This window comes from Peribacillus glennii (assembly GCF_003429105.1).
Lineage (GTDB): Bacteria > Bacillota > Bacilli > Bacillales > DSM-1321 > Peribacillus > Peribacillus glennii.
Map to the genome: position 1 here is coordinate 115,344 of NZ_QVTD01000008.1, position 57,671 is coordinate 173,014.

At 41.2% G+C, this 57,671-nt stretch carries 55 protein-coding genes and 2 pseudogenes (2 of these 57 cut by a window edge); 39 read left to right on the forward strand and 18 right to left on the reverse strand.

Annotation, left to right across the window (positions count from 1 at the left end):
- Positions 1 to 337, forward strand: partial view of a DHH family phosphoesterase gene (locus D0466_RS13245; protein WP_117323038.1) — the 3' portion only. Its footprint begins 851 nt before the window's first position; only the last 337 of its 1,188 coding nucleotides appear in the window; its start codon lies beyond the left edge, outside the window; the stop codon is at positions 335 to 337.
- A 411-nt stretch (positions 338 to 748) separates the two neighbouring features.
- Here the strand turns inward: D0466_RS13245 and D0466_RS13250 are convergent, their stop codons facing one another.
- From D0466_RS13250 to D0466_RS13280, 7 genes are all read right to left on the reverse strand, one after another.
- Entirely contained in the window at positions 749 to 1,609 is an 861-nt protein-coding gene (locus D0466_RS13250) for a YihY/virulence factor BrkB family protein (protein WP_117323039.1), read from the reverse strand.
- Between the two features lie 191 nt (positions 1,610 to 1,800).
- Complete coding sequence (locus D0466_RS13255; protein ID WP_117323040.1) at positions 1,801 to 3,024, reverse strand: cation:proton antiporter; 1,224 nt, start codon at positions 3,022 to 3,024, stop codon at positions 1,801 to 1,803.
- Positions 3,025 to 3,026: 2 nt separating this feature from the next.
- Entirely contained in the window at positions 3,027 to 3,524 is a 498-nt protein-coding gene (locus D0466_RS13260) for a cation:proton antiporter regulatory subunit (protein ID WP_117323041.1), read from the reverse strand.
- Between the two features lie 65 nt (positions 3,525 to 3,589).
- Positions 3,590 to 4,156 (reverse strand): tyrosine-type recombinase/integrase, encoded by a 567-nt coding sequence (locus D0466_RS13265; RefSeq protein ID WP_117323042.1) that lies wholly within the window; start codon positions 4,154 to 4,156, stop codon positions 3,590 to 3,592.
- 220 nt (positions 4,157 to 4,376) lie between these two features.
- Positions 4,377 to 4,931: a thioredoxin family protein gene (locus D0466_RS13270; protein ID WP_117323043.1), complete on the reverse strand. Its 555-nt coding sequence runs from the start codon at positions 4,929 to 4,931 to the stop codon at positions 4,377 to 4,379.
- A gap of 331 nt (positions 4,932 to 5,262) precedes the next feature.
- A complete protein-coding gene (gene mreBH, locus D0466_RS13275; protein ID WP_117323044.1) occupies positions 5,263 to 6,270 on the reverse strand; it encodes a rod-share determining protein MreBH in 1,008 nt (335 codons plus the stop codon).
- A 244-nt stretch (positions 6,271 to 6,514) separates the two neighbouring features.
- Positions 6,515 to 7,795: an MDR family MFS transporter gene (locus D0466_RS13280; RefSeq protein WP_117323045.1), complete on the reverse strand. Its 1,281-nt coding sequence runs from the start codon at positions 7,793 to 7,795 to the stop codon at positions 6,515 to 6,517.
- Between the two features lie 289 nt (positions 7,796 to 8,084).
- On the opposite strand from D0466_RS13280, the gene D0466_RS13285 reads away from it, so the two are divergent.
- Complete coding sequence (locus D0466_RS13285) at positions 8,085 to 9,737, forward strand: M20/M25/M40 family metallo-hydrolase (protein WP_117323046.1); 1,653 nt, start codon at positions 8,085 to 8,087, stop codon at positions 9,735 to 9,737.
- A 165-nt stretch (positions 9,738 to 9,902) separates the two neighbouring features.
- On the opposite strand, the gene D0466_RS22575 is transcribed toward D0466_RS13285, so the two are convergent.
- Complete coding sequence (locus tag D0466_RS22575; RefSeq protein ID WP_199484554.1) at positions 9,903 to 10,061, reverse strand: hypothetical protein; 159 nt, start codon at positions 10,059 to 10,061, stop codon at positions 9,903 to 9,905.
- A 186-nt stretch (positions 10,062 to 10,247) separates the two neighbouring features.
- On the opposite strand from D0466_RS22575, the gene D0466_RS13290 reads away from it, so the two are divergent.
- From D0466_RS13290 to map, 6 genes are all read left to right on the forward strand, one after another.
- Positions 10,248 to 10,619, forward strand: coding sequence for a DnaJ family domain-containing protein (locus D0466_RS13290; protein WP_117323047.1), 372 nt, complete (start codon positions 10,248 to 10,250; stop codon positions 10,617 to 10,619).
- Positions 10,620 to 10,780: 161 nt separating this feature from the next.
- Positions 10,781 to 11,572 (forward strand): flagellar motor stator protein MotA, encoded by a 792-nt coding sequence (motA, locus tag D0466_RS13295; RefSeq protein ID WP_117323048.1) that lies wholly within the window; start codon positions 10,781 to 10,783, stop codon positions 11,570 to 11,572.
- On the forward strand, positions 11,565 to 12,332 hold the full coding sequence (gene motB / locus D0466_RS13300; protein ID WP_117323049.1) for a flagellar motor protein MotB: 768 nt from the start codon (positions 11,565 to 11,567) through the stop codon (positions 12,330 to 12,332). Before motA ends, motB begins: the two co-directional genes overlap by 8 nt.
- Positions 12,333 to 12,788: 456 nt before the next feature.
- Positions 12,789 to 13,073, forward strand: a complete 285-nt coding sequence (locus tag D0466_RS13305; protein ID WP_233522649.1) for a late competence development ComFB family protein — start codon at positions 12,789 to 12,791, stop codon at positions 13,071 to 13,073.
- Positions 13,074 to 13,427: 354 nt separating this feature from the next.
- The gene (locus tag D0466_RS13310; RefSeq protein ID WP_117323050.1) at positions 13,428 to 13,943 is read left to right on the forward strand and encodes a type 1 glutamine amidotransferase domain-containing protein; all 516 of its coding nucleotides are present in this window, start codon (positions 13,428 to 13,430) and stop codon (positions 13,941 to 13,943) included.
- Between the two features lie 317 nt (positions 13,944 to 14,260).
- Positions 14,261 to 15,007, forward strand: coding sequence for a type I methionyl aminopeptidase (gene map / locus D0466_RS13315; protein ID WP_117323051.1), 747 nt, complete (start codon positions 14,261 to 14,263; stop codon positions 15,005 to 15,007).
- Between the two features lie 106 nt (positions 15,008 to 15,113).
- On the opposite strand, the gene D0466_RS13320 is transcribed toward map, so the two are convergent.
- The 4 genes from D0466_RS13320 to D0466_RS13335 all read right to left on the reverse strand — a co-directional run bounded on the left by D0466_RS13320 (position 15,114) and on the right by D0466_RS13335 (position 17,640).
- Positions 15,114 to 15,359 carry a DUF2164 domain-containing protein gene (locus D0466_RS13320; protein WP_158555905.1) on the reverse strand — a complete coding sequence of 82 codons (246 nt, stop codon included), beginning with the start codon at positions 15,357 to 15,359 and terminating at the stop codon, positions 15,114 to 15,116.
- A gap of 16 nt (positions 15,360 to 15,375) precedes the next feature.
- Complete coding sequence (gene mobB, locus D0466_RS13325) at positions 15,376 to 15,918, reverse strand: molybdopterin-guanine dinucleotide biosynthesis protein B (protein ID WP_233522654.1); 543 nt, start codon at positions 15,916 to 15,918, stop codon at positions 15,376 to 15,378.
- Positions 15,912 to 17,177, reverse strand: a complete 1,266-nt coding sequence (locus D0466_RS13330) for a molybdopterin molybdotransferase MoeA (protein ID WP_117323054.1) — start codon at positions 17,175 to 17,177, stop codon at positions 15,912 to 15,914. The genes mobB and D0466_RS13330 overlap by 7 nt, the downstream gene beginning before the upstream one ends.
- Positions 17,178 to 17,415: 238 nt before the next feature.
- A complete protein-coding gene (locus tag D0466_RS13335) occupies positions 17,416 to 17,640 on the reverse strand; it encodes a DUF1128 domain-containing protein (protein WP_117323055.1) in 225 nt (74 codons plus the stop codon).
- Positions 17,641 to 17,897: 257 nt separating this feature from the next.
- Here D0466_RS13335 and D0466_RS13340 point away from each other — a divergent pair, with 257 nt between their 5' ends.
- Both D0466_RS13340 and D0466_RS13345 read left to right on the forward strand, forming a co-directional pair.
- Entirely contained in the window at positions 17,898 to 18,269 is a 372-nt protein-coding gene (locus D0466_RS13340; protein WP_117323056.1) for a YtxH domain-containing protein, read from the forward strand.
- 156 nt (positions 18,270 to 18,425) lie between these two features.
- The gene (locus D0466_RS13345) at positions 18,426 to 19,262 is read left to right on the forward strand and encodes a YihY/virulence factor BrkB family protein (RefSeq protein WP_117323057.1); all 837 of its coding nucleotides are present in this window, start codon (positions 18,426 to 18,428) and stop codon (positions 19,260 to 19,262) included.
- Between the two features lie 277 nt (positions 19,263 to 19,539).
- Here the strand turns inward: D0466_RS13345 and D0466_RS13350 are convergent, their stop codons facing one another.
- Positions 19,540 to 21,462 (reverse strand): heavy metal translocating P-type ATPase, encoded by a 1,923-nt coding sequence (locus D0466_RS13350; protein ID WP_117323058.1) that lies wholly within the window; start codon positions 21,460 to 21,462, stop codon positions 19,540 to 19,542.
- A 238-nt stretch (positions 21,463 to 21,700) separates the two neighbouring features.
- A complete protein-coding gene (locus D0466_RS13355; RefSeq protein ID WP_117323059.1) occupies positions 21,701 to 22,900 on the reverse strand; it encodes an MFS transporter in 1,200 nt (399 codons plus the stop codon).
- Positions 22,901 to 23,124: 224 nt separating this feature from the next.
- Between D0466_RS13355 and cax the strand changes: the two genes are divergently transcribed.
- Together cax and D0466_RS13365 are read left to right on the forward strand one after the other, a co-directional pair.
- Positions 23,125 to 24,189, forward strand: a complete 1,065-nt coding sequence (gene cax, locus D0466_RS13360; protein ID WP_117323154.1) for a calcium/proton exchanger — start codon at positions 23,125 to 23,127, stop codon at positions 24,187 to 24,189.
- A gap of 568 nt (positions 24,190 to 24,757) precedes the next feature.
- Positions 24,758 to 25,576, forward strand: coding sequence for a YfkD famly protein (locus D0466_RS13365; RefSeq protein WP_117323060.1), 819 nt, complete (start codon positions 24,758 to 24,760; stop codon positions 25,574 to 25,576).
- 172 nt (positions 25,577 to 25,748) lie between these two features.
- Here D0466_RS13365 and yfkAB read toward each other — a convergent pair whose 3' ends face one another.
- The gene (gene yfkAB, locus D0466_RS13370) at positions 25,749 to 26,876 is read right to left on the reverse strand and encodes a radical SAM/CxCxxxxC motif protein YfkAB (RefSeq protein WP_117323061.1); all 1,128 of its coding nucleotides are present in this window, start codon (positions 26,874 to 26,876) and stop codon (positions 25,749 to 25,751) included.
- A 157-nt stretch (positions 26,877 to 27,033) separates the two neighbouring features.
- Between yfkAB and D0466_RS13375 the strand changes: the two genes are divergently transcribed.
- The 6 genes from D0466_RS13375 (at position 27,034) to rlmD (ending at position 32,633) form a co-directional block, all read left to right on the forward strand.
- Positions 27,034 to 27,213 carry an SE1561 family protein gene (locus D0466_RS13375; protein ID WP_117323062.1) on the forward strand — a complete coding sequence of 60 codons (180 nt, stop codon included), beginning with the start codon at positions 27,034 to 27,036 and terminating at the stop codon, positions 27,211 to 27,213.
- 279 nt (positions 27,214 to 27,492) lie between these two features.
- Positions 27,493 to 29,067 carry a fumarate hydratase gene (locus tag D0466_RS13380; RefSeq protein WP_117323063.1) on the forward strand — a complete coding sequence of 525 codons (1,575 nt, stop codon included), beginning with the start codon at positions 27,493 to 27,495 and terminating at the stop codon, positions 29,065 to 29,067.
- 124 nt (positions 29,068 to 29,191) lie between these two features.
- Positions 29,192 to 29,386 carry a hypothetical protein gene (locus tag D0466_RS13385; protein WP_117323064.1) on the forward strand — a complete coding sequence of 65 codons (195 nt, stop codon included), beginning with the start codon at positions 29,192 to 29,194 and terminating at the stop codon, positions 29,384 to 29,386.
- A gap of 105 nt (positions 29,387 to 29,491) precedes the next feature.
- Positions 29,492 to 30,286: a delta-lactam-biosynthetic de-N-acetylase gene (gene pdaA, locus D0466_RS13390; protein ID WP_117323065.1), complete on the forward strand. Its 795-nt coding sequence runs from the start codon at positions 29,492 to 29,494 to the stop codon at positions 30,284 to 30,286.
- Between the two features lie 75 nt (positions 30,287 to 30,361).
- Positions 30,362 to 31,270: a DNA-3-methyladenine glycosylase family protein gene (locus D0466_RS13395; RefSeq protein ID WP_117323066.1), complete on the forward strand. Its 909-nt coding sequence runs from the start codon at positions 30,362 to 30,364 to the stop codon at positions 31,268 to 31,270.
- Positions 31,242 to 32,633 (forward strand): 23S rRNA (uracil(1939)-C(5))-methyltransferase RlmD, encoded by a 1,392-nt coding sequence (gene rlmD / locus D0466_RS13400; protein ID WP_117323067.1) that lies wholly within the window; start codon positions 31,242 to 31,244, stop codon positions 32,631 to 32,633. The genes D0466_RS13395 and rlmD overlap by 29 nt, the downstream gene beginning before the upstream one ends.
- Positions 32,634 to 32,829: 196 nt before the next feature.
- On the opposite strand, the gene D0466_RS22235 is transcribed toward rlmD, so the two are convergent.
- A complete protein-coding gene (locus tag D0466_RS22235) occupies positions 32,830 to 32,985 on the reverse strand; it encodes a hypothetical protein (protein ID WP_158555906.1) in 156 nt (51 codons plus the stop codon).
- A gap of 1,540 nt (positions 32,986 to 34,525) precedes the next feature.
- Here D0466_RS22235 and D0466_RS13405 point away from each other — a divergent pair.
- The 14 genes and pseudogenes from D0466_RS13405 to D0466_RS13470 all read left to right on the forward strand — a co-directional run bounded on the left by D0466_RS13405 (position 34,526) and on the right by D0466_RS13470 (position 48,937).
- Entirely contained in the window at positions 34,526 to 36,016 is a 1,491-nt protein-coding gene (locus tag D0466_RS13405; protein ID WP_117323068.1) for a carboxylesterase/lipase family protein, read from the forward strand.
- Between the two features lie 17 nt (positions 36,017 to 36,033).
- Positions 36,034 to 37,608 (forward strand): ABC transporter substrate-binding protein, encoded by a 1,575-nt coding sequence (locus D0466_RS13410; RefSeq protein WP_117323069.1) that lies wholly within the window; start codon positions 36,034 to 36,036, stop codon positions 37,606 to 37,608.
- Between the two features lie 59 nt (positions 37,609 to 37,667).
- On the forward strand, positions 37,668 to 38,612 hold the full coding sequence (locus D0466_RS13415) for an ABC transporter permease (protein WP_117323070.1): 945 nt from the start codon (positions 37,668 to 37,670) through the stop codon (positions 38,610 to 38,612).
- Positions 38,613 to 38,628: 16 nt separating this feature from the next.
- Complete coding sequence (locus D0466_RS13420; RefSeq protein WP_117323071.1) at positions 38,629 to 39,468, forward strand: ABC transporter permease; 840 nt, start codon at positions 38,629 to 38,631, stop codon at positions 39,466 to 39,468.
- A 17-nt stretch (positions 39,469 to 39,485) separates the two neighbouring features.
- Positions 39,486 to 40,511: an ABC transporter ATP-binding protein gene (locus D0466_RS13425; protein WP_117323072.1), complete on the forward strand. Its 1,026-nt coding sequence runs from the start codon at positions 39,486 to 39,488 to the stop codon at positions 40,509 to 40,511.
- Positions 40,480 to 41,484 (forward strand): ABC transporter ATP-binding protein, encoded by a 1,005-nt coding sequence (locus tag D0466_RS13430; protein ID WP_117323073.1) that lies wholly within the window; start codon positions 40,480 to 40,482, stop codon positions 41,482 to 41,484. The genes D0466_RS13425 and D0466_RS13430 overlap by 32 nt, the downstream gene beginning before the upstream one ends.
- 113 nt (positions 41,485 to 41,597) lie before the next feature.
- Positions 41,598 to 41,855 (forward strand): CoA transferase, encoded by a 258-nt coding sequence (locus tag D0466_RS23325; protein ID WP_158555907.1) that lies wholly within the window; start codon positions 41,598 to 41,600, stop codon positions 41,853 to 41,855.
- Positions 41,809 to 42,603: a CoA transferase gene (locus D0466_RS13440; RefSeq protein WP_117323075.1), complete on the forward strand. Its 795-nt coding sequence runs from the start codon at positions 41,809 to 41,811 to the stop codon at positions 42,601 to 42,603. Before D0466_RS23325 ends, D0466_RS13440 begins: the two co-directional genes overlap by 47 nt.
- A gap of 224 nt (positions 42,604 to 42,827) precedes the next feature.
- The gene (locus D0466_RS13445) at positions 42,828 to 43,958 is read left to right on the forward strand and encodes a serine hydrolase domain-containing protein (RefSeq protein WP_117323076.1); all 1,131 of its coding nucleotides are present in this window, start codon (positions 42,828 to 42,830) and stop codon (positions 43,956 to 43,958) included.
- A 92-nt stretch (positions 43,959 to 44,050) separates the two neighbouring features.
- Complete coding sequence (locus D0466_RS13450) at positions 44,051 to 44,794, forward strand: SDR family oxidoreductase (RefSeq protein ID WP_117323077.1); 744 nt, start codon at positions 44,051 to 44,053, stop codon at positions 44,792 to 44,794.
- A gap of 78 nt (positions 44,795 to 44,872) precedes the next feature.
- Entirely contained in the window at positions 44,873 to 45,733 is an 861-nt protein-coding gene (locus tag D0466_RS13455) for a helix-turn-helix domain-containing protein (protein WP_117323078.1), read from the forward strand.
- A 9-nt stretch (positions 45,734 to 45,742) separates the two neighbouring features.
- Positions 45,743 to 46,996: a CaiB/BaiF CoA transferase family protein gene (locus D0466_RS13460; RefSeq protein ID WP_117323079.1), complete on the forward strand. Its 1,254-nt coding sequence runs from the start codon at positions 45,743 to 45,745 to the stop codon at positions 46,994 to 46,996.
- 71 nt (positions 46,997 to 47,067) lie between these two features.
- Positions 47,068 to 47,793, forward strand: coding sequence for a beta-ketoacyl-ACP reductase (locus tag D0466_RS13465; RefSeq protein ID WP_117323080.1), 726 nt, complete (start codon positions 47,068 to 47,070; stop codon positions 47,791 to 47,793).
- A gap of 216 nt (positions 47,794 to 48,009) precedes the next feature.
- Positions 48,010 to 48,937: pseudogene (locus D0466_RS13470) on the forward strand (thiolase family protein).
- 457 nt (positions 48,938 to 49,394) lie between these two features.
- On the opposite strand, the gene D0466_RS13475 reads toward D0466_RS13470, so the two are convergent.
- Positions 49,395 to 49,778, reverse strand: coding sequence for a VOC family protein (locus D0466_RS13475; RefSeq protein WP_117323081.1), 384 nt, complete (start codon positions 49,776 to 49,778; stop codon positions 49,395 to 49,397).
- Positions 49,779 to 49,879: 101 nt separating this feature from the next.
- A complete protein-coding gene (locus tag D0466_RS13480) occupies positions 49,880 to 50,485 on the reverse strand; it encodes a YybS family protein (protein ID WP_233522650.1) in 606 nt (201 codons plus the stop codon).
- A gap of 256 nt (positions 50,486 to 50,741) precedes the next feature.
- Here D0466_RS13480 and D0466_RS13485 point away from each other — a divergent pair, with 256 nt between their 5' ends.
- From D0466_RS13485 to D0466_RS13515, 7 genes and pseudogenes are all read left to right on the forward strand, one after another.
- On the forward strand, positions 50,742 to 52,154 hold the full coding sequence (locus tag D0466_RS13485) for a PQQ-dependent sugar dehydrogenase (RefSeq protein WP_117323082.1): 1,413 nt from the start codon (positions 50,742 to 50,744) through the stop codon (positions 52,152 to 52,154).
- Positions 52,155 to 52,293: 139 nt separating this feature from the next.
- Entirely contained in the window at positions 52,294 to 52,467 is a 174-nt protein-coding gene (locus D0466_RS13490; protein ID WP_233522651.1) for a hypothetical protein, read from the forward strand.
- Positions 52,468 to 53,370: 903 nt separating this feature from the next.
- On the forward strand, positions 53,371 to 53,637 hold the full coding sequence (locus D0466_RS13495) for a hypothetical protein (protein ID WP_117323083.1): 267 nt from the start codon (positions 53,371 to 53,373) through the stop codon (positions 53,635 to 53,637).
- An 87-nt stretch (positions 53,638 to 53,724) separates the two neighbouring features.
- Positions 53,725 to 53,862: pseudogene (locus D0466_RS13500) on the forward strand (transposase); the annotation flags it as partial.
- Positions 53,863 to 54,467: 605 nt separating this feature from the next.
- Positions 54,468 to 55,442, forward strand: a complete 975-nt coding sequence (locus tag D0466_RS13505; protein WP_117323084.1) for an NAD(P)H-dependent flavin oxidoreductase — start codon at positions 54,468 to 54,470, stop codon at positions 55,440 to 55,442.
- A gap of 905 nt (positions 55,443 to 56,347) precedes the next feature.
- Positions 56,348 to 56,809, forward strand: a complete 462-nt coding sequence (locus D0466_RS13510; RefSeq protein WP_117323085.1) for a flavin reductase family protein — start codon at positions 56,348 to 56,350, stop codon at positions 56,807 to 56,809.
- 41 nt (positions 56,810 to 56,850) lie between these two features.
- Positions 56,851 to 57,671: the start of a XylR N-terminal domain-containing protein gene (locus D0466_RS13515; RefSeq protein ID WP_117323086.1), read on the forward strand. It continues 979 nt past the right edge of the window; the window shows 821 of its 1,800 coding nt (coding positions 1-821); it begins with the start codon at positions 56,851 to 56,853; the stop codon falls past the right edge of the window.

The window sequence follows — 57,671 nt, forward strand, 5'->3', positions numbered from 1 at the left end:
AGGCTGTAATTTGACGCCGAAAGCTTTTCATGAATTTGTGGAGCGGACATTCCAAACAGAACCGTTGAAAAGGGACGCCTTTAGAAACAGGTACAATAATAAAGGTTCGGAACAAGGAAATCTGTACGTTGGCAAACATGACGAGAAAATATTTGTATACCATCAGGAAGGAAAAGGCTGGATTTTCGAAATTAATGAGAAGAAAGGACAACAAACCTTCCCTGGTTTCCGCGACATCGAAAAACACATCAAACGCGAATATTACGCCTATTTGGCAAGGGATGATAAATTTGTCGAATATTTATTGAACTTTCATCAAAGGATGAAGGAGCAATAGGGCGTCCAAACAAGACAGCCGGCATCGGATGCTGGCTGTTTGTGTAGTGAAAGGAACTTACATATTGACCGTTGAAAATAAAGGAATTCTACCCTGGAATTTATTAATTTCATCCAACTCACTCCATAATTCAGCCGATTTTTATATGGATTATCCCTGATTACCAAGATTTATGAGCAAAAACCTTTATTTATGGACCAAAAACCAGATTTATCAGCGAAGATAAAACATACGATCGAAAGTGCTGATTTATGAGCGGAAATTCCGTTTATCAACGGGAAAGCCAATTTATCAATCAACATCCCAGATTTTATCAGCGAACCATCACTTAGTTACTCAGTCAAACCATATTATTTTTCAAATGGCTCTACTTTACATTAAAAATAAAACCCGGCAAATACCGGGTTGTTGTCATGTAGAAACAGGGGGAGTCTTAGTACTCGACGGTTTGCTTGCAAAAGTTGATTGCCTATGGAACAGGGCATTAATTTCCCCGCCTATTACCAACGCAAGCCCGGTCAGGTATAACCAAAGCATGAGGACAATGACACCGCCCAGGCTTCCGTAAGTGGAGGAATAGTTTCCAAAATGGCTCACGTAAAAAGAGAAACCTAACGAAATCAGCTGCCAGATAATGGTTGCGGCCAAGGCTCCAGGAATCACCTGTTTGAACGGATAGTGTTTGTTAGGGGCAAAACGGTACATCAAAGCCAATACAAAGGCGATTACGATGATCGCTACCACCCAGCGCAGGATGCTGAACAAGATTTGCATACTGTCAGGAATAGGCACGACTTTATTTACTAAGTCTAAAATGATGTTGCCGAAAACAGGAAGCGATAATGCTACTACAAATGCAACGATCAATCCTAGTGTCAGCCCGATTGATAACAGCCTGGCTTTTATGAAGCTCCTCGTTTCATCAACATCAAACGCGACGTTCATGGAGTGGATAAACGCGTTCATCCCGTTCGATGCTGACCAAAGGGTGCCGAGGATACCGAACGTCAATAAGCCCCCGTTTCGGTCACTGACAATAGCAATGATATTGTCTGTAAATACATCCGTTGTCTCGGATGGCATGACAGAACCTATAAAATCAATCGCTTTTTGCGGTTCAATTGATAAATACGGCACAATGGAAAGCAGCAGGATCAGCATGGGGAAAAGCGCAAGCATATAGTAATAAGCCTGTTCCGCCGCCAATCCAGTAGCCCGGTCCTCCTTAATTTCCTGGCCTAGCATTTTGCCAAAGGAAGTCAGTTTATTCATATTCCGGCATCAACTCCTGATCAATTGCTATCTACTATAACCCTTTTCCCGATTGTCCACGCAATTAATCCTATGAAAAACATATTTCCTTTGGGGGCAGTCCCCCGTTGCTTTAAAGCTTTAATTCGGTGGGGACTGACCCCCGGTGGTTTAACGCGTTAACTGGCTGGGGGACTGACCCCGAAGTGAATTCATCCTGAAGCTGGATCACGGACCTTGCTTGTTTTCTGGCTCCATTTGAAGGTTTTATCCAAGAATTTGTAAATGTTTTTAGATTCTCGTGTTAACAGCGGCCCGAGGATAGCGAGGATTAAGACATATAGTGCTGAGAAGGGTTTTAAAACAGGCATCAATCCGCCTGCAATACCCAGGTTTGCCATGATGATCGAGAATTCTCCCCTTGAGACGATGGTCAGCCCGATATTTGTGGAAGCCTTATGGGATAAGCCTGCCCGGCGTCCTGCAATCATGCCTGCAATGAAGTTTCCAAGTATCGTCAATATCACGGCCCCTAAAGTAAGCCATATTGCTCCGCCTAAGGTAAATGGATCGATGCTCAAACCGAAGCTAAAGAAGAAAATTGCACCGAAGAAGTCCCTGAACGGAACGACCAGCTGCTCGATGCGGTCGCTGTGTTCCGTCTCGGAAAAAACCAAGCCCAATAAGAGTGCGCCGATGGCCTCTGCCACATGGATCGTTTCGGAAAAACCGGCAATGAAGAACAGTGAAGCAAATACTACAATGATAAAAATTTCATTTGAGGAAATATCAAGCAGCCTATTTAAAATAGGTGTGGCTTTTCTTGCCACGATGAAAAACAACAGCATATAACCGAGGGCAATAAGGATGGACGTGAGGGCCCCCATAAGACTGGCGGCATTCCCAAGCACAAGGCCGGAAACTACCGAAAGATAAACAGCCAGGAAAATATCTTCGAACATAATGATTCCAAGAATCAATTCGGTTTCTTTATTCCCGGTTCTTCTGAGGTCTACTAGTACCTTGGCGACAATCGCGCTCGATGATATGGTTATGATCCCTGCGATAATCAGGATTTCCAAAAGGGGAAAGCCCATGATCCAGGCATAAAGGAGTCCCAGGCCAAAATTGATCAAAATATAGATGGTCCCTCCGGTAAAAATGGACCGGCCTGATTTAATCAGTTTTTTAATGGAGAATTCTAATCCAAGATAGAAGAGCAGGAACAACACGCCAATTCGCCCAAGAAACGAAATAATTTCTTCACTTTCAATAAACCTCAGGTCAATGACGGCGAATTTTGGAGCGTGAGGGCCTACGAGCATTCCAAGAATGATTAAAAACGGGATGATCGAGAAGTTGAACTTACCAGCCAGCAATGCCGCGATTGCGACCAATACCAGGGCGGTACCCACCTCTAAAACCAAGTGATCCATTCTTAATCACCTCTTTCGTTAGTCAATATTTCTTTAATCAGTTTTTTCAGTTGCTGGCGCTCGCCCGAAATTACTACTGTATCGCCTGCCTCAATTACGGATTCAGGGCCAGGGCTCAGCTGTTTTCTCATATTCCTTTTTAGGATGGCAATGACGGTTACATTATAATTGCTGCGGACATCGATTTCCCCGATCGTCTTTCCGATGCTTGTGGCGCCCGGTTCCACCTTAAACCATTCAATGGCGAGCCCTTCAAATGCCATTTCAATCGTTTCGAGAGCTTGTGGCTTATAAACCATCCCGCCTAATATGGCAGCAATTTGCCGTGATTCTGAATCGTTAAAAGTTACACTCGATACGCTTTCTTCATGATCTGTATCAAAATGGTATATTTCCCTCCGGCCATCATCGTGAATAACAATGACCACCTTTTCGTTATTGCGGGTTATGACTTCAAACTTCTGGCCAATGCCGGGAAGCTCGATTTCTCTGATTTTCATAAAAATTCCTCCTTCAACGTTTTAATAATAGGGGGTTGTTCAACTATTGCCCGAACCTGGAAAGGTTATAAATTCACGTCAATTATAGTCTTAATTGTTTCCTCTTTTTCAATGCCCAGATATTTAAGTGTCTCGGAAGGAGTGGAATGATGGAAATGCTTCTGGATAAGAGCAAGAGAAACCCCCTGTTTATAAGCGTGATATCCAAAAGTCTTCCTCATGGAACTAACGCCGAACTTACCGATAATCCCAATGGCATCAACAGCCTGGTGGATGATTCTGTGTGCCTGCTGCCTGGTAATCGGTTTATTTGTCTTTGGGGAGACAAATAAATAATCTTCTCTTGGAAGCAGAGAAGCCTGAAGGTAAGAGGATAGGGCAGTCTTAACTTTTCCATTGAGATAGACTTCTTTTTCAGGATGATTGTCATAGGCGGGAAATGTGTAGAAATTTTTTATTTTTCCTTTTTCGTCAAGTACCTCCCATACTTTCATCTCCAGGATTTCATTCACCTTAAGACCGGTGTTGATGCCTAGAACGAAAAACAGGTGGTCCCTTTCAGAATGGCCTTTCAAATATTTTTTTATTGCTTGGATATCCTTGATATTCCTGAAGGCTTCGACATAGTCCAAGACAATCACTCCTGTTTAAATATTTTACTTAATTATATAATAACATAGGTTTGTGTAACGTTAAAATAAAAAGGCGATAAAAGGAAGAGGAGGGTTTATCAGCATTTAGGAACCTTAATGATGCCATCCACTACAGCCATCCCAATATTTATCTTTGATGAACGGTTCAACAGGCATAGAAAAGACGGCATCGCATCGATGCCGCCTGTATATTATTCCTTTATCGGATAGTGTTTATGATATCTTCTTTTATATGCTTCCACAGAGCCTCATCTGTCGTAAACCGGTTTGTCACAGACTCGATGAATAGTTTAAATCTTGCATCAAAGGCTGGGTCTTCTTTAGCGGGCATCGTACTCCGCATATCATCAACGAAGGATTGCACTTCAGGCGCCCGGGGACCCCATTTTGCGGCTTCCTCTCCATTCTGATCGATAAAAATGAGAATCGGTATGGAACGGGCAGTTCCATTGGTTAAATATTGGTCCATCAATTCAAGGTTTTCGTCACGAATTAAGTAGCGGGTGTCAATATTGGCTTCTTCGGCAATCCTCATCAATATGGGCAGGTTCACCATTGCATCGCCGCACCAGTCTGCTGTAAGGATAATTGCGCGCAGATTTTCGCCTTTTATCGAGGCCAGTTCCACTTTATCTTGTTCGGTCAGCTTGAATCTTTCATAGATAGATTCCAGGCTGTCTTTGTGGGTTTTCATATTGCCGATATATTCTTGTTTCGTCAACCCTTTTTCAAACCAGTCATTAAGTGAACTCATTTGCATTCCTCCGATTATTATCATTCTTTTTTATGATAACTTGCTTTGCGACGATTATGAAAGCGATATGCAATCATATAAATTGAACGAAATAATTATGCATAGATAAGGATTATCCTTGGCTTTTGGCTCATTCAATAGGAGAAAGCAAGCTTTCTCCTATGCCTATGTAGTTATATTAACCTTTCAGGCATTGTATGAATGTCAAAAATTCAACATATATAAATCATTTAGATATGAAGCCGCTACCGATGCATAAAATAGAATGAATGAAGGGATGGATGTTAAAAAAAGAGTCGGACCCTTCAGCGATGGGGCCGACTCTAAGATACTATTTAGCAGCTTTTTGCAGTTTGTGAATCACATCGAGGGAACGGCCCGTCCCGATTGCTACTGATTCAAGCGGGTTTGGGGCAATATGGACAGGAACAACGATTTCGTTGCTCAGCCATTCTTTCATTCCGTTCAGAAGGGAACCTCCTCCTGTGAGGACAACACCCTGGTCAACGATATCACCGCTCAACTCAGGCGGGGAATCCTCCAGTGTCGCCCGGATGGCTTCAAGGATGTGAAGCAGTGATTCCCGGATCGCATCCTGTATTTCATCGGAATGAAGGGTAACGGTTTTTGGCAATCCGGTTACCAAATCACGGCCCCTTACTTCCATCGACTTGTGCTCATGTTCGATTAATGCATAGCCGATTTCCATCTTAATCAATTCAGCGGTACGCTCACCAATGAGAAGATTGTACTTTTTTCTTATATATTGCACGATATCTTCATCCAATTGATCTCCGCCAATCCTGATGGAATTACAGGAAACGACGCCGCCGAAAGAGATAATCGCGACCTCCGTAGTTCCTCCGCCAATATCCACAACCACGTTGGCAATTGGTTCGTCTACTGGAAGATCCGCACCAATCGCAGCGGCAACAGGCTCCTCGATCAAGTGTACCTGCTTCGCACCGCAGCTTTTGACTGAGTCATGGATGGCACGGCGTTCAACCGAGGTGGAACCGCTTGGCGTACAGACGACGACGTTAGGCTTCCGAATTGAAAAACCGAGCTTTTTTCCGGCTTTTTTCATGATTTGCTTCAGCATCTGTGTAGTAATATCAAAATCAGCGATCACACCATCCTTTAAAGGTCGTACCGCAATGATGTTTCCTGGTGTTTTTCCGATCATGTTTTTGGCATCAGTCCCGACAGCCAATACCGTTTTGGTTTCTGTGTCAATGGCCACAACTGATGGCTCATTTAAGACAATTCCTTTGTTTTTGCTATATACAAGTGTATTGGCAGTTCCTAAATCAATTCCTATTTCTGTGCTAGATAACAATATAGCCACTCCTTTAATCAGAGTTTGAACCCCATATAAGCATTCTACAGAAACTTGTCGATTTATGGGTGTAGGAATTTGTGGAAATTGCTAACTAGCTTGTTTAAAGCATTGATAAATAAGGGTTTTATCCATGATTTAGAGAGTATTAAGTTTAGATGACACTTATTACTAGTTATGACATTTATGACATGATGTGCTCGTAAATTAAAGAACAGCACATTCTCCGATGGGGCGTTTGCTCTTAAATTGCATGCTGCAGGCCCTTTTCTTTATCAAAGCGCCTGAACATAATGGAATATAGTAATGCGCTTAATAGAGTAAACACACAAAGGGTGGTAAATGTCCACATGTAACCCATCCATTCTGTCATCGGAATCGCAATGGGAGCAATTGTCCGGCCGAGTGTATACCGAAGGCTGGCTGCAGCGAAATACTGCCCGCGCATGTTCTCCGGCGCAAGCTTGGAAATGAAGCCCTGCTGTATGCCGGCGGTCATTAGTTCTGCCAACGTAAACACAGCCATTGAAAGAATAAGTCCCCAGACCCAGCTAGTAAGCCCGAACAGGACCATGGAAGCCCCATATATCAGCGAAGAAATGATAAAGACATTCTTTTCCTGATACAACGACATCCATTTCGTAATGACGATTGTCAGCAATGCTACGAGAAAGCCATTTTCCGCAATCAGGAACCCGAAGAGCTGTTCCCCACCGATATCGACAGACCAGCTGCCGCCAAAAGAAAACAAGGTTTGAGGCTGTACAGTTTCCTTTACATAAACGGGAATAAGCAAGTCCAGCTGCATAAAGGTCTGGCCGACAAGAACGCCGGCAAGGATGAACAGAAGAAAGGTCTTATCCCGGATAATAACCTTGTAGTCCCGCAGTTGATGGAGCAAAAAGAGATACCAGTTTTTGTTTGTCCCGGAGGCTTCCACTGCTTGGAAAGGTGGAGCGGTTTCTGATATCCATTTTCCAAGTACCAGGCCTAATGCGACATTTAGGATACTGGCCATTAACAAGAGCTCAAATCTGTGTTCCGCATAGAATATGCCCCCAAGGATGGGGCCAATGACAACAGCTATATTGATTGATGTATAAAATACAGCAAATACGCTGTTTCGGTGCTTTTCATCGGTTACATCAGCCACCATTGCCTGGCTGGCAGGCCAATAGAAAGAACCAAAAATGCTGACAAAGGTAAAACAAATAAAGCCAAGAATCGGCGATTCTAACCAGGGAGAGCTTGCATAAGCAAACAACAAGAAAGCGATTCCCTGGCCAATTGAAGAAAGGACCATCATTTTCTTCCGGCCGAACCGATCGGCACAATAGCCCCCGAGTATATTGGCCACGACAGAAAACACCTGGGAAAGAATAAGCAAAAAACCGGCAGCAGTTTTTCCGAACGATTCTGTAAAATAGATGGCCAAAAAAGGGAAGAACATCCAAAAAGTAATATTAACCAGCATTTCCCCGGCCAATCGGATTTTTAAATTGAAATCCCAATCTCTAAGGTGCATAGAATACTCCTGCTTTCTTTATTGAAAAAAGAATTTTTCATTATAAATGATACATTCATGCCGTAGATTAAAACAAGCAAATTATAAAATAGATTTGGATTAATGTTTCCAATGTTGTGTCAGCGTGAAAACCATGTCGAAATATTTCCCGGACAATAACTCACCGGCTGTCAGTAAATGATGAATCGAGCAAAATGGAAGAGTTAGATGTTGCGATATAACAAACTTTGATATGCAAAAGAAATTTTAATACAACCATGTAGAGTGGTTTTGGCGGGGGGAACAAAAAATGGATAAAACGGCGTATTGGAACAACAGGGAACAAATCCTTTCTTTGATAAGACGGCTTGTAAGAGTCCCTAGCATTGCCGGGACTGCAGATGAGAATGTGATGGCCGAAGAACTCCTGGGCGTATTCAAAGAAATTCCTTATTTCAGGGAGAATCCCGACTGCCTTTTTGAAAAGCATATTGAAGGAGATTCGTTGAAAAGGAAAGCTATTGCTGCTTTGCTAAAAGGAAAGAAGGGGAAATCGAATAAAACGGTCATCCTTTTAAGCCATTTTGATGTTGTCGGCGTTGAGGACTATGGCTATCTCAAAGACTACGCTTTTAATCCTGATCTATATACGCAGAAATTAAAGGATACCTCGCTTCCTGAAGATATTATGAAAGAACTGCATTCAGGCAATTGGCTTTTTGCCCGGGGCATTATGGATATGAAAGCAGGCCTTGCGCTGCATATCTCCCTCTTGGAGAAATATGCCGCAAAAAGGGATTTTGAAGGCAATATCCTTCTTCTGTCCACTCCAGATGAGGAACGGAATTCAGAAGGGATGTTTGCAGCTGTCGCATTGCTAACCAGCCTCAAAAGACAATATGGGCTAGAATACTGCATCGGAATTTGTTCAGAGCCTTCGTTCGCCAGTTTTCCGGGCGATGAATCTAAATATGTTTATCTGGGGTCTGTTGGGAAATTGCTTCCGATGGTATTCTGCAATGGAAAAGAAACCCATGTAGGCGAACCCCTGGAGGGTGTTAATGCGTCCTGGATGGCAGCAGTGTTTACGGCGAATATGGAATTATCCATACTTTTTATCGACCAGGACGGAGACGAAAGAAATCCTCCACCCACCTGCCTGAAGCTCACAGACTTAAAGGAACAGTATAATGTACAGACACCGACTGATGCGTATGTGTTATATAATGTGTTGACTTTGCGGCAAACTCCCGGTGAGGTAATGGATAAACTGAAGTTGATAGCCGAGCAGAGTTCGCTGGAGATCTTGGGGAAAATCAAAAATATGTACAATTCACGGGTGCATTCCAAATTGGATCATCTTAAGCCGAGGGTCTATTCATACTCGTACCTTTATATGCTTGGAAAAGAACGGTTTGGGGAAGATTTTGAAAGGGAAATGGCTGATGTGCATGATCAGCAAACGGATACCCAATTTGATTACCGGTTAAAAACAGTAGAGATTGCTAAAAAAATCAGCGGTTACTTTCAGGATTTGTCCCCATTTTACCTTATTATGTTTGCCCCGCCGTATTATCCGCATGTGTCGCTGCTGAAGGATGGAGGAAGGGACGAAAAGATCCGCTCCATCGCAGAGGGAATCATTCACGAGGCTAAAGATGTTTTTAGGCAAGAGATAAAGCTGAAGCAATTTTTTACAGGACTGTCTGATGTCAGCTACTGCAGATTGCTGGATGCAGACCGTGTCATCCCTTCCCTTAAAGATGAAATGCCCCTGTACGGAAAGAAATATAAAATGCCCCTTAAAGAAATAGAAGAATTGAACATACCGACAATAAACCTCGGACCGTTTGGCAAGGATGCCCATAAACGGACAGAGCGTTTAGAGCTGTCTTTTTCATTGGACACACTGCCCCATCTATTGAAATATACGGTCGACTCTGTTTTAAAAGATGAAGCATAGAAAATCAATGAGAGCCGATTGCATTTAGCAATGGTCGTTTAAGCTAAACGATGCCTCTACAGTTAGATTTATGTGTTGTAGAACGTTAATCTGTAAACACCAAAGGGACATGAAAAACCAATATTATTTGTTTTTCCTGCATGTCCCTTTGATTGCTGGCTATGCTTACTTTAGTTCTCCAGTGCGGTTTTTATACGCTTCTAGCGGAACCATATCCGGTTCCTCGTGTTCACCGATATGTTCTTTTTCCTGGGCTATGCTGTTTTTCGGGAATTCACCAGGATGCCCTTTTTTCTTGTGATTAAAATGCTCGCCCCTGCTCATGTGCAAAATCATCTCCTTCGCTTTATGTTCTTTAAAAGTTTGGCTTTTAATATCAAGATTTATGAAAGCAGGATTTCAAAGTAAAATAATTAAGGTTTTTGAAAAACATGTAAGAGGCTGTATCCCTGCTAAACCAGGTTTTCTCGTGATATAATAAAATATCTTAATGCAGGGGGATGAGTGAAAATGGACTTTGTCCATATTGTGGCAGAGGATAAAATCCGCAAGGCAATAGAGGACGGGGAGTTTGATCATTTACCCGGCAAAGGACAGCCCCTGGTGCTTGATGATATGGCGGGAATATCTCCAGAGCTGCGGATGGCATATAAAATGCTTATAAATGCCGGAATGCTTGAAGAGGAGAATGATTACCGGAAAGAAATGATGCGCATCGAGGATTTAATTGCCAGCTGCGATGAAGATGCAGAGAGAAAAAAATTGCAAAAACAGCTGAATGAAAAGCTTCTTTCCTTTAATAAAGTAATGAAAAAGCGAAATGTCTCCAATAGCAATGCTTTTAAACAGTATCAGCATAAAATAGATCGTTTATTTGAATAAGTACATTTAAAAAGACATTTCTCTATCTGGGAAGTGTCTTTATTTCTTTTTTTACTCCATAATTCGCTTGCTTTAGATGAATTTACCTAAATTCGTTCATTTTTTTTGTTTTGCTTCCGATATAAAAAAGAGATTAGAAAAAAATGAATGGGTGAGTTTTTATGGATAAAACATCGTTAGTAGGGATACTTCTCGGTATTGTAGCACTTGGGGTAGGCATGACGCTTAAGGGTGTACCCGTCAGTCAGCTTGCAAATCCTGCGGCAATTTTGATCATTCTTGTAGGTACTGCCGCAGCCGTAACTACAGCAGTACCTGGTTTTGAATTAAAGAAGCTTCCAAAGTTATTTAAAATCCTTTTTAAGGAGCCAAAGCTCGAAAAACCGGAGGAATTAATTCAGACCTTCTCAGAATGGGCAGTCGTAGCCAGGAAAGAAGGGCTGCTGGCCTTAGAAGCGATTGCTGAACAGGTTGAGAATCAATTCTTGAAAAATGGGTTAAACCTTGCTGTTGAGGGTCAAAGCGCAGAGTATATACGTGATTTATTATCTGAAGAAATCGATGCGATGGAGGAAAGACACGCCGCCGGAGCAGCGATTTTTACTCAAGCAGGGACTTATGCGCCGACACTTGGTGTATTGGGGGCTGTTGTAGGCCTTGTTGCTGCACTGGGAAATATGGCAGATACTGAAGCTCTTGGCCACGCGATTGCAGCAGCCTTTATTGCTACATTAATGGGGATCTATACTGGTTATGTACTATGGCACCCTTTCGCATATAAGCTAAAGCGTAAATCGCAGCAGGAAGTCCGCATTAAACAAATGATGGTTGAGGGTATCTTGTCAATTATTGAAGGTGAAGCCCCTAGAACGATTGAACAGAAATTAGCATCATACCTGCCGGCAGAAGAGCGGAAAAAATTGCTTGAAGGCAGTGTGAAGCAGGATGGCTAGGAAGAAGAAACACAAAAAACACGAGGAGCATTTAGATGAATCCTGGTTAGTTCCATATGCGGATATATTGACCCTTCTTCTGGCGCTGTTCATTGTTTTATTTGCAAGCAGTTCGGTTGACGCGAATAAGTTTAAACAAATGTCAACAGTATTCGAGCAAATCTTTGATGGCGGGACAGGAGTTATGGAACAGCAAAGCCCTGTGGAAAGTCAAGATCCTTCTGACACAAAAGATGCCGGAAAAGAACTGCACGAGCAAACTGAAAAAGATGACCTGGGAAAGAAAGAGCAGAAGGAGCTTTCAGATATCCAGAGAAAAGTAAACCAATATATCCAAGCCAAACAGCTGACAAATAAACTGGGTACAGAATTGACGGATGAGGGATTGCTAGTGACGATCCGCGACAATGTTCTTTTTGAATCAGGAAGTGCTGACGTGAGGCAGGAAGACGAGAAAGTTTCCAAAGAGATTTCTGATTTGCTTGTAATGGATCCACCCCGAAGCATCGTCATCAGCGGGCATAGCGATAATATCCCAATTCAGACATATCAATATGAATCCAACTGGGATTTAAGCGTCATGAGGGCTGTAAACTTCATGAAGATATTATTGGAAAATAAGAAACTTGATCCAGCGTGGTTCAGCGCAAAGGGGTATGGTGAATTTAAACCCGTTTCCTCAAATAAAACGGAACAAGGCCGCGAAAAAAATCGGCGGGTAGAAATCCTGATTATGCCAAGGACGGCAATCAATAAATAAAGATGTAAAAAAACCTGTCAGCAAGACAGGTTTTTTTTGCAAATGCATAATAGAGTCAATCATTAGTTGTAATCTCGGATGGGTCCTCAGCCAGGCTTGCATAAATAATCGATTAGGAAGCCGGCACCAGCAATACACACGATCGGAGTGGCAAAATTAAGAACATGAAGCATGGTCATTTCCCATCCTCCGTTCCTATTGGAATTATCAAATTAATAAATTCATCATATTCCGAAATTTGTAAAAATATATTTTTGCCGCTGCAAAGCCCAATTTTTTATTTAATTTGATTAAGTTATTTGCTCATTGTAATATGTTGCGTGAAGAGATACTCTTAGAACGAAAATGGAATTAGTTGGAATGTTTGAAAACATATTTAAACTTAGCCCTATTTCTGTTAAAAATAGAATATGAATTTTGTCAGGGAATTCACCCATATGTGATGGAAGTGAGTAAATGGAAAAAGATTATGTAAATGTAATGGAAGAGATTGTATACACGATCGTGAATTTCTTGATGTCCGGGACAGAATACCAAACATTTTGCAAGTGTGCAAAATGCAGAAGAGATATTATTGCTTTAAGCTTGAATAAACTCCCGAGCCATTATGTTACCACTGATGAAGGAAGAAACCGGATTTATGAACAGCTGAACACCCCGGAAAACAGACAGTGGATCAATAAACGCATCATCAGCGCCATTCATGTGATCGGGAAATATCCGCAGCATGATACAAAATAAGTAGTATAAGCCCAGCTTAAGTAAAGAATTATCATTAATAGAAGAATGAATATTATTGATTTTGGCTCATTTAAGCAGCCATGGAAAAGGCAGAGGAAAAGCTACTTGCTTTCGGCGCTACGCAGTTGAAGCAACCTTTCAGCTTTAATCAAAGGCATGTGAAACTCTGGTTTTACATGCTTGCCTAAAATGTATGGGTCATAGTTATAAATTCATATGTTGAACTTATGAAAACGGCAGGGCATTAAATGGTCCTGCTTTTTTAGTACCAATCTATACATTACGTTTAATATCAAAAACAAAGGGAAGAAAAATAAGGTCTAACCATTACTTAAGAAAATAGGAGGAATAATCATGGGAAAAAAAATTGCATGCGTCATAACAAACATGTTCGAGGACTCTGAATACACGGAACCAGCAAACGCCTTTCAGCAAGCGGGCCATACCGTGGTCGCGATAGAGAAGGAGAAAGGAAAAACAGTTACGGGAAAAAATAAAGAAGCGACTGTAAGCATCGACGAGAGTATTGATGATGTAACCCCTGCTGACTTTGATGCTTTATTTATTCCTGGCGGCTTCTCTCCTGACCAGCTTCGCGCGGATGAACGTTTTGTCGCGTTTGCAAAATCGTTCATGGATGAGAAAAAACCGGTGTTCGCAATATGCCATGGGCCGCAGCTGCTAATCACGGCAAAGACCCTTGAGGGCCGCAATGCCACGGGCTTTAAATCAATTAAAGTGGATATGGAATATGCGGGTGTCACTTACAAAGATGAAGAAGTTGTCGTTTGTGGAGGCCAGCTTGTGACAAGCCGTGAACCTCGTGATATACCGGCGTTTAACCGTGAATCATTAAACCTGCTTAACTAACTGAAACAAGGCTGTGTCAAAATGACAAGGGTTCAGTCCCCAAACTGCATCCAGACCGTATTCATGTATGGTCTAAATGCAGATTTTCCATGGGGGCAGTACCCTCATGGCACAGCCACATCTATTTTCCATATTGACTCACCCCGGATAGGATTTCTCCATATATAATTAAAAACACATCCCACAGGTTACAGCTTCAAACCCTAATAGTTCATATCCCGTATTATTTAGAGTAAAATAGAGAGAGTTTCATAATGAAAAGGGTGTACGTTTCCCCCGTGGAGGTATCACTTATTTCAGCAAAGGAAGTGTCATAGTTGATCGTATTGAAGTCAGAACGCGAAATCGAGGCCATGCATGAATCCGGAAAAATCTTGGCGGCATGCCATAGGGAGATCGCTAAATTGATTGCACCTGGGATTACGACCTGGGAGATTGAAGAATTCGTTGAAAATTATTTACGTAAAGCGGGTGCAACCCCTGAGCAAAAAGGATATAAAGGCTATGAATATGCCACTTGTGCGAGCATAAATGAGGAGATCTGCCATGGATACCCACGAAAATCGCCATTAAAAAACGGTGATATCGTCACGATCGATATGGTTGTCAATTACAATGGCGCCCTGGCAGATTCGGCCTGGACTTATAAGGTCGGCACTGTTTCCGAGGAAACGGAGCATTTGCTGAAAGTGACAAAGGAATCATTATATAAAGGGATTGAACAGAGTATTTCCGGCAACCGCATCGGCGATATTGGACATGCGATCCAAACATTTGTGGAGGCAGAGGGGTTTTCGGTCGTACGCGACTTCATTGGCCACGGGATAGGACCCTCCATCCATGAAAAGCCGGAAGTTCCGCACTATGGACTGCCCAACAAAGGGCCGCGTATAAAAGAAGGAATGGTCTTTACGATAGAACCGATGGTGAATGTAGGGACGTACCAATCTGTAAGGGATCCAAATGGCTGGACAGCTTCAACGGCTGATGGCAAATACTCCGCGCAGTATGAACATACCATTGCCATAACGAAAAATGGCCCGGTGATCCTAACCGAACAATAAGACACAAAAAACATCCAATGCTACATTGGATGTTTTATTGTACAGTTTAATCGGCATTGATTTGTTTCCTGAACCGGAGATTGAGGCAACTCTGGGTATTATAACTTTATTTTTTTATCGGCCGTTCCAGCGATGTTAAATCTTCATCCACCATCATCACTCTGTCTTCAACGACAGTTTTGGCGTCTTGAATCGCTTTATTAAAAATATACGGACCGATTTCATTCATAATAAATTCTAAATGGTTTTCAGCTGCCAGGTCGCCGATTTCTTTATCATATTCTCGAGAGATATATTCCCGGATACTGCGAAGCATCTCGGCCTTCTGGTCCAGCGGGAATTTAATAAACATAAGGCACCTCACTTGTTCATTTTCTCTGCTGCCCGTTAGCTTGAAATCGATATTGCTCAACAAACCAATCGTTAAAGCCATCCAACTTTATGTCAAAGACGGGTAGTCCCGGCATCTCGCCTTCCATACATCCCCTCATTTCAGGCCAGTAAATCACCGCGTGAAGGTTTTCGAGCTCCCTTAGCAATACCAGGTCGCTTTCATACCTGATAATTAATGCTTTCGGAAATGGTTTTCGTTTATAGCCTTCAATAATGATTACGTCCGGATTGAACGTTGACAGGATTTCAATATTCTTGCTTAATAAATCACACCCTGATGGCAGGCTGGCAGTAAGCTGGATGGTTCCGTCCCCTTCAACTAATGCTGCCTGTGCGCCGCTTGAAAAAAGCCTTGTTGAGTCTTTATCGGGCAGGTCTGGCGCACCGCCATGCCCGTGGTGTTTTAGTACGGATACACTAATGCCCTTTTCATTTAAGTGCCGGGTCAGTCTTGAAATCACGGTTGTTTTGCCGCTATTTTGAAATCCAGCTATTTGGAAAATAAAGGGTTCTACCATGGCCAAACGCTGCCTTCCTGATCATCGAGGAGGAGGGCAAAGACCGTATCTCCTTCCGAAAACCCGCGCGTTCCCCCAGGCAGGATGGTAAGCGAATTGGATCCCGCCAGGCTAGTGATTATATTTGATTTATCCATACCGCTCGGTACAACCGCCAATTGCCCATTTTTATAGGTAATTTTAGTACGGACAAAACGCATAAACGGATTTGGTTTTTTGAAATCGGCGCCTAATATAGCCTGTACTTTTTGCAGGTGCGGTTTATCGGAAAAGAGCATCGTCCTGACAATAGGCCTTACAAAAAGCTCGAACCCCACATAGCAAGCAGAGGGATTGCCGGATAGTCCGAATAATATCTTGTTTTCCAATGATGCGATTGTTGTGACGCTTCCCGGCCGCATCCCAACTTTATTGAAAAGGACCTCTGCGCCTAGTTTGTCATAGATATCAGGCAAAAGGTCGTAATCACCGACTGAAACACCGCCTGTCGTGATAAGGAGGTCGACTTTCTCAAGAGCTTGACGGATTGCCTCCAGGCTTACTTCCAGATTGTCAACTAATTGTCCAAAATAAAGAACATCGGCGCCTGCACGTTTGATTTGTGCAGAAATCATATAAGAATTGCTGTTTCTGATCTTGCCTGGTTCAATCGGTTCAGAAACGTCCAGCAATTCCGATCCGGTAGCAAAAACGCCGATCACAGGCTTTTTTGCCACCGGAACTTTATCATATCCAAATGTAGCCAGCACCGCTTTTATTCCCGGGTTAATCATCGAGCCTTTTTTGACAAGGACATCCCCTTTTTTTGCATCTTCACCTTTAAAAGAAACATTTTCTCCTTTTTTCAGGGGTCGTTTGAAACGTATATAAATCCTGCTGTCCTTTTTAATTTCTTCAGTGAGCTCAAGCATGATGACTGCATCGCATTCTGCAGGCATCTGCGTCCCGGTCATGATCCGAACCGCCTGATCCTCCTTTACAGGCTTTTGTGGTACCATTCCTGCACCAAGCTCTTCCACGACTTCGAATTCGAACGGATTCTCCCTTGAAGCACCGGCTGTATCAACGGACCTTAAAGCAAAACCATCATAAGGTGCCCGATTGAAATGGGGGACATCATGGGTTGCAACGATATCTTCAGCCAGGAAACGGCCGTCACAATCGCTGATGGGTACCCATTCCACTGCACCCTCAAATTTCTTGCTCATTACCTTCTCAACTGCATCAGACACACTGATCGGTGTCCTGCGCTCTACCATGCCTTTCACTCCCGTCGTTTTTATAAATGGGCCCTTCCATTTCAAATATGAATCTTGCCAGCTGCACTTAGATACACAATAAAACTATATCAAAATCAATCCCGGGATGGTAATGATCCGGTCATGCCCAACAATATGTAATAAAGGTTGCTAAGAAAGGAAAATCCTTTACAAAAAGAAAAAACAGACAGTGGGGACCGTCTGGATTATGATTGTTTTCTTTCGTTTGTCTTATAGATTACTTATTCCTTAACTTCCCGAGTTCTTCCGCTATTGCCTGCATCTCGTTCGGGCTGAAATTGTTTTTCTTCATCACCATTTCATAAATTTCTACCAGCTCTTCGTACATTTCTGCATTAAAATGAGCGGATTTAATGGCACCGATATTCATTACCCTAAGTTTCTCTTTTATCGCTTCAATTATGTATTCCACATTTTCCGCTGAATTTTTCGTTAAATCCATATAAAATCCCCCTTTCGAAATTCATTTTCATCTTTTCATGATTGACGCGATAAGTCAACTGTGTACTAAAAATTTCGCCTTCAGTAGGTTACCCCGAAAATTAACCAACCATAAGAATTGCGGTTTTCGCAGATAATAAATGGGGAAGAAGCAGCATGACATTATATCGCCTCAGCTTCTCCAAAATTTTATTTAAATAACGATCAATTCCATCACTCCCTTGCTGTACAGGATGACATCAGAAGGAGGCTCCATAAATGGACAACTATCAGCTCACAAGAAGAAACAGATTTATGCAGGCCATTGTTTATGGTGCGATTGCGGGTGCTGCAATCAGCCTGTTAGACAGGCAAACGCGCGATTCTGTGATGAATGGCAGCAGAAGGTATATGACAGATATGAAAACCATGGTCTCACATCCGAACAGTACCATGAATCAAGTAAAGGAAGCGACAAGCAAGCTTCGGACAACGATGGAAAATATTGCGGAGGATGTTGCATTCATCTCTGCCCGCATGGATGAGATAAAAGAGATTCCTCCGCAATTGGCACACATGGTCAGGGAAACAAGGGATGCCTTCGTTTCCGAGGATGGCCTTCATCATGTAAACGAAAGCGTAATGCATTAATATTGCAAAACTCGTGTGTTGGCTAACTTTTGAAAAGGCGAAACCCCGCCCACGGAAATGGGCCATCTAGGCGAAAACGCAAGGACGTGGCGAAATTAGCCTGTGTTTGCAAAAAAACCAAACCGCGTGGGTGTAGCATGAAAAAGAGGTGGGAATATGACAGAAAGACAGGAATCGGGCAGGCCGTCATTCTTTTTGGATTTAATCAACCGCATGTCCGGGGATGACGTGACAGGATTGGCCGCCCAACTAGCTTATTTCTTCCTGCTTTCGCTGTTCCCTCTCTTGCTTTTTTTAGTCTCGATCCTGCCATATTTATCTTTATCCCCTCAGGACATCCTGAATCTTGTTCGGAGCTATGCACCACAGGAGTCCATGCAGGTAATCGAGAGAAATCTCAATCAAGTGATGCAAGGCAATGGCAGCGTACTTTCTTTTGGGATACTTGCAACTTTATGGTCTGGATCCAATGGAATCAACACAATGGTCCGTGCATTTAATAGGGCTTACAAGGTAGTAGAAAATAGGCATTTTTTAGTTGCGAGAGCAATGTCAATGATTCTTACGATTGCGATGATATTTGTGTTTGTTGTGGCATTGCTGTTGCCCGTTTTCGGCAGGCAAATCGGCCTTTTTTTTACTTCCAACTTCGGCTTGTCTGACGAATTTTTACATATATGGAATGCACTGCGCTGGGTGGTTAGCTCCCTGGTATTATTTTTCGTTCTAACGATGCTGTATTGGATTGCGCCCAATAAAAAAATCAACTGTTTAAGCGTGATGCCTGGAGCCCTGGCTGCTACTGTGGGCTGGTGCCTGGTTTCATTGGGTTTTTCATTCTATGTCGAAAAGTTCGGAAGCTATACGTCAACATACGGAAGTCTCGGCGGGATCATCGTGCTGATGATTTGGTTCTATCTGTCCGGTTTTATCATCATCATTGGCGGGGAAATCAATGCCATCAAAAGTGAACGGAAAAAACCCAACTGTTAAAAAAAACCATACTTTCATACGTTAATTCTTCTTCCCAAGGGAGGAAACTGGAAAAGAGTTCGATATATTTAGCGCACTTTGTTTTAAGGGGCATATAGTTATGGGAAAAACAAAACAGAAAGGCAAGAAAAGCCCAAAACATCCTTCCGGTTCAGCCAATGTATCAAACGGATATCATTAAGCGGAATAAATGGTAATGGTCTAATATTCCCTTAAATAAAATAAAAAGAGGCTGGCTCGACAAGGAATGAGATCCTCTGGAGCCAGCCTCTTCCGTTTAGCTCTTTAACAAACGCAAGCTGTTTAAAATAACCAGTATCGTACTTCCTTCATGGCCGATCACCCCATAAGGGAGATCAAGGAACTGCAGGAAATTCGAAGCGATTAACAGCATAATGACACTGATCGAAAAAATAACATTTTGTTTAATGATTTTGTTCATTTTCTTTGATAGCTTTACAGCCTCGGCAATCCGCGGCAGGTCATTCTTCATAAGCACTACATCAGCTGTTTCAAGCGCGACATCGGTTCCTTCGCCCATCGCTATGCCAACAGACGCGGTTGCAAGGGCGGGAGCGTCATTGATTCCGTCCCCGACCATGGCAACCGTGCCAAAACGCTCTTTCAACCTTTTCACTTCATGTACTTTGGTTTCAGGAAGGCATTGCGCGATATATTCATTCATATGGCTTTCTGCCGCAATCGCTTTCGCTGTTTTCTCGCCGTCACCTGTCAGCATGACGGTGTAAATTCCCTCTTTCCTTAAAGCTTCTATGGCAGAAATGGTTTCAGCGCGGACTTGATCCTTTAGGGTAAGGATTCCGGCTATCCCTTTTTCATCGCGAGCGTACACGATCGTTTTTCCTTCAGCGCTCAATGAAAGAGCCATTCCGCCCTGAAACTCTTCTGCGTCTTTACGGCCGACAAAATCAGCTTTCCCGACTTTCCATTGAACACCGCCAACCCGCGCCTGAACGCCGTAACCTGGAATATCTTCCATTGCTTCAGGCCTTATCAGTTCTTTGCTGATCGCTGCTTTTGCGTAACGGACGATTGCAGTGGCAAGAGGATGGTTCGAATAGCCCTCGATTGATCCAACATGGAAGAGGAATTCTTCGGCCGTTATATCCTCTCTTATAATCACGTCGGTTACTTCCGGCTTTCCTTTTGTCAAGGTTCCTGTTTTATCAAGCGCAATCGCCTTGAGATTTCCAAGGTTCTCCAGGTGGACGCCGCCTTTAAATAAAATCCCGTGACGTGCCCCATTTGAGATGGCCGATAATGTTGCAGGCATAATGGAAGCGACAAGGGCACATGGCGATGCCACAACAAGTAAAATCATGGAGCGGTAGAATGTCTCGGTCCAGCTCCATCCGAACAAGAAATGCGGCAGGAACATCATCAAAAGAACAACCAGAAGAACAATTTTTACATAAGTCCCTTCAAATTTCTCAATAAACAGCTGCGAGGGTGATTTTTCGCTCTGGGCCGATTGTACGAGCGTTATTATTTTTTGGAATAGTGTTTCGCTGCTTGGTTTTGTAATTTCTATAGTAATGCTGCCGCGCAGGTTTACCGTGCCGGCAAACACTTCATTGCCCGCCGCCTTGCTCACTGGCATGGATTCCCCGGTTATTGCGGCTTCATCAAGGTTTGTTTGGCCATCGGTAATCACTCCATCGGAAGGAACACGCTCACCAGGTTTTACCAAAATGGAATCGCCGACGGCAAGCTTTGAGACGGGAACCTTTTCCTCCACGCCATTTGGGAAGATTCTTAAGGCTTCCTCGGGCTGCAGGTCCATCAATGCTGAAATTTCTTTATGGCTTTTATTCATCGTGTATGTTTCCAACGCACCGCTTACCGCAAAAATGAAGATCAAAATGGCGCCTTCTGTCCAATATCCAATGATTGCCGAGCCGATAGCGGCAAGCACCATCAGCATCTCAACATTCAATTCTTTATTTTCGATCGTTTCTTCAATGCCTTCCTTCGCTTTTGCATATCCGCCTATGACAAATGCAAACAAGTAAGAAACAACGGAAGCTGTGCCCATATCATTTTTCGATAAGATCCAGCCTGTCAAAATTAGCACACCGCTTATTAATGCTGCAATCAGTTCGAGATGGGGCTTGATTTTTTCATTGAATAAAGAATTCCCTTCCTTTTCGCAGGCCAATGGTTTTGTTTCTGTTGTCATATAATTCCCTCCTGTAGTTTCGCTGGCAAACTTGCAGCCAACGGGTTATGAAGCTATCAGTCTCTTTATTAATTGAGAAAGATATTCAACTTCATTACCCATAAAATGACGAAAGCTGCCATCGAAGCCGATGACAGCGTGTACCCATAAAAAAGATTAAAATTTCTGTTTAATACATCGATACTACCATACATTCTATTCAAAAAAAAGGAGTTTGCTTATTGTTTTACCATAAGATCTAGCCATTTTTGTGAGAGGCAAACGCTTCTGTTTCCTCCAAGTTGACTGCTTGATCTTTGAAAAGGGCAAGAGCGAAAAAGATCAGCAGGAGCATGAAACTAATGACGAAGAAGAAGCTGCCACCTGTTAGATATTCAATTACGAAACCGCCGATGAAGGGACCGGAAATGCTGCCTAGACTAAAGAAAATACCGCACAATAAATTACCCGTCGGCAACAGATTTCTTGGAACCAGGTCAGCCATATAGCTGATTCCGAGCGAAAAGGTACTGCCCACCATCACGCCTGAAAGGAGGAAACATACTAGTAATCCACTCGCAGAGCCATAAAGAAAACCCGCACACAAGAAAATCAAGAATCCGGAAAATAGGATAAATAGTAGAATTTTTCTTCGTCCAAATGTATCACTCATCATGCCGAGAGGGATTTGCGAAAGCAAGCTGCCCGCGGAAAAAGAAGTAATAATTAGTGAGACCATGGTCAACTCTATCCCTGAACGCAGAGCATGGACAGGGAAGTTCCCATTGAGGGACGCTTCAAGGAATCCATATCCAAACGGCGGAAGGAAGGCAATCCAGGCATATTTGCTCACTTTCGAAAATCGCTTCAATGTTCCAAAGAACGAAGATGTTTCAATGTCATGGTCATGGTCGGGACGCTCATTTTTCAGTAGAAATACAGAAAACCAAGTGATGAGGCTGATGGCGGATGTCAGCATAAACGGCAGGGCTTCGCTTGTTTCAACCAGTTTTGTCATTAATGGCCCTACGGCAAAGCCAATACTGAAAAACAACCCGTAAATTGAAATATTCCGCCCTCGCTTATGGTCTGGTGAAATGGCGGTAATCCAGGTCTGTGTAGCAAAGTGAAGCATATGGTCCCCAATTCCGATAGCAAGCCTTAAGATAAACCAAAACCAAAAAGATTTCCAAACCGGGAATAATGCCAATGACACGACAACCGCAAGTCCCCCAACAAGTATGAGAGGTTTATAACCGAATTTTCGAAGCGGTGCTTCCATTAAAGGAGAAGCCACTAATACTCCTAAGTATAAGCCGGTCGCATGAAAGCCATTCAGTGATGAACTGACTCCGTCGTTTTCAAAAATGATCGCAATCAGCGGAAGCAGCATACCTTGTGAAAAACCGGATATCCCAACGATGCTTACAAGTACCCAAAACAGTATTTTTTGATTCATGCGATTTACTCCTAATAAGTTCTGCCTATTTGATGTTACATGGAAAAGGAAGGGTTAGGCAAGGAATAGTAGGGTATATGTTTTTTAGAAAACCAGCTGCGCATTCTGGGAGACTTTTGAATAAAATAGGAAATAATGTAAAGTTGTACATAATGAAAGATGTAGCTTGGACACATTATGACATAATGCAATCATCGAAATTATTGAATGGTGAGGTTGATCAGATGGCGAACAGAATTTTCTTCATTCTCGTATTGGCGGGTGTGCCACTTTCCGTTATCGGTTCTGTCCTGCATTGGCCAAGTGTGCTGATGTTTGTGGTTTATTGTTTAACTATTATCGCCCTGGCCGGATTTATGGGAAGAGCGACAGAAAGCCTGGCATCAGTGATGGGGCCGCGGATCGGAGGTCTTCTTAACGCTACGTTTGGCAATGCAGTGGAATTAATCATTTCAATCTTTTCTTTAAAAGCTGGCTTGATCGGGGTAGTGCTGGCATCCCTTACCGGTTCAGTTTTAGGAAATCTGCTCCTGGTGGCAGGCTTGTCTTTCTTTATAGGCGGATTGAAATACAAGCGTCAGAAATTCAATGTATATGATGCAAGACACAATGCAGGATTATTGATTTTTGCCGTTATTGTAGCTTTTGTGATTCCCGAGGTTTTCTCACAGGGTATGCCTGAAGGGAAAACGATGGCACTAAGCATTGGAATATCCGTGATCTTGATTGCATTGTATCTTGCGGCGCTGTTCTTTAAGCTTGTTACCCATCGTGGGGTATATCAGTCTACAGAAAAAGGCTCAGAACAGGTACAACATGAAGAAGAACCAGAATGGGGAAAAGGAAAGGCGATGGCCATACTTGCCGCGGCTACAATTGCTGTGGCTTATGTTTCAGAAAAACTTGTCCACACCTTCCATGAAGTAGGGGAAGCGTTCGGATGGTCTGAGCTATTTATCGGGGTGATCATTGTTGCGATTGTCGGTAATGCAGCGGAACACGCTTCGGCAATCATCATGGCATATAAAAACAAAATGGATATCGCTGTGGAGATTGCCGTGGGTTCTACCCTCCAAGTTGCGATGTTTGTTGCACCTGTGCTTGTTTTGATTTCTTTATTGTTCCCGACTTCCATGCCTCTGGTTTTTACGCTGCCGGAACTGATCACCATGGTTACAGCTGTATTTTTAATGGTTATCATCTCAAATGACGGTGAAACGAACTGGTTCGAGGGGCTTACCTTACTCGCGGCTTATATCATAATGGGGATAGGTTTTTACTTATTATAAACATAAGAAAACAGCCGATGGCGATGCATTTATAAATGCCAAGATGTTCGCCAAGTTTCAGGACCATGGGACGGTGGCACAGTCGAAGGCATATAATGAACGTTTGCGCTTAGATTGTGTTAAGCTTTATGCTTCCCATAAAAAATGACTCTGCACGTCTTGATTGCAGAGTCATTTTATGGTTTTAAAAAAGTTAAGTACATATATTCATCCAAAATTATTATCGTTTTTTGCCTGGCTAAACAATTCAATAATTCTAGAAAATTCACCCGCCTTTGCCCGAAGTATAGCACGAAGCGAAACCGCTACAAGATAGCCAATGGTTCTTAAGGGATCAATCGATAAACATACCTCCTTCAGAATGGTCAGGTATGAATGATTTCGCCTCCTTTGTTGTAGGGTAAGTTAAGTATATTACATATGCGTAAAATTGTAAATATTCAGAACTTTACAATATTGTTACAAATATAGTTTTTAATATTTGTTACCTTGTGGTTTAGCGAATAAAAACAAGGGCCACAGCGAATTCTAAACATAAACCAGATTACCTTAAAAGGAGTGAGACATCATGAAACGCCTTTTATTTCTTCTTACGATTTTGTTATCTCTTGCATTTCAACCAGGCAACAGCGCGGCTATCCCTAAGGGGGCACTGGATGAAATGCCTGCAGTGTCTAAGGTGAATGTACCGCCGTCGGTCCGGAATATCACAAAGGAAAATACCTATCCAAATCCTACCCAGGACCTGCCGTTTTTGCAGCCGAGCGAGCTTGCAAAGCAGTTGATTGTTTCTTCAGGTACAAAGATCGAAAATCCTGAACTTATCCATATGCTGAATGAATCAAATATTGCAAAAGCACCATTTGCGTTTGGCTATCGCGCCACGATTTATTTGGGCCATTGGGCATTGAATTACCAATCGGCAGAAACATCGCCTAACTGGGAATACCAGAAAATCAATACGAACTATTTTGATAACCGGGGCGCAAATGGAGCGTACAAGATCCATTACGTCCAGGAAGCCCAAAAAACAGTGAGGGGCGGACTCACCGCAAAAATCCCAGCTTCGGATGACGTTCAGAAAATGATGCTTTTAAAAGCAACGGAAAAAACGAATCTCCCCCTTGCGTTTGAAACAATTGTTGGTGCAGGAACCAAAAAAGACCAAGAGTATAACATCCCAGCCAAAAGACTTGGCTATTTAAATGCTTATGCCTCGGCTGTTAATGAGAAAGGAAAAGTCACCTACGGAGAGGTTTATCTGATACTTAAAGGCAATAAACGTGCCATCGCGTTAAAAAATGTGACCTCCCAGGGCATTGGTGCATGGATACCAATTCAGGATTTACTATCGTTTAGTTTCACTTCCAGTACAGTTCCAAGGTAACATCGCCCGGCCACGAGCCGGGTTTTATGTTTATTTTTGGGGTGTGCAGGAAAACCCAGAAAAATAAAAAAGCTGACCCAGTAACAGGGCCAGCGCTAACATATCTAAATATAGACTGAATAGCCGTGTAAACTTTTTTCTTCGGGGTTTCGCCATCAGTTTCGTTTGATCGTTATATATTTGTTTTTCTGTCCATGAAATTTGTTCCTGGATAATAGGCATTTTTTACAAGAACGTTTGGACCGAGGCACTGTACTGAAGGGCAATGGCAGTTCAGTTGTTTTGCCAGCTTGGAATGTACCCAAGTTTCGTATGCTGCTGAAAGCGTCTGGTCAACAATATTGCCAAGTGCAGGAGCATCTCCAAAATCCGTCACTATTACTTCCCCGTTAAAAATATTTACATTCAAGCGTGAACGGCCATCAGGATCATTTCGTACTGTAACGTTTTCAGCAGCAAAAAGCCGCTTAAGAAGGTTCAAATCCTCTTGATTAGTGCTGCATGGGTAAAAAGGCAGAGTCCCAAATAGCATCCATGTATCTTTATCTCGTATATCGAGGAGATGATGGATCGCTGCCCGCATTTCGGCTAATGATAGGGTTTCGAGGTTAGAAGCCCAGTCGCTAGGGTACATTGGATGAATCTCATGGCGCTTGCAGCCCATTTCATCAACGATTTGTTTGTGTATATGTTCCAGATGGGGAAGTGTCCGCTTATTAAGCATAGTCTCGGCGGAAACAAGGACACCGGATTCGGATAATGCACGCGAGTTCTCAATCATTTTTTCAAATAACTTTGCCCGTTGTTCCCTTGTCGGCTTCCGATCCATCACAGCGAAACCGCCATCTATGAAATCATCAAGAGTGCCCCAGTTATGGGAGATGTGGAGAACGTCCAAATATGGAATGATTGCCTTGTATCGATCGAGGTCCAATGTTAAATTGGAATTGATTTGGGTGCGGACACCTCTTTCCCTCGCATATTTTAAAAGAGGCACCACATAATTTATTACACCTTTTTTAGAAAGCATGGGCTCTCCGCCTGTGATGCTCAAGCTGCGGAGTGCAGGTATTTCATCAAGCCTTTGCAGCAGCAAATCAAGCGGAAGGGCGTCGGGGTCTTTAGGCTGAAGAGTATAGCCGACTGCGCAATGTTCACATCTCATATTACAGAGAGTGGTCGTTGTAAATTCTACATTTGTAAGGGTCATATTCCCGTATTGCTCAACATCCATATAAGCTTCCCAGGGATCGTATTTTGGGGTGATCGGATGTAACGTTTTATTTTTTGTTGGTATCATGGTAAGAAAACTCCTAACTTTGGGCTTGCCTAACCCATTATCGATAAGCGGAATAACAATGTCAACATGGAAGGGTTTCATCCAGGGATTCTCGGGCATCCATTTGCATGATTGACCGGTTTTCGGTAGGATAATAGAATCGAAGGGAGCGAGGACAGTGGGAAAATCAATATATAATAAGGATGACCAATTAACATATTTAAAAGAACGCCTCTCCATGTTCATGGAGGTTATAGATAACATAGAACCAGAAAACACGGAACTTGACGATATCGACCGCCTCATTACCATTATCGACGATATCGAAGATAAAGTAGAACAATTCAAAAAACGCTAACCAGCATCATTTTATGTTTTATAACACGTATTTATGTTTAGGGGGTCAGTCCCCCACCGCTTTTAAAGCGGTGGGGGACTGACCCCCTGATGCGTTGAAACAATAAAGTTTCTTGCAATCGGTTGCAATAGATATCTTTTCTATTTTTATCTATAGGAGTATAATGGACGGGGAATGAAAATTTCGATTATTCTATTATTACAATCGCCATAGAACAGCATCCGCCCGCTTGCAAAGAGCGGCTGCAGAACAAAGGGAAGCATGAGGGGGAAAAGTAGCATGAATATTGCAACGCTTCAAGAGAGTATGTACAAGTTGATTGTTGAGACGTCCACGAACCTTCCAAGAGATGTCCGCAGAGCGATCAAATCCGCGAAAGAACGGGAAAACGCAGGGACCCGCTCGGCTATGAGTTTATCCACGATCACACAAAATATTTCCATGGCGGATGATAAGGTATCTCCGATCTGCCAGGATACCGGGCTTCCGACATTTAAAATAAAAACCCCGGTTGGCGTGAACCAGCTGGAAATAAAAGAAGCTATCAAGAATGCCATGATCCAGGCCACAAACGAAGGAAAGATGCGTCCAAACGCGGTAGATTCCTTAACAGGGAAAAATAGCGGGGACAACCTTGGCCTAGGCCTTCCTGTGATGAAATTCGAGCAATGGGACAATGATTACATAGATGTACGCCTAATCTTAAAAGGGGGCGGTTGTGAAAATAAGAATATCCAGTATAGCCTTCCTTGTGACCTGGAAGGGCTGGGTAAAGCCGGCCGCGACCTTGACGGCATCCGCAAATGCATCCTTCACTCGGTATACCAGGCCCAGGGACAGGGCTGCAGTGCCGGATTTATTGGTGTAGGAATTGGCGGCGACCGCTCATCCGGTTACGACCTGGCGAAGGAACAGCTATTCAGGAGCGCAGACGATGTCAATCCGCATGAAGACCTGCGCAAGCTCGAAGAGTACATCATGGAGACAGCGAACGAACTTGGAATCGGTACGATGGGCTTTGGCGGCGAGACCACCTTGCTTGGATGCAAAATCGGCGTCATGCATCGCATCCCAGCCAGCTTCTTCGTTTCCGTTGCCTATAACTGCTGGGCCTTCCGCCGTTTAGGAGTAATACTGAATCCGGAAACGGGAGACATTAATGAATGGCTTTATCAGGAAGGCGACAACATCGACTTTGCCGCAGAGGCGGAAAAGGAGCTCGCTGCTGTCGAAACGGCTGCGGCGGCGGAAGCTGCGCCTGCTCCTACGAACCGGGAAGTAGTTTTGACAGCCCCGATTACAGAAGAGCAAATCCGTGAATTAAAAGTGGGAGATGTCGTTCATATTACAGGCATGATGTACACTGGCCGGGACGCCATCCACAAATACCTGACAGACCATGATGCACCTGTCGACCTTAATGGACAAGTGATCTATCATTGCGGCCCGGTTATGATGAAGGATGAAGCGGGCAATTGGCATGTAAAGGCCGCAGGTCCGACTACATCCATCCGTGAGGAGCCTTATCAGGGGGATATCATGAAGAAATTCGGGATTCGCGCGGTAATCGGAAAAGGTGGAATGGGCCCTAAAACCCTTGAAGCCCTTAAGGAACATGGCGGTGTGTACCTCAATGCAATCGGCGGAGCCGCCCAATACTATGCAGACTGCATCAAGTCCGTAGAAGGTGTCGACCTGATGGAATTCGGCATTCCAGAAGCAATGTGGCACCTCAAGGTAGAAGGGTTCACTGCTGTTGTTACGATGGATTCACATGGAAACAGCCTGCATAAAGACGTCGCACAAACTTCTTTAGAAAAGCTGGGACAGTTCAAGGAACCTGTATTTAACTAAGCATTTCATGCTCACAGCACCTGCTGTGGGCTTTTTTATGCAAAAAAAATTTCAAACCACTGATAAAAGCGCTAACAACCTCTTTCTTCCGGACATATATTGGTATGGAAGGGAGGGATTCATCATGGATGTTAGATTATTGTTTTTTGCCATCTTATCCGGGTTTGCATTAGTGTTATTGCCCGGCCTCGAAATGTCCGGGACTATGGATAGCATAGTTTCCGCTGTTTCCCCTATCACTACAGCAATTGGGGTCATTGATATATTTGTTCTGTCCCTGTACATGATTTGGAGCGGCTTCAAATCATTATTTAAGTAATTTTAAAAGGGCTTCCTTTCATAAATGACAGGGCAGCCCTTTTTGAATATTTTTTTCAGGTTATCAGACAATAAGAGTAAAATTGAAAACAGGAGGTAATCGAATATGCAGACTAGGGCACTCCTGCTTATATTGTTGTGCTTCTTTATGTTGCTTTCCACTAAAGCTCTTGCAGAATCAAGTTCACCGCATAGCTGGGGATTTAAAAAAGGAAGAAACGGGATGCCAGCCGAAGCAGGTCAGGCATATGATGGAATGATTGCCAGATATGGAGCCGTGTATAAGGGTGATCCGGCAAAAAAAGATATTTATCTCACATTTGATAATGGATACGAAAATGGTTATACAACAAAAGTGATGGACGTGTTAAAAAAACATCATGTACCCGGCACTTTTTTTATAACAGGACATTATTTGAATACGGCACCGGATTTGGTGAAACGAATGGTGAAAGAAGGCCACACTGTCGGTAACCATTCGTGGCATCATCCTGATATGACAACGATCACAAATGAAAAAATTCGCGAAGAGCTTGAGATGGTACGTGAGAAGACTGAGTGGCTGACTGGCCAGAAAGAAATGAAGTACCTCCGGCCTCCGCGCGGGGTGTTCAGCGAAAGGACAATGGCAGTGGCAAAAGAAGAGGGGTATCAGCATATATTTTGGTCGCTGGCTTTCAAAGATTGGGTAGTGGATCAACAAAAAGGGCCGCAGTACTCCTATAATGAGGTCATGAAACAAATCCATCCCGGAGCGATCCTGCTTTTACATACGGTTTCAAAAGATAATGCAGATGCACTGGACTCAATCATCACAGATTTAAAAAAACAGGGCTACACCTTTAAAAGCCTGGATGATTTAATGATTGGGCAGCAGCTGCCAGACAGGATGCTTTACTGACATAAATGTTAGTTACAAGTAATTTAAAGAAAAACGTGCTATAATACGTGGAAAACTGCAAAAGGAAGGATTTCTATGTGGACTGAAACACTGGAGGTCCAAGGGCCTTACAATTTCGACCTTGTTCTTGACCGGTTGCAATTGGATCCTCTTCATGTAGTCGACACCAACAACCGCGTGATTAAAGTACCACTTTATATAGAAAAAAAGCCTGTTGTCATAACTGTCCAAAGTAAGGGAAGCACTGACAAACCGGTTTTTGTTGTAAACGGTGGGCCGGATTCTTCGGAACATCAAGCCATCGAAAAGCTAAAAAAGATTTTTCATTGGCATAAGCCGCTAAGCGAAATATCATCCCATTTCAAAGACACTGACTTGAAGGATATTTTTGAAAAGCATCATGGAACGGCGATTGTATTGGACTTTGATTATTATGACTGCTTAGTCAAAAGCATCATCCATCAGCAGTTAAACCTGGCTTTTGCCTACAAGCTGACAGAACGCTTTGTAAAAACGTTCGGATTCGAAGTAGACGGAGTTTGGTTTTATCCTACACCGGAGCAGACGGCGGCATTGGCAGTAGAACAGCTGAGGGAAATCCAATTCAGCACAAGAAAAGCGGAATATATTATCGGGCTCTCGAAAGAGATTGTAGAAGGAAAGCTTGATTTAAACGAGCTTGCGATGAAATCGGATCAAGAGATTATCGATAGGCTGGTTGAAATTAGAGGAATTGGAAAGTGGACGGCGGAAAGCTTCCTTTTATTCGGAGTCGGCCGGCCGAATCTGTTTCCGAAAGCGGATATCGGCATTCAAAAAGCAGTGCAAAAATTATACGGGCTTCCACAAAAGCCGACACAAGAAGAAATGGAGACATATAGCAAAGGCTGGGCTCCATTCTTAAGCTATGCTTCTTTTTACTTGTGGAGAAGCATTGAAAAACGGAGTGAAAAAGATGGCAAATCACCAAGATACGAAGCTTGAATTGAAGCAAACCTTCCCTTTGACAATAAAACGCCTCGGCATTAATGGGGAGGGCGTCGGCTACTTTAAAAAGAAAGTAGTATTCGTCCCAGGGGCACTGCCCGGAGAAGAAATTGTCGCCGAAGCAACGAAAGTCGAACCGAAATTCTCGGAAGCCAGAATAAAAAAAATCAGAAAGCCATCACCACATCGCGTTAAACCGCCATGTCCGGTTTTCGAAGAATGCGGTGGCTGCCAGCTCCAGCATTTGCGATACAGCCAGCAGCTGATTGAAAAACGTGATATCGTGATTCAATCGATGGAACGTTATACCCGTATCCCGCTTGAGCCACATCAAGTGAAAGAAACGATCGGTATGGAAAATCCGTGGAACTACCGCAATAAAAGCCAGTTTCAGGTCGGCCTGAAAGACGGCGAAGTAATTGCGGGATTATATGGATTGAACTCGCATCGCTTAATTGACCTGCCTAACTGCATGGTGCAGCATCCCGCCAGCAACACGGCGACATCGGTTATAAAGCGGATTTTAAAGGATCTGAACATTTCTATCTATAATGAAAAAAAGAAAAAAGGGATAGTGCGCACAGTTATCACGCGGGTCGGTTTTCAAACAGGCGAAGTCCAGGTTGTAATTGTTACTAGTACGGACGAGCTTCCGAAAAAAGATTTGATTATTAAAGCAATAACAGAACAGCTTCCGGAAGTAAAATCCATCGTGCAAAATGTGAATAATAAAAATACATCCCTTATTTTCGGCGAAAAAACCGTCCATTTAGCTGGTGAACAAGTCATAAATGAAACATTGGGCGACCTTTCCTATGAATTGTCAGCACGTACTTTCTTTCAATTGAATCCGGTCCAAACGGTAAAGCTGTATGATGAAGTCAAAAAAGCGGCCGCATTGACAGGAAAGGAAAGGGTAGTGGACGCCTATTGCGGCGTAGGTACCATCGGGCTATGGCTGTCAGAAGGGGCAAAAGAAGTACGCGGCATGGATGTCATCAAAGAATCAATCAAAGATGCACGTAAAAATGCAGAACGCCACAACCGAAAAAACGTAAAATACGAAGTCGGCAAAGCTGAGCAAATCCTCCCCAAATGGATCAAGGAAGGCTGGAGGCCTGACGTGCTCGTCGTCGACCCGCCAAGAACCGGCTGTGATGACGCCCTTCTTCAAACGATATTAAAAGTAAAACCTAAAAAAGTAGTATATGTCTCATGCAATCCTTCAACGCTTGCAAAGGACCTGCAGACATTAAGCAAGCTGTACAAAGTAGAATACATGCAGCCGGTGGATATGTTTCCGCAGACCTCGCATGTGGAAGTGATAGTGAAGCTTGTTTTGAAAGGTACAGACGAATAAACTGTACCTAACGTTTGAAGCCTCAAGGTGTAAGGTTGTAGTGGATGACAATCTTCTCTTTCTCAAATACTTCGATCTTTTCAATGAGTCGTTGAAGAACCGGTTTAATAAATTGCTGGTCGCTCATGTCGAGACTGAAGAAGCTGTTGGCGATTTTTTTGAAGACCTGGATATTCTTATCTTGGTCTTTTTTTGTCTAATGCAGTTCTATTTTTCGATTAGCTAATACCAATTGCTGTTCAGAAAGCGATTGGTTCTTCTCTTTGAACTGTTCGCTTGTGATGACCTTTTCTGCATGAAGAGAGAGAAGGCTATTAAATTGTTGATTAAGCTTCTCAGACTGCTTCTCCAAGTTTTTTATCTCAGTTAGTATTGTTAGGAGATATCATGTAAATAGTACCTGCATCTTTTCCCTATCTTAATATAAAGATTTCTTAAAATTAACAGTAGAACTCTAATAAATAAGAAAATGATTTACCTTACACAAATATTACACATTGCCACTGAAAAACTTATTAAATCAGTACTTTAACCATTAAAGGCTCAGAGATTATTCTGAGCTATATATTCTCCAAATGTTAATAGTTTTCATTCTCAGCTTTTTCCTATAATTCCTGGAGAATAGTGATTACTATTTTACTTAATGGTCTTAATCGTTCGTTTTCATAATAATAAAATTGTGTATGTTAAGTATTGTAATCCTATTGGACAAAAAGTTGTTAAAGATTAAGAAAAAATCCAATTAATAGGGATATTTAGAGGGAATTGGTGGTGCATGTAATAGTCACGAGAAATCGTCACATTGAACAAAAGGGCTACGGCAATTTTTATAATACTGGTACAGGAGAAAAACTATTATGGGTGATATAAATTATCAAAATGTCTCCAGCTAACATTGATGATTTATTTCTGGTTAGATGTAAAGCGGAAAGAACAACTAGTATATTAAAAGATTTTGGTTACGAGGATACATACAGAGAATTTATTAAACTGAAGGTACTCGAGTTAAATGAGAATGGGTGAAAGCCTAGACTTTATAGTGCTAACGCATGTAGGTTGCCTGAATACTCATAGTAAGGGTTTTAATGTACAACCGATAAACTAAGACAAAGCACAGCAATTTGAATAAACAGGAATTCGAGTAAGAATTATCAAGTTAGATTTGGATCTTAATTTGCGATTAATATATATCAATTTTTTATTGACGTAAGAATATATCGCATGTTATATTTTTGTTGAATTAATCAGATAATTCTAAAAAATATAGTAAAAAAAACTAAATTCTGTTTGATTAATATAGACAAATTTTTTGATTAAAATTGTCTTATATTATTCGGATGTTTTTGAAATAAAGGTGGTGAATTAAGATTAAGACCATTTGGTGAAAGCTGGTTTAACCTATGCAACAAATTGAAAGCGCTTTAATGGTGCTTATAGGCTTCTAGGTTTGAAAATCAAGTTCATCAAACTTTTGCTAAAACTACCTCAAAAGATGATGCTGAGATAAAAATAAATTGAAAGAATAAAAGAAAGCGTTTACTTAAGGTTTTAACAAAGAGAAATGAGTTGTACCCTTTTCTCAACTAGTCACAAAGGCTGGTGAGGTGTGTGGGCTTAAAGTGTCTCAATAAAACCGAAAATTTAGATTTATTAAACAACTTAAAAACATTTATTCTGTTGGATTTTTCGGCACTTAGAAGAAATGGACCATATACAGAAAAAGAGGACCTGACTTTGCAAAAGAGTAAACAACAATTTTTGTGTAAGTAAACCTATCTCATCACTAAGTTTTCGCTGTCCGAAGGAAGAGTTATTAGCAAATAAATTTATACATTGAAAAATGGTAGCCAATGGTTATTTTGCTATTCGGTAAGGTAATAGGGGGGAATAAAATGTCTGCAATCTTGGCAAAAACGCGATTTGGTATGGTGGAAGGTATAAGAGAAGGAGAGGTTAGCATTTGGAAAGGTATACCTTATGCATTTCCACCCATCAACTCTCTCCGTTTTCGTCCACCAGAAGAACCAGAATCATGGGCAGAGGTGAAGGAAGCCAAAGAGTTTGGTCCAGCAGCATTTCAATCAGAGAGCCCAGCTATGAAGTTTTTGGGTGATTCACCAGCGAATATAAATGAGGATTGCTTATATCTCAATATTTGGTCCCCAGGTGCAGATAATAAAAGGCGGCCTGTTATGGTCTGGATTCATGGGGGTTCATTTATGTATGGTTCTGGTTCAAGCTATTTGTATGACGGGAAATCATTTGCGGAACAAGGAGATGTGGTTATAGTCACGCTCAATTATCGCCTAGGTGTTTTTGGATTTCTTCATTTAAGTGATATTGCGGGTGAAGCATATCGAGGTTCAGGTAATTGCGGACTTCTCGATCAAGTGGCTGCATTAAAATGGGTCAAAGAAAATATAGAAGCGTTTGGCGGAGATCCGAATAACGTCACCATTTTTGGTGAATCAGCTGGAGCTGTCAGTGTTGGTAACCTTTTATCCATGCGAATTGCAAAAGGGCTTTTTCATAAAGCCATCCTGCAAAGCGGGACTGCCAGATGTATGGTATCAGTTGAAAAAGCAAATGAAATGACTAAGCAACTTCTCTCTGAACTTCAGGTGGATCCAGAAGACCTGTCAGCATTAGAAAGCATTCCTGCAGAAACGATTTTAAAGGCCATTCAAATTTTTCCACGAACGGCATTCGGCCCTGTTGGAGACGGCATAATTATTTCCGACCAACCAGAAAAAGTGCTGGACGAAGGCTTTGCAAACGATATTCCTGTATTAGTCGGTACTAATATGGATGAATCACTACTTTTTACTCATTTCGATCCCATGTGGGAACAAATGGATCAAAGTAAGTTAAAGAATATTTTTGAACTTTCATTTGAGCCTTTTTGGAAGAATGTTTCCCAATATGTAATCCAAGATCATGAGTTAACTAAAACACTCTTTGAAGAGGCAATGAGCCACTATGTTTTTACAATACCAGCCATTTTATTTAGTGAAAGTCAAGCAAAGCATAGTGCGCCTGTTTGGATGTACCGATTTGACTATGAAAGTAAGGTATTTGATGGAGCATTAAAGGCTTTTCATGCACTTGAAATTCCTTTTGTTTGGAATAATCTGTCTCATCCAGAAACGGCAAATATGACAGGAAATGATCCTCATCGTTATAAACTAGCCGAACAGATGCATCGAGCATGGATTGCTTTCGCGCATCATGGTGATCCGAATATAACGGAATTACCTGATTGGCCAAAATACGATTTGGAAAACAGGGCTACCATGCTTTTTAATACGAAAAATGAGGTTGAAAATGATCCTGATAGTCAAAAACGTTTGGGTTGGGAACAAGTCTTTCAAAATAAAAAATAAAAAAAGGGGGAAATACGATGCCAAAACTAAAGAAAAGTTTTCAAACCATCCTGCTGCTTTTAGTTGCTTTGACGATGGTAATGGCAGGGTGTAGTAGCAATTCTAAAAGTTCAACCTCTGAAGGAAATACGAAATCGGACAATGAAGCACAAGGGCAACCTCAAAAAGGTGGAGAAATAAAAATTGCCTATGGTGTAGATATTACGAACTTTGACCCAATCAAGGGTACTACAGGTAATGACCATGCTCTATTATGGCCAGTATATGAAACATTGGTTAAATTCACTCCAGATATGAAACCTGAACCAGGGATAGCTGAATCTTGGGAATTTCCAGATGACAAGACAATGGTTCTTCATCTAAGAAAAGGTGTCACCTTCCATGACGGAACACCATTTAATGCAGAAGCAGTAAAATTTAACATTGAACGCGTTAATTCAAAGGATTCACAAATTAGTGATTTAAAGAGTATCGAAAGTGTTGAGGTTGTAGACGAAACAACGGTGAAGCTTCATTTGTCAAAGCCTGATTCATCGATCTTGTTAGCTTTATCTGATCGCGGTGGGATGATGGTTTCTCCAACAGCAGTGAATAAATATGGTGCAGATTATTCGCAGCATCCAGTTGGAGCCGGCCCGTTCGAAGTAACAAATCATATTCCAAATGGACAAATTGATTATGCTGCATTTAAGAATTACTGGAAAAAGGAACAGATTTATCTTGATAAAATGACAGTCAAAATTATTCCAGATGCCAATTCACAAATCAATGCCTTGAAATCTAATCAAGTTGATTTTGTTCCGGGGATTGCAGCACAAAATGTTTCTTCGTTAAAGAATAATCCTAATATTGTCGTAAGTAACGAAAACACTTTAGGTTTAGGTATGCTTTATCTCAAAACAAATGTCGAACCGTTTAATAACAAGGCGGTCAGGTTAGCAGTATTGCATGGAATTGATCGTCAGCAATTGATTGATGCTATTAACTTTGGCCAAGGGGAAGTTGCAGCGCAGCCATTCCCTAAAGGTTATTGGGCACATAATGACAGTATCAACATAAAGTATGACCCTGAGAAATCAAAGCAGCTGTTGAAGGATGCTGGTCTTAACGATGTTTCTTTCACATTAGTAACCTACCCAATTGATTGGTGGACAAGATTAGCCAATGCGATTAAAGGACAACTGGAAAAAGTGGGAATAACCGTAAAGATTGAAACATTAGAAGCAAACGCAGCTGTACAGAAGTTTATGACTGATAAGGAGGCAGATGCACTGACAGGCAATTGGTCAGGGCGACCTGATCCACAAATGACCATTAATAGTCTTTACTCAAAAGATAGCTTCTATAATCCAGGTAAAATTTCTACTCCAGATGCTGAATCACTTATTTTAGAGGCAGCTGCCACCTATGATCAGGAAAAACGTGCAGAGCTGTTTGGGAAAATCGTTAACGAGGCTATCGTACAAGAAGGATTCTCCATACCACTATTTACTACACCGGCCATACAAGCTATGAACAAGAAAATAAAAGGCTTTCAGCCGAACTTGCTAGGAAAGCCAATCTTCTCAACGCTTTGGGTAAATCAAAAATAATTTAAATGGTGAAGTGGGATTCCGATCCTGCTTCACTCTCTTTTTAAAGGAGGGTAATCATGTTTTTGAAATTCCTGCTACGACGCTTGCTTTATGTCATCCCGATGCTGCTCATCACGACCCTTATTGTCTTTTCTTTAATTCTATTAATTCCAGGTGATCCTGTTTTGGCAATGCTTGGTGATAGTGCTACACATGAAAAAGTTGAGGAATTGCGCCGCCAATTAGGACTTGATCAACCTGTGATGCTTCAATATTTTCATTGGTTAAATAATGCGATTCATGGGGATTTAGGAAGATCCATCTTTACAGGACAACTTGTTGATGAAGCCTTAATGCAGACCCTTTTTGTTACGATGCAGTTAGTTGTGGTTGGGATGATTTTTTCCATTGTTGGCGGGTTGTTTTTTGCCATTACATCCATTTACTTTCCAAACAGCTGGATGGATTATGTAGCACGCTTTTTCGGAACTTTAGGTACAGCGATACCAAACTTCTTAGTTGCAATGGTACTGATTATATTTTTTAGTTTAAAGCTTAATTGGGTTCCAGCGACTGGGTTTACAAGCATTGTACATGAGCCGGTATCCTTTTTACAACAGATCATCCTGCCGGGGTTTTCACTAAGTTTAGCTGGGATTGCCGTCATTACACGACATTTGCGCTCCTCCTTAATGGAAACGATGGATGCAGACTATGTTCGTACTGCCTATTCCAAAGGTGTAAGCCGCTATCAGGCTATTTTTAAACACAGCCTTCAAAACGCCATGCTACCTGTTGTAACGACCATTGGTCTGTTATTTGGAACGATGTTGGGAGCGACTGTTGTTGTTGAAACTATTTTTGCTATTCCAGGCATGGGGCAGCTTGTTGTTAATGCGATTGGACAGCGTGACTTCACAATCGTGCAGGGTGTTGTACTGGTCATGATTGTGATGGTTATTGTCATTAACTTTATTACAGATATTGTTTATGCCTTATTAGATCCACGAATCGAATATTAGAGAGGAACTTGAGAAAATGAGTTTCAAAACAATTTTCAAACGGTTAATGGCAGAAAGACTTGCCTTTATCAGTTTTATATTTCTCGGCATTCTCGTCATCATTGCACTACTAGCTCCTTATATTGTACCTTATGAACCTTTCAAGCAAGATTTAACGAAAGTCATGTCTCCTCCAAGTACCGAGCATTGGCTGGGTACCGATGGGTTAGGATCGGATATTTTCAGTCAACTGCTAATGGGTTCGCAGACTGCGATTAAGGCAGCCTTGTTTGCCATAATGATTCCACTCTTTATAGGGGTACCTTTAGGGATTTTGAGCGGTTATTTTGGCGGTATTATTGATGATATTTTTATGCGAATCGTGGATGGAATCATTGCCATTCCCGCAATCATCCTTGCCTTAGGAATCACAAGTGCCTTAGGCGTCAATCTCATGAATGCCATGATGGCGATTGGGATTATCTTTACCCCGCAATTTGCGAGACTTGCTAGAGGTCAAACTCTGCAAGTACGTTCAGAACCTTATGTTGAGGCGGCAAAAATATCCGGCGCGGGATCTGTTTGGATTATGGTTAGACATATTATTCCAAATATTTCTCCTCCAATCGTTGTTCAAGCTTCATTTAATCTTAGTATTGCGATTCTGATTGAAACCACTCTTAGCTTTCTTGGCATGGGTGCCCAACAGCCTGAAGTCAGCTGGGGGAATTTGATCCAGCAAGGCTACAGTATGATTGACATGTATCCATGGATGATGGTTTATCCTGGGATTGCCATCCTGCTTACAATCCTAGCTGGGAACTTTCTCGGCGATGGGCTGAGGGTAGCGCTTGATCCAAAACAAAGAAAATCTTAAAAATGGGGGGAGACCATTTGAATACAGAAACATTACTAAAAGTGAATCATTTAAAAGCTTACATCCCGTCATCAAAAGGTGAGATTAAGCCTGTCAATGATATTTCTTTTTCAATTAAGAAAGGTGAGATTGTAGCCTTAGTTGGTGAATCAGGAAGTGGAAAAAGTGTTTCTTCTCTTTCCATCATGGGATTGAATGCTGGTGCCATCAAATACCGTCCGGATAGTTCTATACTGTTTGAAGGCCAAGATTTATTGAAATTAAAAGAGAAGGAATTAAGAAAAATACGTGGAAATGACATTGCGATGATTTTCCAGGATCCAATGTCTTCCCTAAACCCAGTCCATCCGATTGGCAGACAAATTGCAGAATCGATCGTCCTACATAAAAAAGTAAGTTATAAGGAAGCGAAAAAAACAGCCCTGGATTTGCTGAATAAAGTTGGTATTCCTGATGCAGAAAGACGTCTTAATGATTACCCCCATCAATTATCCGGAGGGATGAGGCAAAGAGCGATGATTGCCATTGCCCTTGCCTGTAATCCGAAACTACTCATCGCTGATGAACCAACAACAGCCCTTGACGTTACCATTCAGTCACAAATCTTAAATCTATTAAGAGATTTACAGAAGGAATTTGGTATTTCTATTCTATTAATTACTCATGATCTCGGTGTTGTAGCCGAAACCGCTGACCGCGTTCTTGTCATGTATTGCGGACAAATTGTCGAAGAAGGTACTGTAGAAGAAATCTTTGAAAACCCCCAGCATCCTTATACAAAGGGGCTTATGGATAGTATTCCATCATTATATGGACCCTCAAAGGAAATATTGGATGCTATACCAGGGGTTGTGCCCAATCCTCTTGAACTGCCAAACGGGTGTAATTTCGTGACACGCTGTGCCTTTGCAACGGAAAAATGTTACGAGGTCTCTCCTGTATTGGAGAAACACTCTTCAGGGACTCGAGTCTCCTGTTGGAATCCACTGACCAAGGAGGCGTTGAGCGAAAATGACAGAGAATCAGCCGTTATTGTCACTTAAAGGCATCAAAAAACACTTTCCAGTTGGAAGCGGTCTTTTTGGTAAGAAAAATCAGTTTGTAAAAGCTGTGGATGGTGTCGATCTTAATATTTATCCCGGTGAAACGGTGGGTTTGGTTGGAGAGTCTGGCTGTGGGAAATCAACAATTGGTAGAATGGTTGTTGGGCTAACAAATCCGACAGATGGGCACATCTATTTTGAAGGAAAAAAACTATCTGATTATAAAAGCAAAAAAGAATTGGGTAAGAATCTACAGATGATTTTCCAAGATTCCTATTCTTCACTTGATCCCAGAATGACGATTGCAGATATTATGGCTGAGCCTCTTGTTCTTCATAAAGTTGGAACAAAAAAAGAAAGAAGAAAAAGGGTGGATGAACTGCTTGAAAGAGTAGGGCTGGCCTCCTATCACGGCAGCAGGTATCCGATTGAATTTTCAGGGGGACAAAGACAAAGAATCGGGATTGCGCGTGCCCTTGCCTTACAGCCAAAATTAATTGTCTGTGATGAGCCCGTTTCGGCATTAGACGTTTCCATTCAAGCCCAAATCTTAAATCTGTTAAAAGAAATTCAAAAAGATATGGGCCTATCCTATCTATTTATCGCCCACGGGATTCAAGCAGTTAAGCACATCAGTGATAAGATTGCAGTCATGTACTTAGGTAAAATTTCAGAATTCGCAGAGAAAGAGGAACTGTTTGAAAACCCTCATCATCCTTATACAAAGGCATTATTATCTGCTGTACCTTTACCTGATCCAAAGCTTCGGGATAGAGAGCGGATTCTCCTAAAAGGAGACTTGCCAAGCCCTGCAAACCCTCCGACAGGCTGTCGTTTCCATACACGTTGTCCTGTCGCAATGGAAAAATGTAAGAGCATGGATCCAAGTCTAGTCCCAACCTCAAAAGAGAGTATGACAGCTTGCTTGTTATTTGAAGATGAAATGCCAGCTGCAAATAAGATGATTATGTAACCTTTTGGTTGTTATCTTTAATCAAAGATAAAAATAGCATGGTTACCGCAACTAAATAACCATGCTATTTATCGAAGTACCCGGCAAAGGCCATGGAAAAGGGGGGTAATGGTTTGTCAGAAAATAATATTTTTGAAGGAATACGGGTAATTGATGCTTCTACAGTCCTGGCTGGCCCTTTGATAGCCAACTTGCTTGGTGACTTCGGAGCTGAAGTGATTAAGATTGAACAACCAAGTAAAGTGGATCAAACCCGCAGCTTTGGAGAAGGGACATGGAAGGTTACAAATAGAAACAAGAAAGCGATTACGTTAGTTTTTAACAATGAGAAAGGCATGCAGCTATATTATCAACAAGTCTCAAAGGGCTGATTTGGTAATTACAAATTACAGGCCTGAAACGTTAAAAAAATGGAAAATTGATTACTCTGATTTAGTGAAAATGAAAGAAAATCTTGTCATGATTCATTTCTCGGCATTTGGGACAAATGGCCCATACTCAGAAAAAACGGGATTTGCCAGGGTAGCTGAATCGTTCTCAGGATTAACCTATATGACGGGTTACCCAGATCGGAAACCCATTTTTTCAGGTTATCCAATCGCAGACGCATTGGCAGGGGTTTATGGAGCATTTTCTGTCATATTAGCGCTTTATCACTTTAAGCAGACGGGAGAAGGTCAACTAGTAGATCTATCATTATATGAACCTCTGATAAGAATTATGGAGAACTACATTATGAGCTGGAAGGAAAAATGCCTGAGCGAAAGGGTACTTATAACCCCGTTGTTGCTTCACATGATCTATATGATACAAAAGATCATAAGTGGATTGTCATTCCTGCATCTACACAAAATATTTCGAAAGATTAGTGACCGCTATCGGACATCCAGAATTAGTGAAAGATCCAAGATTTCTTACCAATCAATTAAGAGTAAGAAATCCGATGAATTAGACGAATATTTCATTTCTTTCTTTTCTGAACACACACTTGAACATTCACGTGAAATAATGGAAAAGCACGGAGTTGCTTATTCTCCAGTAAATTCGGTTGCAGACCTTTTTAATGATCCGCATTTCAAGACAGAGAGATTATTATTTCCGTTGTTGATTATGCACTAAATAAGGAAATAAAAATGCAAGGGATCGTACCCAAGTTTTCAAAGACACCAGGTCAAGTCAAATGGGCAGGGGCGCCTCTAGGGTGGCATAATAACGAGATTTATAAAGGCTTACTCAATCTATCCGATGAGGATATTAATGAATAAAAGCAACTTGGTGCCATTTAATATCACACCTCCAGACTATCATATTCCAAGAAAGATAAAAATTGCGGGAGGAAAAGTATGGAAAAATTTGATGCTCTTCGAGACTTTATGGACACGGTACCACAGCTTGGCGTTTCAGGCATCGATTGTATCGTATATAAGGATCACAATTTGATTTTCCGCTATGCGGCGGGTTATTCCGATATTGAAAATCGGATTCCGATGCAGACAAACGCCCTCTATAATATTTATTCAGCAACAAAAATGATCACCTGCATAGCAGCATTGCAGCTCGTCGAGAAAGGAAAGCTCCTTCTCGCCGACCCGCTATATACATACCTGCCGGAATTCAACAATATGAAGGTCAAAAGTGGAACCTTTGTGATGAAACCGGCAAAGCAGCATATTAGAATCGTTGATCTGTTTACGATGTGCGCAGGCCTTAGCTACGAGCTTGACACTCCGGAAATGCGGAAACTGATGGCCGATACCGCTCGAGATTTCAGTACAAGGGATTTTGTCAAGGCACTGGCAAAAGAACCTCTTCTGTTTGAACCGGGCGAAGGCTGGAATTACAGCTATTGCCATGATGTTCTTGGTGCTGTGATTGAAGTCGTATCCGGAATGTCTTTTGGAGAATACTTACAGAAGAACATCTTTGACCCTCTGGGAATGAAGGATAGCGGTTTTTCCGTACCGGAGGAAAAACGTGAAAGAATTGCTCCCCAGTACCAATACAGCTATGAAACGGAATCGGTCGTACGGGTAAGCAGTGATTGTATTGGTGCCGCCGGATTAAGGCATGAAAGTGGAGGCGGAGGCCTGATAACGACTGCAGAAGATTACATATTATTCGCAGACGCACTTGCCTGCGGGGGCATTGGGAAAAATGGCCCAAAGATCATAAGCGAAAATACCATCAATCTCATGCGAAGAAACCAGCTTAAAGGGAAATGCCTTAGCGATTATCGGGAAATGGTCGTAGCTGAAGGTATCGGATATGGGCTGGGAGTGTCCGTGGTGATGGATGCTGCGGCTGCACTTAGGCTTGTACCTGAGAACTCTTTCTCTTGGGGCGGCCTCGGCGGTGTCCAGGCATTTATCGACCCTGCCAACAAGCTTTCCTATTTTGTAGCCCAGCATACCATATATAGCCCTAAACATCTGATTGAGCCTAAAATGCTGAACATCCTCTATTCCAGAATATAAGAACAGTTTATTCTGAAGGGATATCGCAAGCAGAAATGTAGTTTATATGATTTGAAATTTTAATAGTCCGTAAATTACTGGAGGTCACGATTATGGGGAAATTATCAGGAAAATATGCCATTGTTACTGGAGGTGGAAAAGGAATCGGCGAATCAATCGTAAAACGCTTTTTGGAAGACGGTATTGAAGGAGTTGCGGTTCTTGAATATGATGTAAAGCTCGTGGAAAAAATGGTTTCCAACCTCGGTGAAGCCAGTGATAAAGTCCTTCCTATCCAATGTGATGTATCAAGCGAAGCACAAGTAAAAACCGCTGTTTCTCAAGCTGTGGAACGTTTTGGTACTGTTGACATCCTGGTCAATAATGCTGGTATCACTAGGGACAGCATGTTCCACAAGATGGCTGATGAGGCATGGGACGCAGTTTTAAATGTGAATCTCAAGGGAGCCTACCACCTCTGTAAATATGTCATACCGATTATGAGAAATAATGCTTACGGAAGAATCGTCAACATCTCATCGGTATCCGCATTTGGTAATGTAGGGCAAGCGAATTACGCCACCTCAAAAGCAGGTTTAATCGGATTTTCCAAAACACTGGCGAAGGAAGGCGGTCCCAAAAATATTACAGTGAACTGTGTTGCTCCTGGTTATATTGAAACGGACATGTACAATAATGTTCCTCAAGAAATCATCGCAGAACATATGAAGCTAATACCTTTAAGAAGACTTGGACAACCGAATGAAGTCGCAAGTGCTGTATCCTTCCTTTCCAGTGATGATGCTAGTTTCATATCGGGTCAGTGTCTCATTCTAAGCGGGGGAGCTACAACTTAATAAACGTATCGCAGAGGAATTTGTAAGGAGGGGCACGAATTATTATAATACTAAAATTTCAGTCAGGTGATCGGACAAATGAATAATCATATGATAAATATACTTTGGCTTGCTAAAAGTGAATATCCGTCTGGTAGTAGTCTTGAGCCTCATAAACATGAATATTATCAGATTTACTATGTCATTAGTGGAGAAGGAGATTTTATTGTAGGGAATGAATCCGTGAAAATGGGTCGGGGAATGTATCTTTTTACAAGACCAAATGATATCCATGGCATTTCCAACACCCGAGATGTTGACGGAAAACCTTTACGAATGCTGGAAGTAAAGTATGTTGTTTTTGATAACGATTTTCAAGAACGTCTCAACCAGCTTCCGATTGTATGCCAGGGCTCAGATAATATTGAAGAAATGCTTGAGTTGGTTTTTAAAGAAGGAATTGACACACTTCCCTGGTATCTCGAAATTGCAACTCATACCTTCATTACTGCACTATACTATATGATTCGATTTCAACGAATTGAAATCTCGACAAATCCACAAAAGTCAAGAGTGGTCGATCAAATTAAAGAGAATATACAAGAAAGTTATAAGAATGAGATTTCTTTGGACCACCTTGCACAGTTTGTTGGTCATAGTAAAAATTATATTTGCAAAATATTTAAAGAAAATACCGGCATGACCATCAACTTGTATCTCAATAAAGTAAGAATTGATAAGGCCGCGGAGTTATTGGTTAACACCAATTTGGATATAGCAGAAATCAGTAAAGAAGTCGGATACAATAACATTTTTCATTTCATCAAGACGTTTAAAAAAATTGTCGGTACTTCACCTGGGAACTTCCGTAAACATGAACTAAGTGGCAAAGCTCTTGTGAGTTCTAAAGTGAAGGCGATTGCAACGATTCCTGCTCAGCAAACGAGGAATGATGTATAGCGATTCTTAATGAAAAAATTTCTAAAAGATGAGGTGAAATTTATGACTGTTCTATCTGGAGTAAGAGTTTTGGATTTAACCCATTATATTGCGGGACCATATTGCAGCCAAATACTTGCTGACTATGGGGCTGATGTCATAAAGATTGAACGGCTGGATGGGGAAGTTGGAAGGACATCTGCCCCAATGCATGATGATATTAGTTTATATTTTGCCTCAGAAAACCGGAATAAAAGAGGGCTTTCATTAGACTTGAAAAGTTCGAAAGGTAAAGCCATTCTTCACCGCTTAATTGAAACGTCTGATGTTTTAGTGACCAATTATGGTTCCAATGTACCTGAAAAATTAGGCTTTAGTTATGAAACCATATCCGCTATTAATCCTGAAATTAGCATGGTACATATTACTGGATTTGGAACAACTGGACCTTACCGGGATTACGGAGCATATGATGGAGTGATTCAGTCCATGAGCGGATTAGCAGAATTAACAGGACATCCAGATGGTCCGCCGACCTATGTTGGATTTTTCATTGCAGATCATATTGCTGGCTTGCAAGCAACTCTAGGGACTATGTTGGCCTTGTTTCATAAAGAAAGAACTGGAAAAGGACGTTTTGTGGATATTAGTATGCTTGATGGATTGGTTTCATTATTAGGGTTTAGCATCTCTGAAGCCAAGTTACATGGAATCACAAAACAAAGGTGGGGAACGAGTGATCGTTTTCAATATTCGAAAGCATTCCCTACAATAGATGGGTATGTTTTTCTAGGTGCCTATATAAATGCACCTGAAAAAAAGTGGATCGAATTTGCTAAACTAATTGGCAAAAATGAATGGGCTCAAAGTAATTCACCATTCTTCATGGAAGAAGGAAGATTCAAAAACAGAGAAATATTGGATAAGACTATTGCTGAGTGGACAATTCAACATACAAAAGAGGAAGCTTTTCAATTTTTACAACAAAAAGGTATTGCTAGTAGTCCAGTGAATAATTTAGATGAAGTAATAAATAATCCACAAATCCAACACAGAGAAATGATTAAATCTTTAAATATTGGAAATCTTAATGTCCCGGTTCCTGGTGTTGCGATTAAAATAACAGAAAATATAAAAGAGTTTACTATACCTCCAACTCTAGGTGAACATTCAAAGGAGATCTTAGCGCAATTGGGATTTTCTGACGACGAAATAGAGGATTTTATCGTAAACAATATAGTAAGAGTTGACACTTACGATAATTGTATAGTCAACAAAATTTAAATGTATGAATCTGTTCATTATAGAATTATAAGTGGCTTAAATTGGAAGATGTTAGAAAGGGGGGGGATTATATGAAACTCGAAGGGAAAGTTGCCATTATTACTGGTGGTGCAGGTGGACTTGGAAAGGAAACTAGTTTGTTATTTGCCAGCGAAGGCGCTCATGTTGTTATAGCTGATTATCATAAAAATCTAGCAGAAGATACAGCAAAAGAGATAAACGGACTTGGATTTTGTGTCGATGTTTCTAAACGAGACCAAGTGGACAGGATGGTTAGTGAGGTAATTCAACAATTTGGTAAAATCGATATTTTGATTAATAATGCTGGAATTACGATGGACTCCACTCTAGTAAAAATGACACAGGTAGAATGGGATCAAGTTATATCTATTAATCAAACTGGTGTTTTTCATTGTACCCAATCAGTTGTACCCCATATGATTAAAGAAGGGTATGGCAGAATTATCAATACTAGTAGTATAGTAGGAAGAATGGGGAATTTTGGTCAAACGAATTATGCTGCAACGAAAGCAGCAGTGATTGCAATGACTCAAACTTGGGCAAAAGAACTTGGTCGAAAAGGGATTAATGTAAATGCTGTTGCTCCAGGTTTTATCATGACTTCAATGACAGAAAAAATGCCTGAAAATGTTCTTCAAAGAATGAAAGAGAAAGTATCCCTTCAACGGCTTGGAACACCAAGAGATATCGCCAATACATATTTATTTTTGGCAAGCGATGATTCCAGCTATATCAATGGAGCTGTGATTCCCGTAGACGGGGGATTGTCTATATAAATGGCAGCTTTATAGCTTTTAAGAATGAAAGATGCTTTTTAGGTGTCCAAAAGGAGGATTTAGCATGAACGAGGTATTTATTCTTGAAGGAGCGAGAACTCCATTTGGTGCATTCGGCGGAGGGTTAAAAGATATTGATTCCACCCAACTCGGTGTATAGAGGCCCTAAATTGAAGCCATATTGAAACAAGAGAAAATGACTTAATAGTTACGGGGATGGTAATCCATTCGGCTATAAACGCACCCTATAATGCTAGACATATCGCATTAAAATCTGGTGTACCAATAACAAGCCCTGCTTTAACGGTCAATAGGTTATGTGGATCACGCCTTCAATCGGTGGTGTCTGTAGGACAATCCATCAAACTTGGTGAAGCAGAAACAGGGCTTGCATTGGGGCCGAAAACATGAGTAGGGCGCCATTCGCATTAAGAGGCAGTCGATTTGGAATGAGTACTCCTGACCTGGACGATACGTTATCGTCAGCATTAACAGATAATTATATAGGGGCTGGCATGGGAGTAGCAACTGAAAACCTAGCTGTTCAATACGGGATTTCTCGAGAAGAACAGGATGAGTTTGCCTTAGATAGCCAACTTCGGGCTGCGGAAGCGAGAAGAAGTGGAAGATTGCCGATGAAATAGTCTCCGTTGAAGTTCAAACAAGAAAGGGATTCTTACCGTGGATCAGGATGAACATATTCGAGAGAACTCCACTATATGAAGCATGCGAAACTGCGCCCGGCCTTTAAAGAAGATGGAACCGTTACCGCAGGAAATGCAAGTGGTATTAATGATGGAGCAGGTGCTATTGTCCTTGGGGGTGACCCGAGCATTATGGGGATCGGTCCAGGTCCAGCCATTCAAATGGCTTTAAAGAGAGCAAACATGACGATTGGGGATATCGATTTATTCGGAATGGAAGCGTTCGCTGTCAATATCTTGCTGTTGAAAAAGTACTGGGACTTGATTGCTCTATTACCAATGTCAATGGGGGTGCCATTGGACTTGGTAATCCTGTGAGGGCAAGCGGTATAAGGATTTTACCGATTCTAGAAATGAATCGACGCAACAAAAAGTACGGGGTTGCCTCCCTATGCATAGGTGGTGGCCAAGGAATCGCTGCAATTGTAGAAGTTTCATGAAAATTAATTTGTTTTTTTAGAAAAAAATGAAGAGAAGACAAATGGGGAAAATTAACTGCTGTTTAGTTATTATCACTTTCCTTTGGAATAGAAGGGGGCATATAAGAACGAGAAAAAATTCCTCATAGTACTAACTTTGTTGGTCTAGGCTGGGTTACTTTTGTTTTATATATGATGACACTTTCTATTTCAAATGGTTATTTTGAGAAACTAAACAAATCCAAAAATATATTATCAGTTGGAGAAAAACAACTGATTTTCTCCAACTGATTTATTTTAAACACGACAATAACAACAATGTCATTTATTTTAAAACCTTAACAATGTATAACCCCATCCTAAAATTAGGACAGGGTTATATAAGGTTGCTTAATTGTTGATAAAAACCCCTTTTCCGAACATAAAAACATAACAAAAAAGTCGTTTAGAACCAGGTTATTTCTATTTCGACATAAAGTTACTTCTGCACTATCTGAATAAGGTTGCCGCATGTATCGTCAAAGACAGCTATTGTGACTTCGCCCATTTTTGTTGGCTCCATAGTAAACTTCACGCCGTTTTCCAATAATCGTTTGTACTCTTTACGAATATCTGCAACGCCAAACATTGTTGCTGGGATGCCATCGGCAAATATCTTCTTTTGATACTCTTTAGCGGCAGGATGGTCATTCGGTTCGAGTAAAAGCTCGGTACCGTCTTGATCATTGGGAGAAACAAGCGTTATCCACCTAAATTCTCCGACGGGAACGTCCTCCTTTTTTACAAACCCCAGCGTTTCTGAATAAAACTCCAGTGCCTTGTCTTGATCTTGTACGAATATACTGGTAACAATAATTTTCATACTTTTGCCTCCTTTGATATTTGCGTATGGTAACTGCTAACGATCTGGCTACAACTAAAACAACCCACATTCGTCAGAAGTCCTGTTCTGATTTTATAAAGCTACTCTATCCATCCTTTCAGCAAGTTTTTATCGGGCAGGATATGAGCCAACCGTTTCAGAGCAAACGAACAAGCTTCTGCTGCCATCCATGCATATAGTATACTGAATATCGCTACGAGCAATAAAGGCCGAAAATGAAAAGACGTACTAACACCTGATCCTAACACAGGAAAGCGGAAAATAAAAAGGATCGCTATGATTCCTATAAATAAGGTAGCTCCCGCCAAGAAAACAACCAAAAATCTTGTTTTAGGCTTATAGAAGGAAACACCAAGTACCAATCCTAGAATACCCGTTGTGAAGGAAAAAATAATTAGTTCGCTAGGCTGGATAAACAATAAAAGGAGGATCGTAACAAAATAGGAAAGGAATCCGTGCCTGACGGATACAATCGCTGCGAAAAATATTGGTAAAGTCGTCATGGCACTTACAAAAAAACCGATGCCGGGCACATATCCCCCTGCTGACTGGAATATGGCTGCAAACGAGCTTAATACCGCGGTAAGTATTAGTTTTGTGGTAGGTGACAATTCCATACGATCGTGTTTGATTCTTAAGAAAGTGTACCGCCAATACTGTACGGCTTTACTTTTTACCCTCTTCATGAATCCCGCCTCCAACAAATAATAACTACCCTTATGCTATTCACTGTTTTATATAAAATCACTGTATGTTTATCCAACTTACCTATAGATAACTGATTTTGAAATCATAGTAGTTTTATTGACCGCCCCTCTTCCTCTGACGCTGATGCGAATAATGGTCAATTCCTTGTTAGATTCTTCGGCCCTAATTTGGTATTAATAAAACAGTTCTAATCATATTCTTATAAAAGCAAACTAAGAAGGAGTGTAAAGTTTATTGATAAAAGTTAAGGTAAGTTTACTGCCCATTGTAAGTAAGATAAATTTACCGACTGTTTTGAAAACAGCTATACTTCCGGGTGACTCAAAAGAAACATTATTTATTGCAACCCAGGTAGGAGAGATTTTTTACATAAGAGATGGAGTTATACGGACTTTTTTAGATATTCGCCCGCGAATGGTAAAATTAGGTGCTTCTGGCGGTGGATATGATGAACGGGGATTACTAGGGCTGGCGTTTCATCCCGAATTTTATTATAACGGTCTGTTTTATCTTCATTATTCACTAGCTGGAACACAAGGTCCAGGTGCTCTTCCTGAATCTTTTTCACCTAACCCGTGTGATCCAAGAACTTTAAACCTAAGGTGGGCAAATAGAGAAATTCAATATGATCATATTGATACTATGGAAGAATGGATTATGCCATCGAATGGCCAACCTCAAAAACGACGGACATTACTAAACGTAAGAAGACCATTTTTTAATCATAATGGTGTCAATTGCTTAAACTTTTCACCCGAAACAGGAAAACTTGTTTTGACCACTGGGGATGGTGGATCAGCCTATGATCCATTCAATTTAAGCCAGAATGATATGGAAATCGCCGGTAAAATAATTGAAATTGATGTAGAAAAGAATACATTTATCCAGAATCCACCCGTAGTCACACGGTTTAATGAACTTCCCGTACCTATTCAGGAAACACTTACGGTGATTGCCAAAGGGGTTCGAAATATACCGGGCATTTCATTTCAAAGGTTTTATAATCAATATATCAAGAATGTGGGCAATGTCGGACAGGATTTGGTAGAATCGATTTTTTCATTCGTTCATTATAAACCAGTACCGGTAACTCAGCTTATTCAAGCTTCGTTAATGGAATCTGAACCTCACCAAGAAGGATTTATTAACTTTGGCTGGAGGGGTTGGGAAGGAGCTTTTCCTACTTTGATAATCAGGGGCTGCTCTGCAAATCCGACTTTGGATGAGAAAACAATTGCTTATTATGATGAAGCAGTAAAAACTTCGGTGAGGCGGCTTCAGCCTTTAACCAGTTATTTTCATAAAGATTCCCGACCCGATAAGTTTGGAGGAACTGCACTTACAGGAGTGCAAGCCTATGTGGGGAATGGAATCCCTAATTTAACCGGAAGCGTTGTGTTTACCGATCTTGCCCGGAAAGAATCTCAATCCCCGGGTAGAGGGGTTTTAGCTTATACCAGGGTAAGAACAGATTGTAAACTAAATGACTTTAGTGTTATTGAAACCGATTATAATTTTGGGTCTGAATCAGCTTATTATGTTAATTTGGGAACGAATCTGGATCAAACCAGACTATTTTTAGGGGTTTATGGCTCTATGACAGTGACAGATTTTAACAAAGGTACTGTTTTTGAAATTGTTCCATAATACATACCTATAAAATTCGACTTCAACTGATATTGTTATTGAACAACCTGACCGTTACTTGAATAAGTAAAATCCCTTACCTCAGATGAACAGAAACAGTTGTTTCAATCGATGTACAAGGAGTGGGAAAGCTGGGCGAATGACGGCCGTGGAGTTGGCGAAGTTAGCTGGTAAGTATAAAGGAAGAACAAAGAAATATACCGATAAACACGCCGGTATGGCTCATGAACTTGAGCTATATGCCACCGGTGGCAATACGGTTAAGGGGATTTCTGAGATTAACGCAAATAAGTATTTCAGCGTTATATCGTAAAATAAAGAAAGTCCGCCAATAGGTTGGCTTTTTATTATGGATGGCTAACGGGGTATGTTAGTTGAACAAAAATGCTAAGCAAGTGAAGAAATACACAAAATTCCGAACGGTAATGATCAAAAACCAGACACTTCCCAAAGAAGTTATCTTGCATGTCGGTAACTATGCTTTTGATTTCCTAGGAGCGTAAACTACGCATTGTATACAACAGAACTTTGGTCACAACTTTTAGGTAAAAAGGAGTATTTCATCTTAAGCAGTAAACTAATTCTTAAACGGAAATAAACATTTCATCTAAAAAACTGTATTCCCTCCTCAATAATTTCATTTAACAATGAAATTATTGAGGAGGGAATTATTTGTTATTTCTTGAAAAACTTCGGTATCTTCGTGAAGTGTCTACCCAAGGGAGTTTATCTATGAGTACCAAATTGAAGAGTTTGAAAACAAAATATGCCTTGCAATGCAATTCACATTTCCCGTAAAGATTATAACTTAGGAAGGTGGGTTTGAATGGTATTATCAAGGATTAGTTTACAGGTTAAATCCAATACATAAAATGATTTACTTAGAACAGCAGGATAAAGATTGTTACATGATAAAAATTAAATTCGAGGATATAGGAAAGGTTGAAATTAAAGGTTAATAAGCCCCAGTTGATCAACCAATAATGGACTAAGATTACGGAGGTTCATCAATCTCTCAGTAGAGGTTAGGTTCACCGATGCTAGAATGTTTGTTGTACACTTCACGATAATGTCATCCCGGTTACATTAAAGAATTGCCTAATAGCAGCCCCGATCTTACAGTAATGCATCATCAGCTATAGATATGCTCTACAATGATCTCGTTTAACAGCAGGGTCAAAGGGTATAAAAATAAAGACAAGGAGGATGAGACACTATGATTTTAAATAAGATTGTTGGGACAATAGCAATCGGTGGAGCCGCTTACCTTTTGTGGAATAAGGACTCTCGCACTAAAGCCGTAAATCAACTGAAAAGTATTGCCTCTCCCGAAATCATCGAAAAGATTAAGAGCCAAATCCCATCACCGTCCAATACGAAATTAAAAGGAAATAATAACCAATCGAAGTTATTAGAGTCTTTGTCGGACCCGGCATTCCCAGATTATGCAACGACAGAAAGGGCGCAAGCAGGAAGAGCCTGATGTAATCCAACCAATGGTCAAATCTCAAAAAGGAATCAGTTTAATGGCTGATTCCTTTTTTGATTGCTATCTTACTTCTTCGTTCTTGCCTACAGTGTTTTAGGGATCAATATGTCCGGACACAAAGAGATTTTAGGAATTTGGATAGGAGAAAATGAAAGTGCGAGTTTCTGGCTGGGAGTCTGTAATGACTTAAATCACAGAGGGGTGCAGGATATATTTTTAATGAAAGAACAATCAGTAGTTAATATATAAAGAAAAAACGAATGGTTGGCGGCATTTTATAGTAGGAGCAATTTTAGTAATCTTGTAATTTTTAATTAAGCTAACATGGCAGGTTGAAATAGTTCATAATAAAAAATCGAAGGTATTAATAAAAATCGATTATATTCAAAGTTCCTTAGGGCTTCCTTTTAATCACTTGTATATAAATCATCACCAACATGTTATATTCATATTAATCGGAAAATTAAAAACCAACAATAGCGGAAAATTTATGAAAAAATACGATATCTGTATTACTTTCTTCTATGGAAAGCTTTACACAGAGTAAATTAAGTGAGTTCCTGCTTTAAGAAAGCGGTAGGGAGTGAGGCTATAGGAATCGGTAAGGTGTCAAACGTTCGGATTAAAGTACATGTATGATATTAAAAAGGTACTGCTGATGGTAAAAGGTTCAAAAAATAAGCATATAATTAACCAATTTAAATGAGTGATTTTACACTTTCTGCAGACTGCAATTACTAAGATTCTGAGGACATGCTCTTTATAAATAATATAAGGGAAAAATTATGCCTATAAATGGATATAAATTGAATGGAGGAAAACAAATGTCAAAAATTCCGTCAATACTTCAGAATTTGCGTATCCCTGTAATTGGCTCACCGTTATTTATTATTAGTAACCCTAAACTAGTGATAGAACAATGTAAGGCAGGAATCGTTGGATCAATCCCGTCACTGAATGCTAGACCCGCATCCTTACTTGATGAATGGTTGGCAGAAATCACTGAGGAGCTCGCAACTTATAATGCAAAGAATCCAGATCGTCCAGCGGCACCATTTGCTATTAATCAAATTGTCCACAAGTCAAATGAACGGTTGGAATCCGACATGGAGTTGTGTGTTAAATACAAAGTTCCCATTATCATTTCGTCCTTGGGTGCCCGCGAGGAGATATTTGAGGCAGCACATAGCTACGGAGGAATTGTTCTGCACGATATAATCAATAACTCTTTCGCGCACAAGGCAATCGACAAAGGTGCAGATGGCTTAATTGCCGTTGCGGCAGGAGCTGGCGGTCATGCAGGAACAAAGAGCCCGTTTGCATTGGTTCAGGAAATCCGTGAGTGGTTTGACGGTCCGCTCGCTTTGTCCGGATCAATTGCTACGGGAGGTGCAATCCTGGCCGCCCAAGCGATGGGGGCAGATTTTGCATATATCGGTTCGCCGTTCATTGCAACGCATGAAGCCCGTGCTTCTGAAGAGTATAAGCAATCAATCGTTGACTCTACGTCTGATGATATTGTTTATAGCAGTCTTTTCACTGGTGTACATGGAAATTATCTGAAACCGTCAATCAGAGCAGCAGGATTGGATCCTGACAATCTTCCTGAAAGTGATCCCTCTCAGATGAATTTTGGAGAAAAGGCCGTCAAGCCATGGAAGGATATTTGGGGAAGCGGTCAAGGCATTGGTGCTATAAAACAGGTTACTGGTGCAGCAGAATTTGTAGAGAAGCTTCATAATGAATATATTGATGCCAGAGATAGTCTAATCAGCCGAAATATAGTTAGAACAATCTGATCTGAAAAATCTTCTCAAATTAACATTTTATGGCCTTATTCGAGATTAGCCGCACAATGGTTTTATTTACGCGGCTTTTTTTCTAAATATGTTCGTTAGTCAAAATAACCATTCATAAATTTCATCAATTCTCTTAGTTATTAAAAGCGTGCGCCTTACTTACTTCATGTTCGTAGTTAACCCAAACTTCCATTAAACAGATTGTATAGAGGACAGGGCCCTTCCCATCCTCAGTATATTGCTTACTTCTTTAATCTAACATTACCATCAATGATGCCAGTGGCCATGCCAATGATGAAAATGAGGATAATACCCGTAACCATATCCACCATACATAAATGGCGAGTATCCAAAACCCATCACTGGATAACCGAATCCACCAAAAAACGAAGGCATATAAGCACCTGCTTTATCAGAGTTTATACTACACTTTAGACATATCTTGAATCTACAGTAAAAGACCTTGCTCAAATGATTAAAGAATTAAAGCAGGGAATGAAACTTGCGGAATCAGCTGATGATGAAATTACCTGAGATATGTTCCAGTGATCGACCATAAAAGTAATTATGGGTTCATTCTTAAAAATAGTTATGAGATCTTGGCCTTTGGGATGAATTAATTAAAAAACTTTTAAAGCGAAATAAATGTAATAAAGCCACTGTATTCAAAAGATGAACGATACCCAGAATAATGGACATTTATAAAAAAGTCCCTTATTCTGGGTTTTTCTATGTCTATATACGCATCTTCCTTAACAAATTAAAAGAGATTTATTTCTTATAACTATTTATACTATTTACATGGTAAATTTGTATATAACCATACTTTTTTACTGTTTCGTGCCAAAAGCATATTTTGCTATTATTTGTGTAAGCGTTAACAATTTGTTAAAGGAGAGAAAATTATGGATTCAAGAGAATTGAGAAACTGTATGGGTCATTTCGCTACGGGTGTAACTGTTATAACATGTGATACGGAAGATGGAACTCATGGCATAACCGCAAATTCTTTTACTTCTGTTTCACTTGATCCACCGCTCGTTTTAGTTTCTATAGACAGAAAAGCGAAAGCGCTTCAACAGTTAAAAAATAATAATTTCACTGTGAATATCTTAAAGGAGGATCAGGAGGATATCGCTATGCATTTTGCTGGCCGCCCGCTTGATGAACCTACTTTTCAATTTGAAAAAGGTAATCTTTCGACCCGGTTGAAGGATACCCTTGCTTATGTGGAATGTGAACCATGGGCCGAGTATGATGGTGGGGATCATGTTCTATATGTGGGTAAAGTGAGTGATTTTACGTATAATCACGGTCGCCCGCTTGCCTACTATTGCGGCAAATTTTCGGACGTTTTACCAAAATGATTCCGAATTGAAATTATGAAATAGTGAGGGGAGCAGAAAAAATGAAAGCTCATAAGTTACAATTTGATAGTTTAATAGATACTAATCCCCGTACTGGAGTAATAAAGTTTAGTGATAGAAGAATGGCCCTGGTGTCTGTAGAGGCACTGGGCATTCTACGGAGAGATTTGGTGAATACCCTGAGCATGGAGAGAGCTAAAGGTTTTCTCATGCGTTATGGATGGGCATGCGGATACAAGGATGGGCAGACTTTAGAAGAAATGTATGAATGGGATTCGCAAAAGGAATTATTTTTAGCTGGTCCATATCTTCATACTTTAGAGGGAATCGTTACAGTGGAACCTGATATACTAGAGCTAAATGAGGACGCTCTTCATTTTACCGGGATATGGAGGAATTCATTTGAAGCAGTTGAACATATCAATCATTTTGGCCACAGCAGCGATCCTGTATGCTGGATTCTGATCGGATATGCCAGCGGCTATTTAACCAAGGTTTCTGGACAAGAAGTGCTTGTATATGAAGAATCGTGTCAAGGAAAGGGAGACGATCATTGTTACTTTGTAGCCAAAACCTATGATCCATGTAATGAACGGCATAAGCAGGACTTACGTTATTACAAGTCTGAAACATTACTATCAGAATTAGATCGGGTGTATAAGGAAGTTAGAGAACTCAACGAGAACATAATAGAGTCCGAGCGGGTTCAAAACGAATTGACAGATATGCTGCTTGAAGATAAAAATGTGTCAGAAACGGTTGGATTAATATCAAATATTGTTCAAAAAAGTATTGTTATAGATTCTTTTCATAAGCAGATGGATAGCTGTTTCAAGTCCACTATAGATATGGAAACGTATGA

Excerpts from the sequence above, each read along its gene's own strand:
- D0466_RS13365 (WP_117323060.1), top strand. The coding sequence starts at position 24,758 with ATGAAACGCCTTTTATTTCTTCTTACGATTTTGTTATCTCTTGCATTT.
- D0466_RS13255 (WP_117323040.1), bottom strand. The coding sequence starts at position 3,024 with ATGGATCACTTGGTTTTAGAGGTGGGTACCGCCCTGGTATTGGTCGCA.
- D0466_RS13305 (WP_233522649.1), top strand. The coding sequence starts at position 12,789 with ATGGAAAAAGATTATGTAAATGTAATGGAAGAGATTGTATACACGATC.
- D0466_RS13385 (WP_117323064.1), top strand. The coding sequence starts at position 29,192 with ATGGATGTTAGATTATTGTTTTTTGCCATCTTATCCGGGTTTGCATTA.
- D0466_RS13280 (WP_117323045.1), bottom strand. The coding sequence starts at position 7,795 with ATGCACCTTAGAGATTGGGATTTCAATTTAAAAATCCGATTGGCCGGG.
- D0466_RS13310 (WP_117323050.1), top strand. The coding sequence starts at position 13,428 with ATGGGAAAAAAAATTGCATGCGTCATAACAAACATGTTCGAGGACTCT.
- D0466_RS13270 (WP_117323043.1), bottom strand. The coding sequence starts at position 4,931 with ATGAGTTCACTTAATGACTGGTTTGAAAAAGGGTTGACGAAACAAGAA.
- D0466_RS13455 (WP_117323078.1), top strand. The coding sequence starts at position 44,873 with ATGAATAATCATATGATAAATATACTTTGGCTTGCTAAAAGTGAATAT.
- D0466_RS13450 (WP_117323077.1), top strand. The coding sequence starts at position 44,051 with ATGGGGAAATTATCAGGAAAATATGCCATTGTTACTGGAGGTGGAAAA.
- D0466_RS13290 (WP_117323047.1), top strand. The coding sequence starts at position 10,248 with ATGGACTTTGTCCATATTGTGGCAGAGGATAAAATCCGCAAGGCAATA.
- pdaA (WP_117323065.1), top strand. The coding sequence starts at position 29,492 with ATGCAGACTAGGGCACTCCTGCTTATATTGTTGTGCTTCTTTATGTTG.
- D0466_RS13490 (WP_233522651.1), top strand. The coding sequence starts at position 52,294 with ATGACGGCCGTGGAGTTGGCGAAGTTAGCTGGTAAGTATAAAGGAAGA.
- D0466_RS13355 (WP_117323059.1), bottom strand. The coding sequence starts at position 22,900 with ATGAATCAAAAAATACTGTTTTGGGTACTTGTAAGCATCGTTGGGATA.
- D0466_RS13320 (WP_158555905.1), bottom strand. The coding sequence starts at position 15,359 with ATGTTTATTAAATTCCCGCTGGACCAGAAGGCCGAGATGCTTCGCAGT.
- D0466_RS13250 (WP_117323039.1), bottom strand. The coding sequence starts at position 1,609 with ATGAATAAACTGACTTCCTTTGGCAAAATGCTAGGCCAGGAAATTAAG.
- D0466_RS13460 (WP_117323079.1), top strand. The coding sequence starts at position 45,743 with ATGAAAAAATTTCTAAAAGATGAGGTGAAATTTATGACTGTTCTATCT.
- D0466_RS13440 (WP_117323075.1), top strand. The coding sequence starts at position 41,809 with ATGAGAAAGGCATGCAGCTATATTATCAACAAGTCTCAAAGGGCTGAT.
- motA (WP_117323048.1), top strand. The coding sequence starts at position 10,781 with ATGGATAAAACATCGTTAGTAGGGATACTTCTCGGTATTGTAGCACTT.
- D0466_RS13340 (WP_117323056.1), top strand. The coding sequence starts at position 17,898 with ATGGACAACTATCAGCTCACAAGAAGAAACAGATTTATGCAGGCCATT.
- D0466_RS13430 (WP_117323073.1), top strand. The coding sequence starts at position 40,480 with ATGACAGAGAATCAGCCGTTATTGTCACTTAAAGGCATCAAAAAACAC.
- D0466_RS13410 (WP_117323069.1), top strand. The coding sequence starts at position 36,034 with ATGCCAAAACTAAAGAAAAGTTTTCAAACCATCCTGCTGCTTTTAGTT.
- D0466_RS13395 (WP_117323066.1), top strand. The coding sequence starts at position 30,362 with ATGTGGACTGAAACACTGGAGGTCCAAGGGCCTTACAATTTCGACCTT.
- D0466_RS13330 (WP_117323054.1), bottom strand. The coding sequence starts at position 17,177 with ATGGTAGAGCGCAGGACACCGATCAGTGTGTCTGATGCAGTTGAGAAG.
- motB (WP_117323049.1), top strand. The coding sequence starts at position 11,565 with ATGGCTAGGAAGAAGAAACACAAAAAACACGAGGAGCATTTAGATGAA.
- D0466_RS13475 (WP_117323081.1), bottom strand. The coding sequence starts at position 49,778 with ATGAAAATTATTGTTACCAGTATATTCGTACAAGATCAAGACAAGGCA.
- D0466_RS13480 (WP_233522650.1), bottom strand. The coding sequence starts at position 50,485 with ATGAAGAGGGTAAAAAGTAAAGCCGTACAGTATTGGCGGTACACTTTC.
- yfkAB (WP_117323061.1), bottom strand. The coding sequence starts at position 26,876 with ATGATACCAACAAAAAATAAAACGTTACATCCGATCACCCCAAAATAC.
- D0466_RS13510 (WP_117323085.1), top strand. The coding sequence starts at position 56,348 with ATGGATTCAAGAGAATTGAGAAACTGTATGGGTCATTTCGCTACGGGT.
- D0466_RS13350 (WP_117323058.1), bottom strand. The coding sequence starts at position 21,462 with ATGACAACAGAAACAAAACCATTGGCCTGCGAAAAGGAAGGGAATTCT.
- D0466_RS13405 (WP_117323068.1), top strand. The coding sequence starts at position 34,526 with ATGTCTGCAATCTTGGCAAAAACGCGATTTGGTATGGTGGAAGGTATA.
- D0466_RS22575 (WP_199484554.1), bottom strand. The coding sequence starts at position 10,061 with ATGAGCAGGGGCGAGCATTTTAATCACAAGAAAAAAGGGCATCCTGGT.
- D0466_RS13445 (WP_117323076.1), top strand. The coding sequence starts at position 42,828 with ATGGAAAAATTTGATGCTCTTCGAGACTTTATGGACACGGTACCACAG.
- D0466_RS13380 (WP_117323063.1), top strand. The coding sequence starts at position 27,493 with ATGAATATTGCAACGCTTCAAGAGAGTATGTACAAGTTGATTGTTGAG.
- D0466_RS13465 (WP_117323080.1), top strand. The coding sequence starts at position 47,068 with ATGAAACTCGAAGGGAAAGTTGCCATTATTACTGGTGGTGCAGGTGGA.
- rlmD (WP_117323067.1), top strand. The coding sequence starts at position 31,242 with ATGGCAAATCACCAAGATACGAAGCTTGAATTGAAGCAAACCTTCCCT.
- cax (WP_117323154.1), top strand. The coding sequence starts at position 23,125 with ATGGCGAACAGAATTTTCTTCATTCTCGTATTGGCGGGTGTGCCACTT.
- D0466_RS13415 (WP_117323070.1), top strand. The coding sequence starts at position 37,668 with ATGTTTTTGAAATTCCTGCTACGACGCTTGCTTTATGTCATCCCGATG.
- D0466_RS13345 (WP_117323057.1), top strand. The coding sequence starts at position 18,426 with ATGACAGAAAGACAGGAATCGGGCAGGCCGTCATTCTTTTTGGATTTA.
- mobB (WP_233522654.1), bottom strand. The coding sequence starts at position 15,918 with ATGGTAGAACCCTTTATTTTCCAAATAGCTGGATTTCAAAATAGCGGC.
- D0466_RS13285 (WP_117323046.1), top strand. The coding sequence starts at position 8,085 with ATGGATAAAACGGCGTATTGGAACAACAGGGAACAAATCCTTTCTTTG.
- D0466_RS13420 (WP_117323071.1), top strand. The coding sequence starts at position 38,629 with ATGAGTTTCAAAACAATTTTCAAACGGTTAATGGCAGAAAGACTTGCC.
- D0466_RS13505 (WP_117323084.1), top strand. The coding sequence starts at position 54,468 with ATGTCAAAAATTCCGTCAATACTTCAGAATTTGCGTATCCCTGTAATT.
- D0466_RS13260 (WP_117323041.1), bottom strand. The coding sequence starts at position 3,524 with ATGAAAATCAGAGAAATCGAGCTTCCCGGCATTGGCCAGAAGTTTGAA.
- D0466_RS13495 (WP_117323083.1), top strand. The coding sequence starts at position 53,371 with ATGATTTTAAATAAGATTGTTGGGACAATAGCAATCGGTGGAGCCGCT.
- D0466_RS13335 (WP_117323055.1), bottom strand. The coding sequence starts at position 17,640 with ATGGATTTAACGAAAAATTCAGCGGAAAATGTGGAATACATAATTGAA.